The 51731-nt window shown below is 68.7% G+C and carries 46 protein-coding genes and 2 tRNA genes (1 of these 48 running past the window's edge); 24 read left to right on the plus strand and 24 right to left on the minus strand.

Features of this window, described 5'->3' with window-relative positions; translation table 11 throughout:
* The 3 genes from FZ033_RS14995 to hemC all read right to left on the minus strand — a co-directional run.
* Positions 1 to 1339, minus strand: the 5' portion of a protein-coding gene (locus FZ033_RS14995) for a hypothetical protein (protein ID WP_149576913.1). 311 nt of this gene lie to the left of the window's left edge; the window shows 1339 of its 1650 coding nt (coding positions 1-1339); the start codon lies at positions 1337 to 1339; the stop codon falls past the left edge of the window.
* A gap of 112 nt (positions 1340 to 1451) precedes the next feature.
* Positions 1452 to 2150 (minus strand): uroporphyrinogen-III synthase, encoded by a 699-nt coding sequence (locus FZ033_RS15000; RefSeq protein ID WP_149576914.1) that lies wholly within the window; start codon positions 2148 to 2150, stop codon positions 1452 to 1454.
* A gap of 360 nt (positions 2151 to 2510) precedes the next feature.
* Entirely contained in the window at positions 2511 to 3464 is a 954-nt protein-coding gene (hemC, locus tag FZ033_RS15005) for a hydroxymethylbilane synthase (RefSeq protein WP_149576915.1), read from the minus strand.
* A 106-nt stretch (positions 3465 to 3570) separates the two neighbouring features.
* On the opposite strand from hemC, the gene tsaD reads away from it, so the two are divergent.
* The 5 genes from tsaD to FZ033_RS15030 all read left to right on the plus strand — a co-directional run bounded on the left by tsaD (position 3571) and on the right by FZ033_RS15030 (position 9532).
* Positions 3571 to 4641, plus strand: a complete 1071-nt coding sequence (gene tsaD / locus FZ033_RS15010) for a tRNA (adenosine(37)-N6)-threonylcarbamoyltransferase complex transferase subunit TsaD (RefSeq protein WP_149576916.1) — start codon at positions 3571 to 3573, stop codon at positions 4639 to 4641.
* A gap of 4 nt (positions 4642 to 4645) precedes the next feature.
* Positions 4646 to 5650, plus strand: a complete 1005-nt coding sequence (locus tag FZ033_RS15015; RefSeq protein WP_149576917.1) for an NAD(P)H-dependent glycerol-3-phosphate dehydrogenase — start codon at positions 4646 to 4648, stop codon at positions 5648 to 5650.
* Between the two features lie 276 nt (positions 5651 to 5926).
* Positions 5927 to 6856, plus strand: coding sequence for a histone deacetylase family protein (locus tag FZ033_RS15020; RefSeq protein ID WP_149576918.1), 930 nt, complete (start codon positions 5927 to 5929; stop codon positions 6854 to 6856).
* Positions 6857 to 6946: 90 nt separating this feature from the next.
* Positions 6947 to 8008: a hypothetical protein gene (locus tag FZ033_RS15025; protein WP_149576919.1), complete on the plus strand. Its 1062-nt coding sequence runs from the start codon at positions 6947 to 6949 to the stop codon at positions 8006 to 8008.
* Positions 8009 to 8173: 165 nt separating this feature from the next.
* Entirely contained in the window at positions 8174 to 9532 is a 1359-nt protein-coding gene (locus FZ033_RS15030; protein WP_149576920.1) for an ABC1 kinase family protein, read from the plus strand.
* Positions 9533 to 9600: 68 nt separating this feature from the next.
* On the opposite strand, the gene FZ033_RS15035 is transcribed toward FZ033_RS15030, so the two are convergent.
* Positions 9601 to 10314: a sulfate transporter family protein gene (locus FZ033_RS15035; protein ID WP_149576921.1), complete on the minus strand. Its 714-nt coding sequence runs from the start codon at positions 10312 to 10314 to the stop codon at positions 9601 to 9603.
* 255 nt (positions 10315 to 10569) lie between these two features.
* Here FZ033_RS15035 and FZ033_RS15040 point away from each other — a divergent pair, with 255 nt between their 5' ends.
* From FZ033_RS15040 to FZ033_RS15075, 8 genes are all read left to right on the plus strand, one after another.
* Positions 10570 to 11268, plus strand: coding sequence for a TetR/AcrR family transcriptional regulator (locus FZ033_RS15040; RefSeq protein ID WP_188079505.1), 699 nt, complete (start codon positions 10570 to 10572; stop codon positions 11266 to 11268).
* Between the two features lie 110 nt (positions 11269 to 11378).
* Positions 11379 to 12617 (plus strand): efflux RND transporter periplasmic adaptor subunit, encoded by a 1239-nt coding sequence (locus FZ033_RS15045; protein WP_149576923.1) that lies wholly within the window; start codon positions 11379 to 11381, stop codon positions 12615 to 12617.
* Entirely contained in the window at positions 12617 to 15763 is a 3147-nt protein-coding gene (locus FZ033_RS15050) for an efflux RND transporter permease subunit (RefSeq protein ID WP_149576924.1), read from the plus strand. The genes FZ033_RS15045 and FZ033_RS15050 overlap by 1 nt, the downstream gene beginning before the upstream one ends.
* A gap of 109 nt (positions 15764 to 15872) precedes the next feature.
* Complete coding sequence (locus FZ033_RS15055; RefSeq protein ID WP_149576925.1) at positions 15873 to 16340, plus strand: nuclear transport factor 2 family protein; 468 nt, start codon at positions 15873 to 15875, stop codon at positions 16338 to 16340.
* Between the two features lie 36 nt (positions 16341 to 16376).
* Positions 16377 to 16961, plus strand: coding sequence for a TetR/AcrR family transcriptional regulator (locus tag FZ033_RS15060; RefSeq protein WP_188079506.1), 585 nt, complete (start codon positions 16377 to 16379; stop codon positions 16959 to 16961).
* 279 nt (positions 16962 to 17240) lie between these two features.
* On the plus strand, positions 17241 to 18365 hold the full coding sequence (locus FZ033_RS15065) for a methionine ABC transporter ATP-binding protein (RefSeq protein WP_408068489.1): 1125 nt from the start codon (positions 17241 to 17243) through the stop codon (positions 18363 to 18365).
* Positions 18358 to 19044 carry a methionine ABC transporter permease gene (locus FZ033_RS15070; RefSeq protein WP_392567229.1) on the plus strand — a complete coding sequence of 229 codons (687 nt, stop codon included), beginning with the start codon at positions 18358 to 18360 and terminating at the stop codon, positions 19042 to 19044. Before FZ033_RS15065 ends, FZ033_RS15070 begins: the two co-directional genes overlap by 8 nt.
* Before the next feature lie 44 nt (positions 19045 to 19088).
* On the plus strand, positions 19089 to 19877 hold the full coding sequence (locus FZ033_RS15075) for a MetQ/NlpA family ABC transporter substrate-binding protein (protein ID WP_149576926.1): 789 nt from the start codon (positions 19089 to 19091) through the stop codon (positions 19875 to 19877).
* Between the two features lie 74 nt (positions 19878 to 19951).
* Here FZ033_RS15075 and tam read toward each other — a convergent pair whose 3' ends face one another.
* Entirely contained in the window at positions 19952 to 20728 is a 777-nt protein-coding gene (tam, locus tag FZ033_RS15080; RefSeq protein WP_149576927.1) for a trans-aconitate 2-methyltransferase, read from the minus strand.
* A gap of 735 nt (positions 20729 to 21463) precedes the next feature.
* Positions 21464 to 22498 (minus strand): glutamine synthetase beta-grasp domain-containing protein, encoded by a 1035-nt coding sequence (locus tag FZ033_RS15085; RefSeq protein WP_149576928.1) that lies wholly within the window; start codon positions 22496 to 22498, stop codon positions 21464 to 21466.
* A gap of 508 nt (positions 22499 to 23006) precedes the next feature.
* Here FZ033_RS15085 and FZ033_RS15090 point away from each other — a divergent pair.
* Positions 23007 to 23207, plus strand: coding sequence for a DUF2735 domain-containing protein (locus tag FZ033_RS15090; protein WP_138399572.1), 201 nt, complete (start codon positions 23007 to 23009; stop codon positions 23205 to 23207).
* Positions 23208 to 23417: 210 nt separating this feature from the next.
* Entirely contained in the window at positions 23418 to 23732 is a 315-nt protein-coding gene (locus tag FZ033_RS15095; RefSeq protein ID WP_149576929.1) for a hypothetical protein, read from the plus strand.
* Positions 23733 to 23886: 154 nt separating this feature from the next.
* On the opposite strand, the gene FZ033_RS15100 is transcribed toward FZ033_RS15095, so the two are convergent.
* From FZ033_RS15100 to FZ033_RS15130, 7 genes are all read right to left on the minus strand, one after another.
* Positions 23887 to 24654, minus strand: coding sequence for an SDR family NAD(P)-dependent oxidoreductase (locus tag FZ033_RS15100; protein WP_149576930.1), 768 nt, complete (start codon positions 24652 to 24654; stop codon positions 23887 to 23889).
* Between the two features lie 127 nt (positions 24655 to 24781).
* Entirely contained in the window at positions 24782 to 26170 is a 1389-nt protein-coding gene (locus FZ033_RS15105; protein ID WP_149576931.1) for an MFS transporter, read from the minus strand.
* 193 nt (positions 26171 to 26363) lie between these two features.
* A complete protein-coding gene (gene benC, locus FZ033_RS15110; RefSeq protein ID WP_149576932.1) occupies positions 26364 to 27383 on the minus strand; it encodes a benzoate 1,2-dioxygenase electron transfer component BenC in 1020 nt (339 codons plus the stop codon).
* A 13-nt stretch (positions 27384 to 27396) separates the two neighbouring features.
* A complete protein-coding gene (gene benB, locus FZ033_RS15115) occupies positions 27397 to 27888 on the minus strand; it encodes a benzoate 1,2-dioxygenase small subunit (RefSeq protein WP_149576933.1) in 492 nt (163 codons plus the stop codon).
* Between the two features lie 66 nt (positions 27889 to 27954).
* Positions 27955 to 29367, minus strand: coding sequence for a benzoate 1,2-dioxygenase large subunit (benA, locus tag FZ033_RS15120; protein ID WP_232847495.1), 1413 nt, complete (start codon positions 29365 to 29367; stop codon positions 27955 to 27957).
* A gap of 90 nt (positions 29368 to 29457) precedes the next feature.
* On the minus strand, positions 29458 to 30408 hold the full coding sequence (gene catA, locus FZ033_RS15125) for a catechol 1,2-dioxygenase (protein WP_269149867.1): 951 nt from the start codon (positions 30406 to 30408) through the stop codon (positions 29458 to 29460).
* A 28-nt stretch (positions 30409 to 30436) separates the two neighbouring features.
* On the minus strand, positions 30437 to 31627 hold the full coding sequence (locus tag FZ033_RS15130; protein ID WP_149576934.1) for a muconate/chloromuconate family cycloisomerase: 1191 nt from the start codon (positions 31625 to 31627) through the stop codon (positions 30437 to 30439).
* 66 nt (positions 31628 to 31693) lie between these two features.
* Here FZ033_RS15130 and FZ033_RS15135 point away from each other — a divergent pair, with 66 nt between their 5' ends.
* Positions 31694 to 32626: a LysR family transcriptional regulator gene (locus tag FZ033_RS15135; protein ID WP_149576935.1), complete on the plus strand. Its 933-nt coding sequence runs from the start codon at positions 31694 to 31696 to the stop codon at positions 32624 to 32626.
* A 16-nt stretch (positions 32627 to 32642) separates the two neighbouring features.
* Here the strand turns inward: FZ033_RS15135 and FZ033_RS15140 are convergent, their stop codons facing one another.
* The 5 genes from FZ033_RS15140 to FZ033_RS15160 form a co-directional block, all read right to left on the minus strand.
* Positions 32643 to 33503 carry an NADPH-dependent oxidoreductase gene (locus tag FZ033_RS15140; RefSeq protein ID WP_149576936.1) on the minus strand — a complete coding sequence of 287 codons (861 nt, stop codon included), beginning with the start codon at positions 33501 to 33503 and terminating at the stop codon, positions 32643 to 32645.
* Positions 33504 to 33631: 128 nt separating this feature from the next.
* Positions 33632 to 35038, minus strand: a complete 1407-nt coding sequence (locus tag FZ033_RS15145) for an LLM class flavin-dependent oxidoreductase (RefSeq protein ID WP_149576937.1) — start codon at positions 35036 to 35038, stop codon at positions 33632 to 33634.
* Positions 35039 to 35054: 16 nt separating this feature from the next.
* Positions 35055 to 36269 (minus strand): acyl-CoA dehydrogenase family protein, encoded by a 1215-nt coding sequence (locus FZ033_RS15150; protein ID WP_149576938.1) that lies wholly within the window; start codon positions 36267 to 36269, stop codon positions 35055 to 35057.
* 288 nt (positions 36270 to 36557) lie between these two features.
* On the minus strand, positions 36558 to 37403 hold the full coding sequence (locus FZ033_RS15155; protein WP_149576939.1) for a MetQ/NlpA family ABC transporter substrate-binding protein: 846 nt from the start codon (positions 37401 to 37403) through the stop codon (positions 36558 to 36560).
* 74 nt (positions 37404 to 37477) lie between these two features.
* Positions 37478 to 38839, minus strand: a complete 1362-nt coding sequence (locus tag FZ033_RS15160) for an LLM class flavin-dependent oxidoreductase (RefSeq protein ID WP_149576940.1) — start codon at positions 38837 to 38839, stop codon at positions 37478 to 37480.
* Between the two features lie 444 nt (positions 38840 to 39283).
* Here FZ033_RS15160 and FZ033_RS15165 point away from each other — a divergent pair, with 444 nt between their 5' ends.
* A complete protein-coding gene (locus tag FZ033_RS15165; RefSeq protein ID WP_149576941.1) occupies positions 39284 to 40339 on the plus strand; it encodes an aldo/keto reductase in 1056 nt (351 codons plus the stop codon).
* Positions 40340 to 40558: 219 nt separating this feature from the next.
* Here FZ033_RS15165 and FZ033_RS15170 read toward each other — a convergent pair whose 3' ends face one another.
* A complete protein-coding gene (locus FZ033_RS15170) occupies positions 40559 to 40972 on the minus strand; it encodes a DUF2147 domain-containing protein (protein ID WP_149576942.1) in 414 nt (137 codons plus the stop codon).
* A gap of 218 nt (positions 40973 to 41190) precedes the next feature.
* Complete coding sequence (locus FZ033_RS15175; RefSeq protein ID WP_149576943.1) at positions 41191 to 41967, minus strand: IclR family transcriptional regulator; 777 nt, start codon at positions 41965 to 41967, stop codon at positions 41191 to 41193.
* Between the two features lie 278 nt (positions 41968 to 42245).
* Here FZ033_RS15175 and pcaF point away from each other — a divergent pair, with 278 nt between their 5' ends.
* The 6 genes from pcaF (at position 42246) to bioB (ending at position 47182) form a co-directional block, all read left to right on the plus strand.
* Positions 42246 to 43451 (plus strand): 3-oxoadipyl-CoA thiolase, encoded by a 1206-nt coding sequence (gene pcaF, locus FZ033_RS15180; RefSeq protein WP_149576944.1) that lies wholly within the window; start codon positions 42246 to 42248, stop codon positions 43449 to 43451.
* 37 nt (positions 43452 to 43488) lie between these two features.
* Complete coding sequence (gene catC / locus FZ033_RS15185) at positions 43489 to 43764, plus strand: muconolactone Delta-isomerase (protein WP_149576945.1); 276 nt, start codon at positions 43489 to 43491, stop codon at positions 43762 to 43764.
* A 16-nt stretch (positions 43765 to 43780) separates the two neighbouring features.
* Positions 43781 to 44455, plus strand: coding sequence for a 3-oxoacid CoA-transferase subunit A (locus FZ033_RS15190; RefSeq protein ID WP_456243179.1), 675 nt, complete (start codon positions 43781 to 43783; stop codon positions 44453 to 44455).
* Positions 44452 to 45105, plus strand: coding sequence for a 3-oxoacid CoA-transferase subunit B (locus FZ033_RS15195; protein WP_149576947.1), 654 nt, complete (start codon positions 44452 to 44454; stop codon positions 45103 to 45105). Before FZ033_RS15190 ends, FZ033_RS15195 begins: the two co-directional genes overlap by 4 nt.
* A gap of 154 nt (positions 45106 to 45259) precedes the next feature.
* Complete coding sequence (pcaD, locus tag FZ033_RS15200) at positions 45260 to 46060, plus strand: 3-oxoadipate enol-lactonase (protein WP_149576948.1); 801 nt, start codon at positions 45260 to 45262, stop codon at positions 46058 to 46060.
* A gap of 84 nt (positions 46061 to 46144) precedes the next feature.
* The gene (bioB, locus tag FZ033_RS15205) at positions 46145 to 47182 is read left to right on the plus strand and encodes a biotin synthase BioB (RefSeq protein ID WP_149576949.1); all 1038 of its coding nucleotides are present in this window, start codon (positions 46145 to 46147) and stop codon (positions 47180 to 47182) included.
* Between the two features lie 46 nt (positions 47183 to 47228).
* Here the strand turns inward: bioB and FZ033_RS15210 are convergent, their stop codons facing one another.
* On the minus strand, positions 47229 to 49334 hold the full coding sequence (locus FZ033_RS15210; RefSeq protein ID WP_188079507.1) for an ATP-binding protein: 2106 nt from the start codon (positions 49332 to 49334) through the stop codon (positions 47229 to 47231).
* Positions 49321 to 49704, minus strand: coding sequence for a response regulator (locus FZ033_RS15215; RefSeq protein ID WP_149576951.1), 384 nt, complete (start codon positions 49702 to 49704; stop codon positions 49321 to 49323). Before FZ033_RS15215 ends, FZ033_RS15210 begins: the two co-directional genes overlap by 14 nt.
* A gap of 507 nt (positions 49705 to 50211) precedes the next feature.
* Here FZ033_RS15215 and FZ033_RS15220 point away from each other — a divergent pair.
* Positions 50212 to 51027 (plus strand): response regulator, encoded by an 816-nt coding sequence (locus tag FZ033_RS15220; RefSeq protein WP_149576952.1) that lies wholly within the window; start codon positions 50212 to 50214, stop codon positions 51025 to 51027.
* Between the two features lie 474 nt (positions 51028 to 51501).
* Here FZ033_RS15220 and FZ033_RS15225 read toward each other — a convergent pair.
* Positions 51502 to 51577, minus strand: a tRNA-Ala gene (locus FZ033_RS15225).
* A gap of 76 nt (positions 51578 to 51653) precedes the next feature.
* Positions 51654 to 51729: transfer RNA gene (locus FZ033_RS15230), tRNA-Ala, on the minus strand.
* Between the last annotated feature and the right edge of the window lie 2 nt (positions 51730 to 51731).

A 51731-nucleotide genomic window follows, 5' to 3' on the forward strand; every position in this document is an offset into this window, starting at 1 on the left:
GCCGCTCGGCGGCGATGGCGGCGGCGCCCTGCTGCGCCAGCGTGGCGGCGAGCTTGGACGGCACCGCATAGCCCGCCGCCGCCGCTGGGGCGAACGGATCGAGCTGGCCGGCGGCCGGCCCCAGCGTGATGCGGGCCGCGGCCAGCTCCGCCGCGAACGGCCGGCCGGAGACCACCGCATCGCGGAAGGTGGAAAGCACCACGAGGCCGGCGGCCGCGCGGTTGAAGGCGGTGGCGGCGGCGGTCGCCTCCTCGATCTGCGCCTTTAGCGCATCGAGGCGCGGGCCGACGGCCTCCACCTTCGGCGTGAGGGACTGGGCGAGGGCCTGAACCTGCGCCTGCGCCTGGGCGCCGGCCTGCTGCGCGCCAGCCGTGGCGGCGGCCACCGCCGTATGGAGGTTGCTCTCCACCGTACGCAGGGCCTCGATGTCGCGGCGGGCGGTGGCGAGGGCGTCCCGCGTCGCCTCGCTGCTCGCCTTCAGGTCATCCACCGTTTTCAACAGCGCCGGCGGCACCGCGGGCGCGGGGGCCTGAGCCTGAGCGGACGTGCCGGCCGGGGCGGGGGCGGACTTCAGCGCCGCCACCGTGGCGTCCAGAGACTTCAGGGTCGCTTCGCTGCGCTCCAGCCGCTCGGACAAGGCGGCGATAGAGCGCGGATCGAAGGCCGGGCGGGCCTCCAGGGCGGCGATGCGGTTCTGCAGCGGCGTGAGGTTCACCACCGGGGCCGGCTCCACCACGGGAGCGGGCGGCGGGAAGAATTGCGGAAGCGCATACCAAAGGCCACCGGCCACGGCGCCGCCGCCGATGATGCCGGCAATAAGCCCGGCAAACACCGCGCCGCCGCCACCCGAACGCGCGGGTGCGGGCGGGACGGGCGCGGAGGCCTTGGCGGCATTGCCGGCGGGCGCGGCTGATTCGCCGGGGGCGGATGCAGCGGCCTCGGCCGGCTTCGATCCCGCCGGCTTAGCGTCTGCGGGCTTCGCATCGGCCGGCTTGGCATCAGACGGCTTGGCGTCCGACAGCTTCGGCCCGGTCGACGGGGCGCTGGAGAGCTTGGTATCAGCAGATTTGGGCTCGACCGGCATGGACGGAGCCGGCTTGGCTTCGACCGGCTTCGGATCGCCAGGCTTGGCGTCGGCACCGGCGGCCTTCGGGTCCTTGCCGGGCTCCGGGGAGGCGGCGCCCTGGGCCGGGATGCTCTTCACGCCAGTCGCCTGGGCTGCGGCCGGACCGGTGGCGCCCGAAGCGGTCGCGACCTCCTCGGCCTTCAGGTCCAGCGTGGGCGGGGTGCGGGACGGGCGGGACGCGAAGCCCTCCGCCTTCGGATCGTCGCTCGCCATAGGCGTCTCTCGTGCCTCCATCGTGAGTTCGGATCCGCTGTACCGGTTCCGGATAAACCGCCCCGCGTCGCGCCGCAACCGCCCCGCTGCGCGAGGTCGTGTCACAGGCGTTTCACAGCAGGGCGAGAAGCGCGTCCTCGTTGGGCGCCGTGGCCACCTCCACCTTCAGTCCGGCCTTCACGAACGGCTCGGCCACCTGCTCCGACAGGCACAGTTGGCGCACTTCAATCAACCGATCGTTAAGACCGGCAGCGGCGACGCATTTGAGCAGAGTCTTCACCGTACGCTGGGACAAGTGCAAAGCTGCCGTCACGGTTCCGCTGGCCAGCGCCGCGCGCGCTTCTTCCGAGAGGGCATCGGCCGGCTGGGCGGCATAGACGATGGCCAGCTCCAGCGTGATGCCCGGCGCCGCCAGCAGCGCCTGGAGATCCGCCGCCCGATCCTCGCCCGCCGGATTCAGCACCTTTGCCCCGGCCGGCAGCGCCCCGGCAATGCGCCCGGCGAGGGCCGAGGCGTCGCCGTCGCAGTCGGTGACGTTCGCGAAACCGATGGCGCGCGCCTCCTTAGAGGTGCGCGGACCCACCGCGAAGGCCGGCAGGTGGAAAAAATCCGGCCCCTGCGGATGCAGCGCGAACGCCTTCACCCCGTTGATGGAGGTGAAGGCCACCGCGTCGAACGGCCCCTCCGGCAGCGTCGGCGCAGTGGGCGCGATGCGCAGCATGGGGTCCACCGTCACCGCGTGGCCGAGGGTGCGCAGCCGCTCGGCGGTCTGGGAGGCGGCAGGCTCCGGACGGGTGACGAGAATATGCATGGCTGCCTTCTGAAAAAGACGTGTCCGGGCTCGAAAAGAACCGTCGTCAGAATATGGGGTGGGCGTAGGCTCACAGAATTCAGTCCGCGCCGGTGTCCCGGTTTGCACTTGCCGCGTCGTCTCCCTCTTCGGGCTGGCGCCCCACCTCTCCCCTCTTCGGGCTAGCGCCCCCTCTCCCGCTTGCGGGGGAGGGTTGGGGAGGGGGCAAAGCGCTTGGGGGACAAAGCCCGGCGGCGGGACTGCGGAGAGGCCCTGCCCCCACCCTGCCCTCCCCCGCAAGCGGGAGAGGGTTCTGCAGCGTTCCCGGCCCAGCCAACCCGTGTCACCTCAGAACACCTAAGGTATCCCGCCTGCCCCGCCCTAAAGCCCCAGCGCACGCGCCGGCGCGCTGGTGCGCAGGCTCGCGCCGCATTCCGCGCCCAGGCGGGCGGCGTCTGCAATGGGCGCCCGTTCCGCGATCTCCGCCGCATCACTCCCGTCCGGCGACAGGACGAGGCCGCGCAGGCGCACATTCTCCCCCTCCACTGTGGCCAACCCGGCGATGGGGGTGCGGCAGGAGCCGTCCAGCGCCGCGAGGAACGCCCGCTCCGCCTCCAGCGCGATGCCGGTGTCGCGGCAGGCGATGGCGGCGATGGCGGCATTGGTATCGGGATCGGCGATGCGGCACTCGATGGCCACCGCCCCCTGCCCCACGGCGGGCAGGAAATCGTCCGTCGGCAGCACGCAGCTCGCCGCCTGCGCCATGCCGAGGCGCGTCAGGCCCGCCAGCGCCAGCAAGGTGGCGTCAAAATCACCGTCCCGCACCTTGGCGAGGCGGGTGTGGACGTTGCCGCGCAGCAGCTCCACCTTCAGGTCGGGACGGATGCGGCGCAGTTGGGCCTCCCGCCGCAGCGAGGCGGTGCCCACCTTCGCGCCCGCCGGCAGGTCGGCCAGCGCCGCGCCGGCCTTCAGGATGAGAGCGTCGCGCACATCGGCCCGCGGCAGGTAGCCGGCCAGGTGCAGGCCATCGGGCAGCACCGTCGCCACGTCCTTGGCCGAATGCACGGCGAGGTCCACGCGGCCGTCCAGCAGCGCCTCCTCGATCTCCTTGGTGAAGAGCCCCTTGCCCCCGGCCTCGGACAGCGCGCGGTCTTGGATCTGGTCGCCGGAGGTCTTGATCACCTCGACGGCGATGGCCTCCTGTTCCACCCCAAGCGCGGCCGCGAGCGCGGCGCGCACCGCATGGGCCTGCCACAGGGCCAGCGGGCTGCCACGGGTGCCGATGCGCAAACGGGGGTGGACGGAATGGTAAACGGATTTCGTATTCTTACTCATGGCGGCGTACAATGCGCGACGGAATCGAAATGGGATAGAGCGGCGTTCGGGCGCAGCGGCACCATAGCGAGATACCGCAGAAAAACGTGATCGGGAGGGTGAGGGCGTGGCCGATCTTCTGGTGCTCGGCATCGAGACCACGTGCGACGAGACATCGGCGGCGGTGGTGGCGCGCTCGCCCTCGGGGGCGTCCGACATCCGCTCCAATGTCATCCGCTCGCAGGTGGAGATCCATTCGCCCTATGGCGGCGTAGTGCCGGAGATCGCGGCGCGCGCCCATGTGGAGATCCTCGACCACGTCATCGCCGAGGCCATGCGCCAGGCCAATGCCGACTATTCCGAGCTGTCCGGCATCGCGGCGGCGGCGGGGCCGGGGCTCATCGGCGGGGTCATCGTCGGCCTTACCACCGCCAAGGCCATCGCGCTCGCCGCCAAGAAGCCGCTGGTGGCGGTGAACCACCTGGAAGCCCACGCGCTGACTGCCCGCCTCACCGATGGCGTCGCCTTCCCCTACCTGCTGCTCCTTGTCTCCGGCGGCCACACCCAGCTGCTCGCGATAGAAGACGTGGGCCGCTACACCCGCCTCGGCACCACGCTCGACGACGCCGTGGGCGAGGCCTTCGACAAGGTGGCGAAGATGCTGAGCCTGCCTTATCCCGGCGGGCCGCAGGTGGAGGCGCAGGCCAAGCTCGGCTATGCCGGCCGCTTCGCCTTTCCCCGCCCCATGATGGGCCGGCGCGAGCCGGACTTCTCCCTCTCCGGCCTCAAGACCGCGGTGCGGCTGGAGGCGGACCGCATCGCCCCGCTCTCCGACGACGACGTGGCGGACCTGTGCGCCAGCTTCCAGGCGGCGGTGGTGGACCTGATCGCCGACCGGGTGCGTGCCGGCGCCCGCGCCTTCCGCGACCGGCTGGGCCGTGGCCCCACCGCCTTGGTGGTGGCCGGCGGGGTCGCCGCCAACGGCATGATCCGCGAAACCCTGGCCAAGGTGGCCGCCGAGCTGAACACCCGCTTCGCCATGCCCTCGCCGGAGCTGTGCACCGACAACGGCGCCATGATCGCCTGGGCGGGGGCCGAGCGGCTGTCGCGCGGGATGCGCGACCGGTTCGATTTCAGCCCCCGCGCCCGCTGGCCGCTGGACCCGGTGGCCGCCGCCTCCGCCAACGCCCGGGCCTGACACGATGGCTGTTGCCTACCGGCGCATCGGCGTCATGGGTGCGGGCGCGTGGGGCACCGCGCTCGCCAATGCCGCGGCCCGCGCCGGCCGCCAGAGCGGGCAGGCCGGCCACGAGGTGGTGCTGTGGGGCCGCGATGCCGCCGCCATGGCCGAAATGGCGCAGTTGCGCGAGAACCGGCCGGACCTGCCGGGCATAGCGCTGGACCCTGCCGTCACCCCCACCGCGGATCTCGGCGCCGTGGCCGCCACCGACGCCTTGCTGCTGGTGGTGCCGGCCCAGGCCTGCCGCGCGGCGCTGGCGCGCCTCGCCCCGCTGGCCCGCGACGGCCTGCCGGTGATCTCCTGCGCCAAGGGCATCGAGCGCGGCACCCGCGCCTTCATGAGCGAGGTGATCGCCGAGGCCATGCCCGGCGCCCGCCCGGCCGTGCTCTCCGGCCCCAGCTTCGCCACCGATGTGGCCGCCGGCCTGCCCACCGCCGTCACCCTCGCCGCCCATGACGAGCAGTTGGCGGCGGAGCTGGCGGCGGCGCTCGGCTCATCCACGCTGCGGCTCTACCATTCCACCGACGTGCGCGGGGCGGAGATCGGCGGCGCCACCAAGAACGTGCTAGCCATCGCCGCCGGCATCGTCTCCGGCCGCCGGCTCGGGGCGAGCGCTGCGGCGGCGCTGGTGGCGCGGGGCTTCGCCGAGCTGATGCGCTTCGGTCGCGCCTATGGGGCGAAGGCGGAGACCATCACCGGCCTGTCGGGCCTCGGCGACCTCATCCTCACCACCTCCGGCCCGCAATCGCGCAACTTCGCCTTCGGGCAGGCGCTGGGGGCGGGCGCGGCCACCGGCGACAAACTGGCGGAAGGCGCCTTCACCGCCTCGGTGCTGGTGGAGATGGCCCGCGCCAAGGGCGTGGACGTGCCGGTGAGCGCGGCGGTGGACGGGGTGCTGCAGGGCCGCCTGTCCATCGACGGCGCCATCGAGGCGCTCATGGCCCGGCCCCAGCGGGCGGAGGGCTGAGGCCACGGGCCGGTGAGCCGCTCATCGCGTCGGCATCAAGCCCGCGCGGCGCCTGAGCGGCGCCCACTGGGCATCGGCCAAAGCAAAAGGCCGCTGGTATGACGTGCACGCAGGGCACCCGCGCCTTTGGTCGGAAGCCGTTCTTGATCCGGCGCAACATCCTGCCCGTCGCGCTGGAATATGGTATGTCAAGAACAACACGGCGAACACGCCGGAAACCAAGCCACGGCCAAGATGCACGGCCAAGACGCACGGCTCAGGGAGACGCCAAGGCTCATGCACACGCTGCTCGTTACCCATCCTGCCGGCCTCAACCACCTGACCCCGCCCGGACATCCCGAGCGGCCGGACCGGCTGCGGGCCCTCGACCGTATCTTCGAGCAGGAGAAGTTCACCCACCTCATCCGTGACCTTGCTCCCCTCGGCGCGCGCGAGGACATCATCCGCGTGCACCCCGCCGACTTCGTCGACGGCCTGGGCGGCGCCTCGCCGAAGGAAGGGCTGGTGCGCATCGATTCGGACACGGTGCTGTCCCCCGGCAGCTGGGAAGCGGCCCTGCGCGCGGTGGGCGGCGCCTGCTATGCGGTGGACGAGGTGCTGGACGGCAAGGTGCAGAACGCCTTCGTCGCCATGCGCCCGCCGGGCCACCATTGCGAGACGCGCAAGCCCATGGGCTTCTGCCTGCTCAACCAGGTGGCCATCGCTGCCCGCCACGCCCAGGCGAAATACGGCCTCAGCCGGGTCGCCATCGTGGATTTCGACGTGCACCACGGCAACGGCACCCAGGACATCTTCTGGGCCGACGATAGCGTGCTCTACTGCTCCACCCACGAAATGCCGCTCTATCCCGGCACCGGCGCCGTGAACGAGACCGGGGACGCCAACACCATCGTCAACGCCCCGCTGCGCTCGGGCGACGACGGGGCGGTGTTCAAGGAAGCCATGGAGACGCGCATCCTGCCGCGCATCTCCGCCTTCTCGCCGGACCTGATCCTGATCTCGGCCGGCTTCGACGCCCATATCCGCGACCCGCTCGCCTCGCTGCGCCTGTTGGACACCGACTTCGGCTGGGTCACCCGCCGGCTGATGGAAGTGGCCGACGCCACCTGCAAGGGCCGCCTCGTCTCGGTGCTGGAAGGCGGCTACGACCTGGAAGGCCTCGCCACCTCGGCCGCCGCCCACGTCTCCGCGCTCATGCACGGCTGAGCGGCGGGGCGGGCCTCGGCGGAGCCTGCCCGGCGCCGCACGTCCCCGGGCCGGGAGGAACAGGCCGTCGCCATCCATGGACCGTCTGCCGTGAACCGCTTCAGCTCTCCCGCCGCCATCCTCGCCGCCCTCGCCCTGCCTATCCTGCTGGCGGGAGGGGCGGCGGCCCAGCAGGGCGTCACCCTGCCCTATCTCAACGCACCGCCGGACGGCGCGCCGATCCGCCGACCGCCCACCCTCGGCCTGTCGGTGGGCGGCGAAATCCACCGGGCGGTGATGGACACCGGCTCCACCGGCGTGGTGGTGTCCGCCACCTCCATCGCCGGCTTCGAGGCCCTGCCGCAGCTCGGGCCGGGGGAACTGACCTATTCCTCCTCCGGCCGCATCATGCGCGGGGTCTATGTGGAGACGCCGGTGACGTTGACCGGCGCGGACGGCACGCGCGTCACCACCCGCCCCATCCGCGTGCTCGCCGTCACCCGCATCGACTGCCTGAAGCGCGCCCGCAGCTGCCGCCCGCAGGAGGCGCCGCGCCGCGTGGCCATGCTCGGCATCGGCTTCGCCCGCAGCCGCGATCACCAGCCCGGCGCGACGCCCGACCGCAACCCCCTCCTCAATGTGCCGGGCATGGGCACGCCCGGCCAGCCCGGCACCCTCGGGCGCGGTTATGTGGTGCGCCGGCAGTCCGTGACGGTGGGCCTTTCAAGCGATGCCGCGCAGGGCTTTGCACAGGTGAAGCTCGCCACCGACCCGCAAACCGGCGACTGGGCGGCGACGCCCGCCTGCCTCTCCCTCGCCGGCCGCACCCCCGCCGCCTGCGGCACGCTGCTGATGGATACGGGGGTCACCACCATGTTCCTGTCGCTGCCGCAGGCCCAGACCGAGGGCCTCGCCACCCGCACGCCACGCGGCGCAACCGTGGTCGCGGACGGGACACGCCTCGCCGTCGCGCCCGGCCCCGGCGCCACCGCACCCGCCTACGCCTTCCAGGTGGGCGATGCGGGTGATCCGGTGGTGCCGGAGGCGGTAATACTGGTGGGCCGGGGGCACCGGCCCGCCTTCGTCAACACCACCGTGCGCGCGCTGAATGCCTTCGACTATCTCTTCGACGCCGACGCCGGCGTGGCGGGCTTCCGCCCCCACGCGCCCTGACCCACGCCCTCGCGACCGGCAACTTTGCCGCGGGCAATGCCGGCCCCATGACGGACGCGGACGCGCTCGCGCCGCTTTTGCTCCTCATCCTGCTCGCCCTCACCTCTCGATCCGGCCGGGCCGCCTGAGCGTAGAACCCGGCACGCGCAACACGCCGGGACCCCCATGGCCGACAAGATCGCCGACGACGAACGCAACCGCTTTTCGGCCCGCGCCGCGCGCTATGCCCGCGTCGGCGCCAATGTGGGAGGCGTCGCGGCGCGCATCGCCGGCACCCGGCTCATGGGCCTCGACCGCGACAGCTCCAATGCCGCCGCCCTCACCGCCGCACTCGGCGGGCTGAAGGGGCCGCTGATGAAGGTGGCGCAGCTGATGGCCACCATCCCGGACGCGCTGCCCCCCGAATATGCCGCCGAGTTGCAGAAGCTGCAGAGCGATGCGCCCCCCATGGGCTGGGCCTTCGTACGCCGGCGCATGATGGCGGAGCTGGGCCGCGACTGGGAGACGCGGTTCGCGTCCTTCACCCACCAGCCGGCCGCCGCCGCCTCCCTCGGGCAGGTGCACAAGGCGGTGACGCTGGACGGCGAGGACGTGGCCTGCAAGCTCCAGTATCCGGACATGCAGGCGGCGGTGGAGGCGGACCTTTCCCAGCTCGACATCCTGTTCTCCATCCAGCGGCGCATGGACGGGGCCATCGACACCCGCGAGATCGCCACCGAGATCGGCGAGCGGGTGCGCGAAGAGCTGGACTATCGCCGCGAGGCCCGCCACGCCACGCTCTATGCCTTCATGCTCGCGAGCGAGAAGCGGGTGCGGGTGCCCCGGGTGCGCGACGACCTCTCCACCGGGCGCCTGCTGACGCTGCAATGGCTGGAGGGGGAGAAGATCCTCACCTTTACCGACCATCCGCTGGAGGAGCGCAACCAGCTGGCCGAGGCCATGTTCGCCGCCTGGTGGCTGCCCTTCAGCCGGTTCGGCGTGATCCACGGCGACCCGCACCTGGGCAATTACACGGTGTTCTCGGAGGGTGGGCGGCCGGCGGGCATCAACCTGCTCGATTACGGCTGCGTGCGCATCTTCCCGCCGCGCTTCGTGGCCGGGGTGGTGGACCTGTATCGCGGCCTCATGGCCGGCGACGACGCCCGCGTGGTTCACGCCTACGAAACCTGGGGCTTCAAGGGGCTGAAGCGGGAGCTGATCGACGTGCTCAACATCTGGGCGCGCTTCATCTACGGCCCGCTCATGGACAACCGGGTGCGTTCCATCGCCGACGGCGTGGCGCCGGGACAGTATGGGCGCAAGGAGGCCTTCACCGTGCACAAGGCCCTGAAGGAGCTGGGGCCGGTGACGGTGCCGCGCGAGTTCGTGTTCATGGACCGCGCCGCCGTGGGCCTCGGCGCCGTGTTCCTGCACCTGAAGGCGGAGCTGAATTTCCACCGCCTGTTCGAAGCCGCCATGGGCGACTTCTCGGCCGAAGAGGTGGCCGCGCGCCAGTCGGATGCGCTGAGGGCAGCGGGGCTTTAAAGGCCAGCTAGAGCGTTTTCGAGCGAAGTGGGTACCGGTTCGCGTGAAGAAAACGCGTCACGAAAAAACTACAGCGCCCGCCCCTCGATCACCAGCGCGCCGTCGCGGTCGCGCAGCACCGGAAGCGGGGCGATGCGGCGGTGGAAATGCACCATGAAGGCGGTGCCGAACACCGGCAGGATGAGGTTGAGGATGGGCACGAACAGGATCGGCGCGATCAGCAGCCCCGCCACGAACACCTGCACCCCATGGGCCTGCCGCAGCCGCCGCGCCTCCTCCGGCGTGCGATAGCGCATGGCGGCCAGCTCGAAATATTCCCGGCTGATGAGATAGGCGTTGGCCACGTAGAAGATGATGATGTTCACGCCCGGCACCAGCAGCAGCAGCAGGGCGGCCAGGTTCACCGCCAGAACCACGCCGAAGAAGCGCAGCGAATAGAAAAGCGAGCGCAGCACCGGCTGGGGTCGGCCCGGCGGATCCATGGGATAGCTCGCCTGTTCCACCCGCTCGGCCACGTCGTCGAGGAACAGGCCCGCCACCAGCGAAGACACCGCCGGCATCAGGTAGATGATGCCGAAGACGAGACCGAAGCCGGCGATGATGGCGAGGGTGGTCTCGATCCAGGGATAGGACGGCACGTGCACGAAATGGGTAAGCGCCGCCTCAAGCCCGATGGCGAGGCCCACCAGCAGCAGCGCCGCCAGCGCCATGGACTTCAAAAGCATGCCGCGCAGCAGCGGCGAGAAGGTCTGGCGAAAGGCTTCCAGGGCAGAAGCGAGCATGGCACCGTCCGGGTTTGAACCAAGCGAGAAGTAGGGTGCCGGCCGCAGCGGCTCAAGGGGGCGCGGGACGATGCACCTCGTGTCGCGCCTTTAGACAAGGGCCTGCGCACTTTACGCATCGGCGATGGTCCCCGCCGGGCCGCCCGGGACGCGAACGAACGTTCACTCTTGCTCGCCGCAGCGCAGCGTGATAATGCGAACGAACATTCGCTCTCATCACTTTCGGCGTACGGTTGCCGGATGGACCCCTTGCCCATGACCTCTTCCACCGTGGCCCGGCCGGCCGAATCCCCGCCGACCGCCAAGTCCGCGCCCAAGACCGCGCCCAAGACCGCGCCCGCGAGCCGGGCGGACCACCGCACCGAGCAGCGCCAGCGCATCCTGGCCGCCGCCGTGGCCTGCTTCTCCCGCGACGGCTTCCATGGCGCCTCCATGCAGAAGATCTGCGCCGAGGCGGGCATGAGCCCCGGCGCGCTCTACCGCTATTTCCCCTCCAAGGAATCCCTCATCGCCGCCATCGCAGAGGGGGAGCGGGCGGAGCGGCTCGCCTTTTTCGACGCCGTCTCGAAGGCCCCGTCCGTGCTCGACGCCCTGACCGACTGCACAGCCTTGATGATGGAGGAAGGCTGTCTCGCCACGGCGCGCCTCGGCCCCGAGGTCATGGCCGAGGCCATCCGCAACGCGGACCTGCGCGCCGCCGTGGAACCCCATGAGGAGGAGAGCCGCGTCCAGTTGAAGGCGGCCCTCACCAACGCTGTGGCCCAGGGCGAGATCGACCCGGCGCTGGACCTCGACACGGTGGTTGTGCTGCTCCAGATCATCGGTGACGGGGTGCTGCTTCACCATCAGCTGCATCCCCAGTGGCGGCTTGCCGAGCGGCTGCCGGCGTTCGCCCAGCTGGTCAAGCGCATGCTCGCGCCGGATGCCCCGGCATCGGCGGAGGCTGAAGCGTGACCGCAATGCCACAGCCCCCCGCAAGCGGCGCCACGGCCGCCTTCCGTCACGTTAATGCCGTGGTCTCGCCCCACCGTCCCGCCCCGATCCGGAAAGAGGCTTCCTTCATCATGTCCGCGACCGTCCGTCCCGCAATCCGCGCCGCGTTGGCGGCGGCCGTTCTCCTCGCCTGCGCCGCGGCGCCGGGCGGCGGCGCAGGCGGCGTTCTGGCGGCGGAGCCGGCCAAGGCCGCCGAAAGCCCGGCGCCCAAGGCGCCGCCCGCGCTTTCGGTGACGGTGGTGAAGCCCAGGCCCGACACCATGACCGACACCCTCCTCGTCACCGGCACCCTGAAGCCGCGCGAGGAGATCGAGGTGGGCCCGGAGATCGAGGGCTATCGCCTCATGGAAATCCTGGTGGAGGCCGGCGACAAGGTGAAGAAGGGCCAGGTGCTGGCCCGCCTCTCCCGCGAGGTGCTGGAGACCCAGCTGGCCCAGAACACCGCCTCCGCCGCCAAGGCCCGCGCCGCCATCGCCCAGCAGCGCGCCGCCCTCGACCAGGTCATCGCCCAGGAGACCGAGGCCACCGCCGCGGTGGAGCGCACCCGGCAGCTGCGCAAGACCGGCACCTCCTCCCAAGAGCAGTTGGACGAGCGCGAGCGCGCGGTGAAGGTAGCCACCGCCCAGGTGGCCGCCGCCCGCGAAACCCTGGTCGCCGCCGAGGCCGAAGCCGTGTTCGTGAAGGCCCAGCGCGACGAGCTGGACGTGAAGATGAAGCGCACCGACGTGCGCGCCCCCGCCGCCGGGCTCATCCTGTCGCGGGAGGCCCGACTCGGCGCCATCGCCCTCTCCACCCGCGCCGCGCCCCTGTTCCGCATCGCCGAGGACGGCGCCATGGACCTTCAGGCCGACGTGCCCGAAAGCGCCATGCCGCGCATGAAGGACGGCCTCATCGCGCAGGTGCAGCCCGCCGGCTTCGAAGCGCCCCTCGACGGCAAGGTGCGCCTGGTTTCCGCCGAGGTGGACCGCGCCTCGCGGCTCGGCACGGTGAAGATCGCTTTGCCCGACGATCCGCGCCTGAAATCCGGCGCCTATGGCCGCGCCGTCATCAATCTGGGCGAGGTGAAGGGGCTCACCGTGCCCCAGTCGGCCGTCATGTTCGACGCGGACGGGGCCTATGTGCTGACCGTCACCGACGGCATCGTCGGTGTGCGCCGCATCGTGCCCGGCCTCAAGAAGAGCGGGCGCATCCTTGTCGCCAGCGGGCTTGCCGCCGACGACGCCGTGGTGGCGCGCGCCGGCAGCTTCCTGCGCGACGGCGACCGGGTGACACCGGTCACCCAGCCGCTCTCCCTGGGCGAGGCACGCTGATGGCTCTCAACGTCTCCGCCTGGGCGATCCGCAAGCCGGTTCCCTCCCTCGTCTTCTTCTTCATCCTGGTGGTGCTGGGCATCGTGCACTTCCGCGAGTTGCCGGTCACGCAGATGCCGAACATCGACGTGCCCATCGTCATGGTCACGGTCACCCAGTCCGGCGCGGCGCCGAGCGAGCTGGAAACCCAGGTGACCAAGAAGGTGGAGAACGCCATCGCCGGCGTCTCCGGGGTCAAGCACATCACCTCCTCCATCTCGGAGGGCGCCAGCATCACCACGGTGGAATTCCATCTGGAGACGCTGGTGGACCGCGCGGTGAACGACACCCGCGACGCCGTCACCAAGATCCGCCAGGACCTGCCGCGCTCCATCGACGAGCCGCAGGTGCAGCGGGTGGACATCGAGGGCCTGCCCATCGTCACCTATGCGGTGTCGTCTCCCAACATGACCACGGAGGAACTCTCCTGGTTCGTGGACGACACCATTGCCCGCGCGCTGCAAGGCGTGCGCGGCGTGGCGCAGGTGAAGCGGCAGGGCGGCGTCGACCGGGAGATCCGCATCGCCCTCGACCCCGACCGGCTGATGGCGCTGGGCATCACCGCCGCCGAGGTGAGCCGGCAGCTGCGCGCCACCAATCTCGACGTGTCCGGCGGGCGCGGCGAGGTGGGCACGCAGGAGCAGTCCATCCGGACGCTCGCCGGCGCCACCACCATGGAAGGCCTCGCCGAAACCCGCATCGTGCTCTCCAACGGCCGCTTCGTGCGCCTCGGCGACCTCGGCCAGGTGATCGACGGCGCCGCCGAGCAGCGGGTGTTCGCCCGCCTCGACGGCAAGAGCGTGGTGGCCTTCGGCGTCTACCGCGCCAAGGGCTTTTCCGACGTCACCGTCTATGACCGGGTGAATGAGGACCTCGCTAAGCTCAAGGCCGCCAATCCGGGCATCACCGTCACCGAGATCGACACCACGGTCCGCTTCACCAAGTCGGACTACCAATCGGCCATGCACACGCTGATCGAGGGCGCCATCCTCGCGGTGATCGTGGTGTTCCTGTTCCTGCGCGACGTGCGGGCGACGCTGATCACGGCGCTCGCCATCCCCTTGTCCATCCTGCCCACCTTCTGGGTCATGGACATGCTGGGCTTCTCGCTGAACGCAGTGAGCCTGCTCGCCATCACGCTGGTCACCGGCATCCTGGTGGACGACGCCATCGTGGAGATCGAGAACATCGTGCGCCACATGCGCATGGGGAAATCCCCCTATCGCGCGGCCATCGAGGCGGCGGACGAGATCGGCCTCGCGGTGGTGGCGACCACCCTCACCATCGCCGCCGTGTTCGCGCCGGTGTCCTTCATGGGCGGCATCGCCGGGCAGTATTTCAAGCAGTTCGGCCTGACGGTCGCCATCGCGGTGCTGTTCTCGCTGGCGGTGGCGCGGCTCATCACGCCGCTGGTGGCGGCCTATTTCCTGCGCGACACCGGCCACCGGGAAGCCGGCGACGGGCCGGTGATGCGGGGTTATGTGCGCCTGTTGTCGTGGTCGGTGCGGCACCGCTTCGCCACCATCGGCATGGGCATCGCCATCTTCATCGGCACCATCTTCCTCTCCACCCTGCTGCCGTCCGGCTTCCTGCCCACCAACGACATTTCCCGCGCCCTGCTCTCGGTGGAGCTGCCGCCGGGCACCACGCTGGCCGAAACCCAGAAGGTGTCCGACGACATCACCCGCACCCTGCTGAAGCTGCCGGAGGTGCGCAGCGTCTATGCCACCGCCGGCTCCGGTGGCTCGGGCGGCCTCTCGCTCACCGCCGGCGAGGTGCGCAAGGCGCAGATCGTCATCAACCTGAAGCCCCGCGCCGAGCGCGACATGGACCAGAAGGCGTTCGAAACCGCATTCTCGCGGACGCTGGCCGCCATTCCCGACGCGCGCTTCTCCTGGAGCCAGAACGGGCAGAACACCCAGCGCGGCTTCCAGGTGGTGCTCTCCGGCAATGACGGGTCGGCGGTGGAAGATGCCGCCATCGCGCTCGAAAAGGACATCCGCGCCCACGTTCCGGAACTGGCCAACGTGGTCTCCTCGGCGGCGCTGGACCGCCCCGAAATCCGCATCGTGCCCAAGCTCGACGAGGCGGCGGAGCTGGGCGTCTCGGTGGACACCATCGCCGAGACGGTGCGCATCGCCACGATCGGCGACATCTCCGCCAACCTCGCCAAGTTCTCGGCCAAGGACCGGCAGATCGACATCCGCGTCCAGCTCGACGAGAAGGCGCGCACCAGCCTTGCCACCTTCGACGCCCTGAAGGTGCCCACGGCGGCCGGCGGCGCGGTGCCGCTTTCTGCTGTGGCGGACGTGCGCTTCGGCAAGGGCCCGACCGCCCTCGACCGCTACGACCGTGCCCGGCGCATCGCGGTGGAGGCCGACCTTGTGGGCGAGACCCCGCTGGGCGACGCCCTCGCCCGGGTGAAGGCCCTGCCCACGGCGCAACGCCTGCCGGCCGGCGTGACCCTGAAGGAGGCGGGCGACGCCGAGATCATGGAGGAGGTGAACACCGGCTTCGCCATGGCCATGGCCGCCGGCCTGATGCTGGTGCTGGCGGTGCTGGTGCTGCTGTTCCACGACCTGCTCCAGCCCATCACCATCCTGGTCTCGCTGCCGCTGAGCGTGGGCGGCGCCTTCATCGCGCTGCTCATCACCGGCAATTCGGTGTCCATGCCGGTGATCATCGGCTTCCTCATGCTCATGGGCATCGTGACCAAGAACGCCATCCTGCTGGTGGACTTCGCCATCGAGGCCATGCACCAGGGGATCGACCGCACCACCGCCCTCATCGAGGCGGGCCGCAAGCGGGCGCAGCCCATCGTCATGACCACCATCGCCATGGTGGCGGGCATGGTGCCCTCGGCCATGGCGCTCGGCGAAGGCGGCGCCTTCCGCGCGCCCATGGCCATCGCGGTCATCGGCGGCCTCATCACCTCGACCCTGCTGTCGCTGGTGTTCGTGCCCGCCGTGTTCTCGGTGATGGACGACCTGAGCCACATCCTCGGGCGCATCTTCGGCCGCTTCATCGGCGCCAAGGACGAGCCGGGCGACCACCACGCGGGAACCCCGCCCCACGCGAGCCCCGGCCTGCCCCGCGCAGCGGAATGAACCCAGACGCAGGACACCAGACGGGGCGGGAGAAATCCCGCCCCGCTTGACTCATGCCCGGTCCTGTACCATTCAGTACATTATTGACTGATCGGTACAGGAAAAGACCATGAGCCAGCGCCCACCCCTGCCGCCCTTCACCGTGGAGAGCGCCGCCCAGAAGGCCCGCCTTGCGGAAGACGCCTGGAACAGCCGCGATCCCGAGCGGGTGTCCCTCGCCTACACGCCGGACAGCCGCTGGCGGAACCGCTCGGACTTCTTCACCGGCCGCCCCGCCATCGTCGCCTTCCTGACCGCCAAGTGGCAGAAGGAGCTGGACTATCGGCTCATCAAGGAGCTGTGGGGCCTCAACGACAACCGCATCGCCGTGCGCTTCCAGTACGAGTGGCACGATGCCGATGGCGCGTGGTACCGCTCCTACGGCAACGAACAGTGGGAATTCGACGAGAACGGGCTGATGCGCCGGCGCGAGGCCTCCATCAACGATGTGGCCATCCGCGAGAGCGAGCGCCGCTTCCTGTGGCCGCTGGGCCCGCGCCCGGCCGACCATCCCGGCCTCACGGAACTGGGCATGTGAGCTTCAGGGTATGGCCTTGAGCAACGAAAGACCGCCATGGCACGGACGGTGAGCGAGCGCGCGGACATCCTGCCCCTCCTGGGCGAGGTGTTCCGCGAGCACGGCTTCGAGGGGGCGAGCCTCGCCCACATCACCGCCCGCACCGGGCTGGGCAAGGGCAGCCTCTATCACTTCTTCCCCGGCGGGAAGGAGGAGATGGCGGCCGCCGTACTGGCGGAGATCGACCTCTGGTTCGAGACCAACGTGTTCGCCCCCCTGCGCACGCAGGAGGATGGCGCCGCCGCCATCCGCGACATGCTGGCCCGCACCGACGCCTATTTCCGCTCCGGCCGGCGGGTGTGCCTCGTGGGCGTGTTTGCGCTGGGCGAGGTGCGCGACCGCTTCTCGCAGGCGGTGCAAAGCTATTTCGCCCGCTGGCGGGATGCGTTGGCCGACGCGCTGATCCGGATCGGCCATCCGGCAGCGGCGGCAGGCGAGGAGGCCGAGGACGCGGTGCTCGCCATCCAGGGGGCGCTTGTATTGGCCCGGGCGCTGGACGATGCCGCGGTCTTTACCCGCACCCTGGCGCGCCTGGACCGGCGCCTGCTTCAGGGACTTGGCGGGACACTCGACCCACACTAAATTCATCAGGTTAATAACAGACTTGACGCGTTCGATAAAGAGAACGATATTGGGCGGGAACATTGCCCCATTACGGACGGGCGTCGCCATGATGATGTGTCGCTGAAACCAGCTGGAACCCGCCGGAACGCACAGCTTGTTGAAGCTTTTGTGGACCCGCGGTCGCCACGTCGTCCCTGAAACGTGACGCTCGCCTTCGTTCGCGCTACCCTTCCGCCGTCTATCACGGCATGACACGGGGTCCGGTCTAGCGAACAGGCGGCAAGCCCGGAGCCTCCCGTGAACGCCCCACTCATCCTATCGGCGGATCCAGTGCACACCCCCTCCCCCGCCTCGCCCTCCCCTGTCCCGGAGGCCGCGCGCGCCATCATCCGCTTCGAGAAGGTGGCGAAGATCTTTGCCGCGCGCGGCGCCAGCGCGCAGGTCGCCGCCCTCTCCGACATCACGCTGGATGTGCCGGAAGGCGCCATCCTGGGCGTCATCGGCCGCTCCGGTGCCGGCAAGTCCACCCTCATCCGCCTGGTCAACGGGCTGGAGCGGGCCACATCCGGCCGCATCACCGTGGACGGGGTGGACATCAGCGCCCTGGACGAGAAGGCGCTGCGTGCCGAGCGCCGCTCCATCGGCATGATCTTCCAGCATTTCAACCTGCTGGCGCGGCGCACCGCCTTCGGCAACGTGGCCCTGCCGCTGGAGATTGCCGGCGTGCCCCGCCGCGAGATCAAGGCCCGCGTGGAGCCCCTGCTGGAACTGGTGGGCCTCTCCGACAAGCGCGACCGCTATCCGGCCGAGCTGTCCGGCGGGCAGAAGCAGCGCGTGGGCATCGCCCGAGCGCTGGCCACCCGCCCCCGCGTGCTGCTCTCCGACGAGGCCACCTCGGCCCTCGACCCCGAGACCACCAACCAGATCCTCGCTTTGCTGCGCAAGGTGAATTCCGAGCTCAACCTCACGGTGCTGCTGATCACCCACGAGATGGCGGTGATCAAGGCGGTGGCCGACCGGGTGGCGGTGATCGACGGCGGCCGCATCGTGGAGGAAGGCGCCACCTACAACGTCTTTGCTGCCCCGCAGCACGCCACCACCCGCTCCTTCCTCTCCGCCCTCACTGGCCAGAGCCTGCCGCCGGAGCTGGCCAACCGCCTGAAACCCAAGCCGGCAGATGGCCGCGACGCGGTGCTGCGCATCGTTTTCACCGGTTCCCATGCCACCGATCCCGTGCTGTCGCGGGTGTCGCGGCTGCTGTCGGTGGATGTGAACATCATCCAGGCCCAGGTGGACGAGATCGCCGGCGCCCCCTTCGGCGTCATCATCGTCTCGGTCCCCGGCGACACCGCCACCGTCTCGGCGGTGGTCGGCGCGGTGGAGCGGCTTCATCTGTCGGCGGAGGTGCTTGGCTATGTTTGATCTCAGCTTCGGCCTGCTGCCGCCCGCCATCGTCGACCTGATCATCGATGCCACCCAGCAAACCCTTTACATGGTTGCGGTTTCCGGCGTGCTGGGGACCCTCGCGGGTCTGCCGCTCGGGGTCTTCCTCGCCACCAGCCGCAAGGGGGAGCTGTTTGCCGCGCCGCTTGCCAACCATGTGCTGGGGCTGGTGGTGAATGCGGCGCGCTCCACCCCCTTCATCATCCTGGTGGTGGCCATCATCCCCTTCACCCGGCTGGTGGCGGGCACCTCCATCGGCACCAACGCGGCCATCGTGCCGCTGACGGTGGCCGCCGCGCCCTTCATCGCCCGCCTGATCGAGGCGGCGATCCGCGAGGTGGATCAAGGGCTTGTGGAAGCCGCCCGGGCCATGGGGGCAAGCCCGCTGCAGATCGTCGCCAAGGTGCTGCTGCCCGAGGCGCTGCCGGCCATCACGCTGGCCCTGACGCTCGCGGCGGTATCGCTGCTGGGCTACTCCGCCATGGTGGGCGCGGTGGGCGGCGGGGGGCTGGGCGACCTCGGCATCCGCTTCGGCTACCAGCGCTTCATGCCCGAGGTGATGGCGGCGGTGGTCATCGTGCTCATCCTGCTGGTGCAGGGGGTGCAGACGCTGGGCGACCTCATCGCCCGCCGCCTCGACAAGCGCAGCCGATCCTGAACTTCTCCACCTTCCTCACGTTCGACTTCTCAACGGAGACTTCCATGAAAGCCCTCGCGACTGCCGGCGCGCTCGCCCTCGCGCTCGCCGCCGGCCTCCTCACCGCGGCGTCCGCCGAGACCATCAAGGTCGGCGTCACCCCCGGCCCCCACGCCCAGATCCTGGAGAAGGTAAAGGCCGAGGCGGCGAAAAAAGGCCTTGATATCAAGGTGATCGAGTTTTCCGACTATGTGGTGCCCAACGCCGCGCTGGCCGGCGGCGATCTTGAGGCGAACTCCTTCCAGCACCAGCCCTACCTCGACAACCAGATCAAGGATCGTGGCTACAAGATCGTGCCCGTGGGCCTGACGGTGAATTTCCCCATCGGCGTCTATTCGACGAAGTACAAGACCTTCGCCGATATCCCGGCCGGCGCATCGATCGGTATTCCGAACGATCCGACCAACGGCGGGCGCGTCCTGCTGCTGCTGGCCGACAAGGGCATCATCAAGCTGAAGGACGGCATCGGGGTGAAGGCCTCGGTGGTGGACGTGGTGGACAACCCCAAGAAGCTCAAGTTCGTGGAGATCGACGCCGCCCAGCTGCCGCGCTCCCTGCCGGATCTCGCGGCTGCGGGCATCAACACCAATTATGCCAAGGAAGCCGGCCTCGACCCGGTGAAGGACCCCATCCTGCGCGAGGATCCCAAGGGACCGTACGTGAACGTCATCGCGGTGCGGGCTGAGGACAAGGACAAGCCCTGGGTGAAGACTTTGGTTGAGACCTACCAGTCCCCCGAGACCAAGGCCTTCATCCTGGAGACCTTCAAGGGCGCCGTTCTGCCCAGCTGGTGATCCGGCGGCACCTTATACCTGCAGGCTGCACAGGCTTGCTCCAAAGGCCGATGGGTTCAACCCGTCGGCCTTTTTCATGACTTCACCGCCAGGATGAACAGCCGCGGGAAGGCCAGCAACACCTTGCCATCCACCCGCGGCAGATAGCGGTCGGAGAGGCGCGCGGCATAATCCTCCAGGAACTCCGCGCGCTCGTCACCCTCCAGCGGATCGAGGAAGGGGCGCAGGCCGGTGCCTTTCAGCCATTCCACGATGGCTGAAACCCCGTCCAGCGGGTGGTTGTAGATGGTGTGCCAGATGTCCACCCGCCCCGCATGGGGCGCCAGCATGTTGTAATAGCCACCGGGTTCCGGCAGCACAGCGCGGGCGCGGGAGGCCTCCGACAGCTTGTCCGCCCAGGGGCCGGACATGGCGCTCTCCCGCATGGCCACATGGGACGGCTCGTCCAGATTGTCCGGCATCTGCACCGCCAGCACGCCGCCCGGCGCCAGCAGCGACAACAGCCGCGGCAGCAGCACCCCGTGGTCGGGCACCCATTGCAGCACCGCATTGGCGAAGATCAGGTCCGCCGGCTTTTCCAGCGTGAAGGTGGAGGCATCGCCGGTCTCGAAGCGGGCGGTGGGCAGGCGCGCGCGGGCGGCCGCCAGCATGTCCGGCGAGGTGTCGAGCCCCAGCACCTGGGCGCCGGGAAAGCGCTCCGCCAGCAGCTGGGTGGAATTGCCGGGGCCGCAGCCGAGATCCACCACGAAGGCGGCATCCGCCAGCGGCACCTGGGCCAGCAGATCGCGGGACGGACGGGTGCGCTCGTCCTCGAACTTGAGATACTGGCGGGCATTCCAATCGGCAGGCATGGATCGCGCTCCCTTGAGCCGGCTTCACCGCTCCGGCCGTGTCAGCCCGGATGGCGAATCCGGCACCGATCTTAGCAAAGAGAGCGGCCCGGTCAGGCTGGAAAACGGGTTAAGGCGACCCTCATCCCACCGGCCACCGCCTTTGGCCGGTCCCGGGAGGGCGTCACTCCAGGACCGTGCGGCCTCATGGCCGGGAGGAGAAGCCCCATTCAACCGCCGTTGGCAGGCACGCGCAGCCACCAGCGCTTCACCTGTGAGGGAGGAAGACGCCAGGCAGCAGGATTTGGGGGTCGCAGGGATCTGGGGGAAGGGGCACCGCGAGGCCGGGACGCGCAACACCGCAAGCCACTCGCCAGCTCGTGCGGGCGACGCTTGCGCAGACAAGGCTATGAAAAAGGAGCTCACGCGGGCCAACAGGCCAGGCCACGGCTCGTCCGGGGCATCCACGCCGCTCCGCTGACGCCATCCCTCCACAGGACACGCCAGGCGGTCGAGGCGTGGATGGCCGGGACGAATCCTGACGAAGCAGGCGTCCCATGACGGTCCGGGCCAAGCCGGGATCCGCCGTGCCTCACACCTTGATGAGCAACAGTCTGGAATGAGCAAGAGTCTGGCTGTGACGAATGGATCTTGAAGAATGCGGGCTGCACGTCGCCAGGGCGACGCGCACAGGAGCCAAAACGGCAATGCCCGGAAGGGAGCCACGGCGCGCGGAACGCGCCGTGGCTTTTAACGTCAGGCCGCAGCCGACACGTTGGTCGGAACCGAGGCGATGGTCTTCAGGATCTGCGAGGCGATCTGGTAGGGGTCGCCCATGGAGTTGGGGCGGCGATCCTCGAGATAGCCCTTGTAGTCGTTCTTGACGAAGGAGTGGGGCACCCGGATGGACGCGCCACGGTCGGCCACGCCATACGAGAACTTGTTCCACGGCGCGGTCTCATGCTTGCCGGTCAGGCGCATGTGGTTGTCCGGGCCGTACACGGCGATGTGTTCCTCGATGTTGGCATCGAAGGCCGCCATCAGCGCTTCGAAATAGGCCTTGCCGCCCACTTCGCGCAGATAGGTGGTGGAGAAGTTGGCGTGCATGCCCGAGCCGTTCCAGTCGGTGTCGCCGAGCGGCTTGCAGTGGTACTCGATGTCGATGCCGTACTTCTCGGTCAGGCGCTGGAGCAGGTAACGGGCCATCCACACTTCGTCGGCCGCCTTCTTGGAGCCCTTGCCGAAGATCTGGAATTCCCACTGGCCCTTCGCGACTTCCGCGTTGATGCCTTCGTGGTTGATGCCGGCCTCGAGGCAGAGGTCGAGGTGCTCCTCGACGATCTGGCGCGCGATATCGCCGACATTCTTGAAGCCGACGCCCGTGTAGTACGGACCCTGCGGAGCCGGGAAGCCATTCTCCGGGAAGCCGAGCGGACGGCCGTCCTTGTAGAAGAAGTATTCCTGCTCGAAGCCGAACCAGGCGCCGGCATCGTCGAGGATGGTGGCGCGCTTGTTGGTGGCATGCGGCGTGACGCCATCCGGCATCATGACTTCGCACATGACCAGAGCACCGTTGGGACGGGCCGGATCGGGATAGACCGCCACGGGCTTGAGCACGCAGTCGGAGCTGCGGCCTTCGGCCTGCTGGGTGGAGCTGCCATCGAAGCCCCACAGCGGCAGTTGCTCGAGGGTCGGGAACACGTCGTATTCCTTGACCTGCGTCTTGCCACGCAGATTCGGGGTCGGGGTGTAACCGTCCAGCCAGATATACTCGAGTTTAAACTTTGGCATTGCAGTCTCTCATAAGCCGATGACGTGAGATCTTGGAACTCGTGACTGAGCGTCCGGCCGCGAAGAATCCACTGACCGTTTGAGCCGCCATCTCTCTAGCAATCCGCGTGCCAAGGTTCACGCAACCGCCACATAAGGCCCCGCAACGCCCTGTTCGGGCGCTGCCTGCCCATTTGTGCACCAGGATTAGGCCTTACGCTTGGGCGCTTCGCCCATCGTGCAGGCAAAACCCGGATATCGCGCCGTCGGGACGCCACCACCGCGATTCCCACGGAACAAATGCGCGCCACAGGCGATTGATACTGCGCACCTTCGCTGCACTGCGATAGACGCGCGGACGCTATGCACCATACGCGCAAACAAATCGGATATCTGTCTTGAAATTATATACGCCTATAAATTAGGCATCATACTAATTTTTTAGGCAATTTATGTATATCGAGATCCAAAAGTCTGCTAAGAACGGATCAATGGATGGTGCCGAGGAGGCTCATCGACCGGAGTTTGAATGATGACTGTGATGCAGAAGCGCGAGACGGCGAAAATCTACCCCTTCCCCATGAAGAATGGCGCGAATGTCGGCATGCCTTCCAAAGAGGCGAAATGGGCGGCCGAAATCGCGGCCATGGGCGCCACCCAGGCGGTCATCGGCTCCAGCTGGTATCACGACGAAGCGGTGAAGGCCGACGCCCGGCCCGAGCGCCGCTGAGCTTCATCACGGCATCCGCCTTCCGCGATCCGGCCGGGCCGGATCCGCGCTAGGCACAGGTGAGGGATCGGCCGCGCGAGCGGCCGTTTCCGTCTTTGGACCGCCCCGTCCGATGCGCGCCGGCTCGCGCTGCGCCGCATGTCCCCCGCCCTCATGGATCGGCTCTTGCTTCTCCCGCCCCGGGACACCTTCACGGGTAGGGAATGCGACATGGCTCTCGATATCAACGGCACCTGGACCGACGCCGACCTCGCCAAGCTCATCGGCTCGGTGGTGGACGACCGCGACTGGCGGCTGGAAGTGACCAAGGAGGGTGTCGCCACCCTCGCCGACAAGACCGCCAACCCCACCGGCGCGGACTATGACGAGGGCCTGCACTGCTTCTTCGAGACCTGGATGTCAGGCACCGACTTCGTCGGCCCCTCGGCGGCGGGCGACAAGACCCTGGTGGGCAAGATCGCCACGGCCCTGCGCGCCAATTATCCGGCGCTGCAGGGTGACAAGTTCATCTATGTGAGCCTGTGATACAAAAGGCCCGTGAGCTTGGCTCACGAGCCTTTGGTCAAGCCCGCGCGGCGCCTGAGCGTACCCTCTCGGCATCGGTCAAAGACCGGGGCCGTCGGTATAAGTCGCACGTGCGCGCGGCTCGGCCCGGTGCCGGGCCGGCTCACTGGCCGGCTCACTGGCAAAGAAAGCCACCGTCCACCGGCAGGATGTGGCCGGTGATCATGGAGGCCATGGGGCTCGCCAGGAACAGCACCGCGTCGGCCACCTCCTCCGGCTCGGCGATGCGGCCCATGGGCATCAGCGCCTCGATGCGGGCCAGTTGCTCCGCATCGTTCATCAGCGGCGCAATGAAGGGCGTGCGCACCCAGGTGGGCGCCACGGCATTCACGCGTATGCCCGCCGGGGCCAGCTCCACCGCCAGCCCGCGGGTGAGGTTCACGATGGCGCCCTTGCTGGCCTGATAGGCCGGGTTGGGATAGGGCCCGCCGCCAGACAGCCCCATGATGGAGGCGATGTTGACGATGGCGCCCGCGCCCTGCGCCCGCATGGCCGGCACCACCGCACGGGTGGCGAGGAACGCACCGGTGACATTCACCGCGAACACCTTCTCCCAGTCCGCCAGCGCCAGCTCGGCGATGCCCTTGCGGATGGAGAGGCCGGCACTGTTGACCAGGATGTCCACGCGGCCATGAGCGGCGAGCACCTGCGCCACGCCCTCCGTCACCGCCGCCTCGTCGGTTACGTCGCAGGCCTGGCTGGAGGCGCGCGCGCCTTCCGCCGTGAGCGCCTGCGCCGCCGCCTCGGCCGCCGCGCCGTCGCGATCGGCCAGCACCACATGGGCGCCCTGCCGGGCGAGGAGCTGCGCCGCCGCAAGGCCGATGCCGCTGGCCGCCCCCGTCACCAGAGCCACCTTCCCGGACAGATCGAGATCCGCCGCCATACCCGTTTCCTCCCCGCGATTCGCGGGGCGGATCATCCCACATGCGCCGGCCGCGTGCGCCTCCCGGAAGGGCGTCGGGCGGCCCCGCCCGTGAGAGCGGAACCGCCCGATTGAATGTGGTTCGGCGTCAGCCTTCCTGCGCGACCTGCGCCACCGGAGTTGCATCCAGCGTCGCGCCGGACCCGAGCCGGCCCTTCAGGAAGATGGCGAGGCCCGCCACCAGCGCGGGGGCGGCGGCGATGGCGAAGATGGTTTCGAAGCCCCAGTGGAAGGACAACAGCAGCCCACCCACCATGGAGCCCACCACCGAGCCCGAGCGGCCGATGCCGTTGGCCCAGCTGACGCCGGTGGCCCGGCTCGCGGTGGGATAATAGGCCGCCGCCAGCGCATTGATGCCGATCTGCGAGCCGGCGATGCAGAAGCCGGCGCCGAACACCGCCACCGGCAGCAGGCCGGGCACGCCGGTGGAATTGCCGATGGCGGTGACGCACAGGCCGCCGCCCACATAGGCGGAAGCGAGCAGCGCGTGGGGGTTCACCTTGTCCATGAACAGGCCCAGCACCACGCCGCCGAGGGTGCCGCCGAGCTGGAGCATCATGGTGATCAGCGCCGCCTGCTGGATCGAGGCGCCGCCGGAATTGATGAAGGTGGGCAGCCAGTTGGTGAGGAGATAATAGACCAGAAGACTCATGAAGAAGGCGAGCCACAACAACAGCGTGCCGCCCACGAGGTTGCGCGAGAACAATTGCTGCACCGGCAGCCCCTTCGCCTTCTTCGGCCCCACGAACACCGCGCCGGACAGGTCCGCCCCGGGGGCGATGCGGGCGAGGTTCCGCGCGGCGGCGGCCGAGCGGGGATCCTTCAGCACCAGGAAGCGGATGGATTCCGGCAGCAGCGCCCACAGCAGCACCGCCACCACCAGCGGCACCGCGCCGCCCACCACCAGCACCGAGCGCCAGCCGTGCTCCGCCACCAGTTGCGCCGCCAGCAGGCCGCCCATGGCCGAGCCCAAAGTGAAGCCGCAGAACATGATGGTGACGAGGAAGGAGCGCTTGCGCTCGGGGCAATATTCCGAGGTCAGCGTGATGGCGCTGGGCATGGCGGCGCCGAGCCCGAGGCCGGTGACGAACCGCCACCACGTCAGTTCGGTGATGGAGTGGGAGAAGGCCGCCCCGAGTGAGGCGAGGCCGAAGAAGACCACCGAGAAGATCAAAAGCGGCTTGCGCCCGAAGCGGTCGGCGAACGGGCCGATGACCAGCGCCCCCACCATGAGGCCGAACAGGCCGGCGCCGAACATGGGGCCGAGCACGGCCGGGGTGAGCTGCCATTCGGCGCGGATGGCCGGCGCGATGAAGGCCGCCGCCGCCGTGTCGAAGCCGTCCACCGCGACGATGAGGAAGCACAGCACGATGATGAGCAGCTGGAACCGGGACACCGGGCTCTCATCGATGAGCTGCTGGATGTTGACGGGCCTTGGACCCGCCGGGGTTGGGGCAGAGTAACTTGGGGCGGACATGGGCGTGTTTCCTCTCTCAAATTGAAGGGTGTGCCGGCTTTGCCGTGCTGGTCTTGGGCCGCGATGGCCTTGGGCCGCGATGGGCCGGGCGAATGGCGCGCGTCTCCCCGGCCCGCTGCCGCGCGGGCGGCAGAGGGTGTGGAGCGGGTGTTCGAAGGTCGGGCGGCAGGCCGCCTTTCTCACGCCGCCTCTCTCACGCCGCCTTGGCCTCGGCGCCGGGGGAGAATTTCTCGGTGTGGAAGGCGGCGGGGGTCACCCCTGCCGCCTGGAAATGGTGGCGCACCGCATCCACCATGGCGGGCGGGCCGCACAGGTAGGTGTCCACATTGCCGCCGTTGAGGTGCTCGGGCGCGAGGTGATGGGTCACATAGCCCTTGCGCGGATGGGTGCTGGCCCCATCGGCGACGACGGTGGCGAAGGTGAAGCCCTTAAGGCGCGCGGCGAACGCCTCCAGCTTGTCCACCAGCACCAGGTCGGCGTCGGAGGTGACGCCATAGACGAGGTGCGCCGGCACGTTCAGCCCGTCCCGCGCCAGGAGGTCCAGCATGGCGAGGAAGGGCGCGAGCCCGGTGCCGCCGGCGAGGAACAGCAGCGGCCGCGTCACCGGCCGCAGATAGAAGGAGCCCATGGGCGCGGTGAAGCTCAAGGCGTCCCCCACCTTCGCCCGCTCGGCGAGGAAGGACGACATGCGCCCGCCGGGAATGTTGCGCACCAGGAATTCCACCTCGCCGTCGCGTGGCAGGCTGGAGAAGGAATAGGCGCGCACCTCCCGCGTGCCGGGCAGGCCGAGATTGGCATATTGCCCGGGCAGGAAGGAGAGTTCCCCCGCATCCACCTTCAGCGCGAAGCCGAGCGTGGTGGGCGAAAGCCGCTCCAGCCGCGACAGGCGCGCCGAGAAGGTGGAGGCGCCGGCCTTGCACATGGCGGAGGTGGCGGCGATCTTCACCACGCAATCGCTCTTCGGCCGCATCTGGCAGGTGAGCACGTAGCCTTCCGCCGCCTCGTCCTCACTGAGCGCGTCCTCGATATAGTCTCCCTTGTCGTAGGCGCCGCTTTCGCAATGGCTCTTGCAGGTGCCGCAGGCGCCGTCGCGGCAGTCGAACGGCACGTTGATGCCGGACCGATAGGCCGCGTCCGCCACCGTCTCCCCGGTGCCGCAGGTGATGAAGCGGGTGACCCCGTCCTCGAAGCTCAGCGCGATCTTGTGGCTCACCGCCGCCTCCCGCTCAAATGTGGTAGATGTCGACCACCTGGTGGATGTAATCGTTCTTCAGCACCACCTTCTTCTTGGTGATCCTGAAGTCGTTCCCCGTGGTGTCGAGCGTGTAGAAGGACGAGCCGAAATAGGTGTCGGTCGTCTTGTAGCGGAAGCTCAGGGTGAACCAGTTGAAGCGCACGCTGACGCTGGCGCCGGTCTCCTCCAGGATCTCGATGTTGGTGAGATTGTGCGAGGTGCGCGGCTCCGGCAGGCTGGTGGCGGACGAGCGCTCGGTGCGGATGCGGAACACCCGGTCCTCCAGCCCCTGCTTCTGCCCGTAATAGATGAGCGAGATTTCGGTCTGGGGGTTTTCCACCAGTTCGTCATTGTCGTCCCAGGAGGGCATCCAGAAGACGGCCTCGGGGGCGTAGAGGGAGAGCCAGCTCTCCCAGTCCTTGTCGTCGAGCAGGCGGGCTTCGCGATACAGGAAGGCCGCCACGGCCTCGTGGGTCACGTTCATTTTTTCCTCCCGGACGGCGGCTCTTGAAGGCCGACCGTCTCTGGTTAAGTCATTGGCTAGTCAGGACTACTCCGCCGCGTCGGCGACCGCGCCGGCAGTGGCGACGGCGCGGGCCAGCGTGTCCTTCCAGTAGCGGTGCTGGACCACGAACAGGCCCTCGTCCTCGGTCTTGGCGCCGGAGAGCAGCGGCTTCAGGCCGATGGCGGCGGCGCCTTCGTCCGCGCCCTCGATCCAGTGGGTGGCGCCGCGCGACAGGTCGTTCCACGGCGCGGAGGTGGCCCTGAAGCCCATCTGGCAGGAGCGGAATTCCTCCAGGTCGTCGGGGGTCGCCATGCCGGAGGCGTTGAAGAAGTCCTCGTACTGGCGGATGCGGTGGGCCCGCGCCTCGGCGCTCTCGCCCTTGGGGGCGATGCAGTAGATGGTGACCTCGGTCTGATCCACGCTGATGGGCCGGAAGGTGCGGATCTGCGAGGAGAACTGGTCCATCAGATAGACGTTGGGGTAGAGGCACAGGTTGCGCGAGCGGCTGATCATCCAGTCGGCCATGGCCTCGCCGAACGTCGCAGCCAGCTCCGCGCGGCGGTCGTAGAGCGGCCGGTCTTCCGGATTGGCCCAGCGGCTCCACAGCAGAAGGTGGCCGTTGTCGAAGGAATAGAAGCCGCCGCCCTGCTTGGCCCAGCTGCCCGCATCCATGGCCCGCACGTCGTCCTTGCCAGCTTCCGCGGCGGCCGCGGCCTTGCGCTGGTTGACGGTGGCGGCATAGTTCCAATGCACGGAGGTGACATGATAGCCGTCCGCGCCGTTCTCCGCCTGTACTTTCCAATTGCCGTCATAGACGTAGGTGGAGTTGCCGCGCAGCACTTCGAGACCTTCGGGCGACTGGTCCACGATCATGTCGATGATCTTGGCTGCCTCACCCAGATGCTCGGTCAGGGGCAATACGTCTTCCTTCAGCGAGCCGAACAGGAAGCCGCGATAATTCTCGAACCGCGCCACCTTGGTGAGGTCGTGGGAGCCGTTGGTGTTGAAGCTTTCGGGATAGCCGGCGCCGTCCGCTTCCTTGGTCTTCAGAAGTTTTCCGGCATTGGAGAAGGTCCAGCCATGGAACGGGCAAGTATAGGTCGCCCGATTGCCGCGCTTGTGCCGGCACAGCATGGCCCCGCGATGGGAGCAGGCATTCACCAAAGCGTGCAATTCGCCCTTGCGGTCGCGGGTGATGACGATGGGCTGGCGGCCGATGAAAGTGGTGAAATAATCGTTCGGATTGGGGATCTGGCTCTCGTGGGCAAGGTAGATCCAGTTGCCCTCGAAGATGTGCGCCATCTCCAGCTCGAACAGGTCGGGATCGGTGAAGATGTCGCGGCGGCAGCGATAGAGGCCGTTCGCCTTGTCTTCCACCACCGCGCCTTCGAGGCGGGCGGCAAGAGCGGCGCTGTCGGGAACCGGAGCATTTTTGGAGAGCGGGCTATGGGCGTTCATTGGCGTTTCCTCTCTGCCGGCTCGGCCCGCCGTCTGCGCGACGGGCCGAGCCGGATCGTTGCGGGATTGGCTGTGACGGTTGCGCCCGCCTCAGGCGGCGGCGCGGGGGCGGCTCACCTCGGTGCCGACGACGCCCTGCTCCTCGGGGGCGATGGAGAAGTCGAAGTCGATCACCGCGAACGGCTTGTTCAGCCCGCGCGCATGGATCTCGGCAGCATCGGACACCCGACGCACCGCGGGGATCAGCCCCTCGCGGGTGCCGAAGGCGAAGTCCGTGTGCAGATACTGGTCGCCCTCGATGTTGATCTGGGTGGTGAGCTTGCGATGGCCGGGCGCGGTGACGAAGAAATGCACATGCGCCGGGCGCTCCGCATGGCGGCCGAGGCCTTCCATCAACTGGCGGCTCGCCGAGCCGGGCGGGCAGCCGTAGCCCGAGGGCATGATGGTGCGGAAGCTGTAGGTGCCGTCCGCCAGGGTCTCGATGCGGCGGCGCAGGTTGAAGGCCGGCTGGGTGGGATCGAAGTGGGAATAATTGCCCATGGTGTTGGCGTGCCACACGTCCACGATGGCGCCTTCCACCGGCTTGCCGTCGATGTCGGAGACCCGGCCCTGCACGAACAGCACCTCGCCGTCGTCCGAACCGTCGTCGAGCCGCGCGCTGCCCTTGGAGAGGGGCGCGCCGGCCACGTAGAGCGGGCCCTCGATGGTGCGCTGGGTGCCGCTGGCAAGGCCGGCGAGGCGCTCGGCCTCGTCGAGGCGCAGGTCGAGATAATGCTCCACCGCGATGCCGGGCACGATGAGGCCCAGCTCGTTGGACTGGCCGGCGGCGGTGACATAGGCGACGCCCGCCCAGAACTCGTCCATGGAGATGTCGAGATCGTCGATGGCCACCATCAGGTCGCGGGTGAGACGGCGCACGATCTCCTTGAGCCGCGCGTCGCCGCCGGCCACGTCGAGCCCCGCCGCGCGGTCGGCGAGCTGGTCGATGAGGGCCGGGCTCATGATGTTTTTTGCAGTATTCTTCGCAGTATTCTTGGACATGTCTTTCCTCCTGGTTGTTTTAGGTCAGTCAGCTCCCGGCCTTGGTTGAGGCCAGCACCAGGGTCCGGCGCGCGCCGTCGCGGCGGAAGCGGGCGATGCGCTCCTCGTCGAGCGTGATGCCGAGGCCCGGCCCCCTGGGCACTGCCAGCGAGAAGTCGCTGTAGTCGAGGGGCTCGGTCAGGATCTCCTCGGTGATGAGCAGCGGGCCGAACAGCTCGGTGCCGAAGCCGAGGCGGGGGAAGGCGGAAAACAGGTGGGCGGCGGCGATAGTGGACACCGCGCCTTCCAGCATGGTGCCGCCATAAAGCGCGATGCCCGCCGCATCGGCGATGGCACCCACGTTGGCTGCGGCGATGAGGCCGCCCGACTGCTCGATCTTCACCGCGAACACATCGGCGGCGCGCTGGCGGGCCAGTTCGAACGCGCTGGTGGGACCTTGCAGGATCTCGTCGGCCATCACCGGCACCAGGCCCCGCGCGGTGAGCCGGGCCAGGGCCTCGGCCGAGGCCACCGGCTGCTCCACCAGGTCGCAGCCGGCATCGGCCAGCGCCTTGAGGCCATAGGCGGCCTCGCTCTCGCTCCAGGCCATGTTCACGTCCACGCGCACGCTGGCCCGCTCGCCCAGCGCCGCCTTGATGGCGGCCACATGCGCCACGTCCGCGCGCACCGCGTGGCGGCCGATCTTCAGCTTGAAGATGCGGTGGCGGCGGCGCGCCAGCATCTCCTCGGCCTCGGCGATGTCGCGGGCGGTGTCGCCGGAGGCCAGCGTCCAGGCCACCGGCAGGCGATCGCGCACCCGCCCGCCCAGCAGCTCGGAGAGGGGCAGGCCGCTCCGCTTGCCCTGCGCGTCGAACAGGGCGGTCTCTACCGCGGACTTCGCGAAGTTGTTGCCCTTCACCACCTTTCCGATGGTGGCCATGGTGGCCTGGATCCGCGTGGGATCGGCGGCCAGCAGCACCGGCGCCATATAGGCGTCGATCGTCAACTTCATACCTTCAGGGCTCTCCGGCCCGTAGGCGAGGCCAGCGATGGTGGTGCCCTCGCCCACCCCCACCATGCCGTCGGACATGTGGAGGCGGACCAGCATCAGGGTCTGCCCCTCCATGGTCGCCACCGACAGCTTATGGGGCCGGATCGTTGGCAGATCGACGAGAAATGTCTCGACTCGCTCGATCATGGGGGCTTGTCTGGACAGGGGGGCATGGAGCGTCATGCCCATTTTCTAGGACGCGCGACGGCGCAGATCCAAAACCGAGTTGGTCAACTATTATACTTCGAGGGTATCATGGATGTCCGCCAGCTCCGTTATTTCGTAGCCGTGGCGCAGGAGCGCAATTTCACCCGCGCGGCGGAGCGGCTCAACATCGCCCAGCCGCCCTTGAGCCGGCAGATCCAGGGGCTGGAGGACGAGCTGGGGGTGATGCTGATCGATCGCTCGGAGCGGCCGCTGAAGCTCACCGAGGCGGGCCGCTTCTTCTACGAGCAGGCGTTGCAGATGATCGGCCGCATGGATCAGATCCGCAACACCACGCGCCAGCTCGGCCGCTCCGGGCGCAGCCTGTTCGTGGTGGGGTGCGTGGCCTCCACCCTCTATGGCGGCATGCCGGACCTTGCCCGGCGCATGCGGCGGCTGTGGCCGGACATGGAAATCGAGCTGAAGGAAATGAGCTCCACCCAACAGGTGGCCGCCCTGAAGGAGGGGCGCATCGACCTCGGCTTCGGCCGCGTGCGCGTCACCGACCCGGCCATCGAGCGCATCACCCTTCGGGAGGAACGCCTGGTGCTGGCGCTGCCGCTGGATCATCCCAAGCTCGCACAGAAAGGGCCGCTGCCGCTCTCGACGCTGGAAGACGAGATGCTGGTGCTCTACCCCTCCGAGCCGCGCCCGAGCTTCGCCGACGAGGTGCTGGTACTGCTGGGCGACCGCAACGTGCGCCCGCGCGCCATCCGCGAGGTGCGCGAGCTGCAGATGGCGCTGGGACTGGTGGCGGCGGACGACGGCGTCACCATCGTGCCCGCCGCCGCCCAGCGGCTGCGCAGCTACGATGTGGCCTATCGCCATTTCGACGACCCGAAGCTGGTCTCGCCCATCATCATGAGCTATCGCGCCAATGACGCGTCCGGGCGCATCGAGGCCATCAAGCAGTTGATCCGCGAGATGTATGCCGACCAGCCCGACTGGCTGAAGCTGTCCGAGAACCGGCTTCTGCCGCCTTGACGGTGGCGCTCGCTCCTCAGCGCAGGCCGAAGCCGAGCGCCTTGAGGATCTCCGGGATGCGGTCGCGCCCGCTCAGGGACTCCGCCCCGCGCACGCGGGTGAGCGCCGCGCTGGTCCAGCCCACCTCGGGCAGGTTCTGGCCCCGCTGGAACGCCTTCAGCGCGTCCTCGTAATGGTCCAGCGCCGCCTGTGGCAGGCTGGCGTCGTAGCGCTCGCGGTGGAGCACCAGGCGCTGGGCGATGCGCGGCTTCACATCCGCCGGGCGGTCGGGGTCGGGATAGCCGATGGCGAGGCCGAACACGCCCACCACGTTGGGCGGCAGGCCCAGAAGCTCGGCCACCACTTCCGGCTTGTTGCGCAGGGCGCCGAGATAGACCCCGCCCAGCCCGAGGGATTCCAGCGCCACCAGCGCGTTCTGCGCCGCCAGCGCGGCATCGATGATGCCCACGAACAGGGTTTCGAGGAAGGACAGGGCATCGGTGGGCGCCCCGGCGCGGCGGCCGATCTCTTCCAGACGGGAGAGGTCGGCGAGCCAGACCAGCACCAGCGGGGCTTCCACCACATGCTTCTGGCCGCCCGCCACCTCGGCGAGGCGGGCCTTGGTGGCGGGGTTCTCCACCGCCACCACGCTGAAGGTCTGAAGGTTGGAGGAGGACGGCGCCGACTGGGCCGCCGCCACCAGCGTCTCGATCAGCCCCTCGGGCAAGGGACGGTCGGAGAAGGCGCGCACGGTGCGGTGGGAGAGCAGCGCGGCGACGGTGTCATTGAGGAGGATGCCGGCGGGCGCCTCGGCGGCGCCATAGCGGGCCTCCAGCAGGGCGCGGGCATCGGATGACGGGGCCGGCGCGGGGCGGGCTTCAGACAGGATGGCAGACATGAAAGCTCCATGATGCGGGAGCCGGAACGGTTCAGCTTGCGGCAAGCTGAACCGCCTCGTCCCAGACTTCAACCAACAAGACCGTAAGCAAAAAGACCGTCTGACCGATGGCATCGGTCTCCCGACCTTCAGGCCCCGGCTGCCACCGGCTCCGCCAGCGCGACCGCTCCGCGGCGGAAGCCGGCGGCGGGGTGGGTGGAAGGAAGGGTGGGACCACGGCCGGGGAACAGCTTCTGGCGCAGGGGGCCTTCGGCGTAGGCGGTTTTGTAGACGCCGCGGTCCTGAAGCTCGGGCACCACCAAATCAACGAAGGCCGCCAGCGTCTCATGGGAGACGAGGCGGTTGAGGTTGAAACCGTCGATGTCGGTATCCTCCACCCAGGACAGGATCTCGTCCGCCACCTCGCTGGGCGATCCCACGATGAAGGGCGCGCGGGCGCCGATGGCCGAGAGGGTCGCGAGGTCCTTCACCTTGAGCGGCTCGGCGCTGCGCAGGGTGAGGTTTTCCAGCGTGGACTGGATGGCGTTGCTCTTCACGTAGGAGATGGCGTCGTCCGGATCGACCTTGGAGAGGTCCACTCCGGTCCAGCCTGAGAGCAGGGCCAGCTGGCCCGCCGTGTTCACATATTGCGCATATTCGGCAAGACGATCGAGGGCCTCCGCCCGGGTCGGCGCGACGATCACGGTGGCGCCGGGGAACATGCGGATGTCGTAGGGATCGCGGCCGAAGGACTGCGCCGCCTGCCGGATCGCGCGCACGGATTCGGCGAGGATCGGCCGGGTCTGGCCGTTGAGGAAGATGCCCTCGGAATGCTTCGCCGCGAACAGCCGCCCGCGATCGGAGGCCCCGGCCTGGTAGAGCACCGGCGTGCGCTGGGGCGAGGGCTCGGCGAGGTGGATGCCGTCCACCTGGTAATACGGCCCATCATGGCGGATGCGGTGGACCTTGGCCGGATCGGTGAAGATACGCGCGGCGCGGTCGCGCTGCACGGCGCCGTCCTCCCAGCTCGATTCCCACAGCTTGTAGACGGCGGCGAGGAAGTCATCCGCCGCCTCGTAGCGGGCATCATGCGCGCGGTTGGCCACATGGCCCATGCCCTTGGCGCCGCTGTCGAGATAACCGGTGACGATGTTCCAGCCCGCCCGCCCGCCGGTGAGGTGGTCGAGGGTCGAGAAGCGGCGGGCGAACTGGTAGGGGTGCTCATAGGTGAGGTTGGCGGTGACGCCGAAGCCGATGTGCTTGGTCGCCTGCGCCATCACCGGCACCACCAGGGTCGGGTCGATATGGGGCGTCTGCGCGGCCGAGAGCAGGGCCGCGTCCGGGGTGCCGCCATACACGTCATAGATGCCGAACACATCGGCGATGAAGATGCCGTCCAGCAGGCCGCGCTCGGCGGTCTGCGCCAGCTCGATCCAGTAATCGAGGCTGTTGTAGTCGATGGCCTTGTCGCGCGGATGCGCCCACAGGCCGGCCCAGCTGTGGCCGGGGGCGGCCATGTTGAAGGCGTTGAAGCGCAGCTCCCGCTTGCGGCTCATGAGGATCTCCTGCGCGTCAGCTGTAGAGCGGGGTCGGGGTGATGACGCCGTTGAGTGCGTAATTGCCCACCTCCCGCGCCTTGTAGACGATGGGGTCGTGCAGGGTGTGGGTGCGGATGTTGCGCCAGTAGCGGTCGAAGCCGTAATGCCCGGCGGTGGCCCGCGCGCCCATCAGCTCGAAGATCTTGGAAGTGATGTCCAGCGCGGTGCGGCTGGAATGCACCTTGGCGGCATAGATGGCGCCGGCGGCCACGTTGCGCTCATCAAGGGTGATGTCGTTGGCCAGCGCCGCGGCCGCCTCGAACCGCTCCGCCGCCACGTCGGCCAGCGCCAGGGCGGCGCGCAGGTCCACGTCGAGCAGGCCGTAATGCTCGAGGATATAGGGGTCGAGGCTCGCCTTCTCCACGTTGGAGGCCTGCCACGGCCGCGAGACGGTGCGGATGTAGCGGTTGGCCTCTGCGAGCGCGCCCTCGGCGGTGCCGAGGTAGAAATTGACGATGAGCAGCTGGTGGAACGGCACCACCAGGCTGGTGCGCGGCGGCGGCGCGGCGGCGGGATCGCCCAGCACCTCGTCCCTGGCCACATGCACGTCGGCAAAGGTGATGGTGCCGCTCTCCGACAGGCGCTGGCCGAAGGCGTCCCAGTCATTGCCGTGGGTCACGCCCTCCCGGTCGCCGGGGATGACCAGCACGGCGAAGCCGTCATTCAGCTCGGCGCGCAGGGTGATGCGGTCGGCGAGCGAGGCGTTGGAGGCAAACGTCTTGCGGCCGGTGAGGCGGAAGCCGTCTTCAACCGCCGTGAGTTTGGATTCCGGATCACGCGGGTTGGAGGCGCCGCCCCAGAACCAGTTGCCGGCCACCGAGGCCTTCGACAGCGCCACGCTCTGCTCCGGCGTCGCCCGCCACAGGGCGTTGGTGAGGTGGAGATAGTGGTAGGCCAGCAGCTGGGCGATGGAGGCATCCGCCCGCCCGATCACCCGCACCGCCAGGAGCGCATCGGTGAAGCTGCCGCCGCCCCCGCCATGCTCCTGCGGGTTGAGCAGGGGCAGGAGGCCAGAGCCGCGCAAAAGCTCCAGCTCCTTGCGGGGCGTGGCACCGAGGCGGTCGCGCTCGGCGGCATCCGGCAGCAGCGCCTGCGCCACCCGCTCGGCGGCGGCGATGGCATCGAAGCGGGGCGCCGGGCTTTCGGCCGGGCGCCCGGCGGGGAAGGTGACGACGGAAGGGCGGGTCATGGCAAAGGTCCTGTGGCGGCGGTCCTGCTGGGGTGCTGCGCCGTGTCTTGGTAAAGTGTTTGAAAACTCAACCGGTTGGGCGCGTGCTGACCGCTGGGTCGGTCGCGCCGTCATGGCCGGGCTTGTCCCGGCCATCCACGCGGAAAGGCCGGGAGCAATTTTCTGACGCTGTCCCCAGCGGCTCGGCGTGGATGCCCGGCACAAGGCCGGGCATGACTGTGGTGATCGCGGCAGTGCCCGCGCCGCGTTTTCAGACACGTTCTTGAATCATGTGCCTTTGGACTCGCCTCACCACGCGGGCAGGATGCTTCCCTTGAACTTGGCGAGGGTGAAGTCCTTCACCGGCTGCGAGCGGTAGATTGCGATGAACTTAGCGATCCGCGGATCGTCCTTGCGGTCCTCCCGCGCGGCGAAGACGAGGGTGAAGTAGGGCTTGGCCTCCTCCACGGTGGTCTCGGCCACCAGGGCCTTGTTGAGATCGAGCCCGGCGAGATAGGCATAGTTGGAGGAGACGAAGGCGGCCGCCACGTCATCCAGCGAGCGCGGCAGCTGGGCGGCGTCGATCTCCACGATCTGCAGCTTCTTGGGGTTTTCCGCCACGTCCAGCACGCTGGCATAAAGGCCGGTGCCCGGCTTGAGCTTGATCAGCCCGGCCTTCTGGAACAGCACCAAGGCGCGCCCGCCATTGGTGGGATCGTTGGGAATGGCGATCTTCGAGCCGGCGGGAATGTCGGCGACGCTCGTGTATTTCTTGGAATAGATGCCGGCCGGCACCAGGACGGATTCGTCGAGGGCGACGATCTGGTAGTTGCGGGTCTTGATCTGGTTGGCGAGATACGGCCGGTTCTGGAAATTGTTGAGGTCGATGTCGCCGGCCTGGAGCGCCGCGTTGGGCTGGTTCCAGTCGGTGAATTCGATGATCTCCGCCTTCACCCCCTCCTTCTCGGAGAGCCGCGCCGCCTCGCGCAGGATGTCGCCGTAGGGACCGGCGGACACGCCCACCTTCAGCGGCTTGTCGGCCGCCGGAGCCGGCGTCTGGGCCTGCGCCCCGGCACCGAGGGAGATGAGGGCGAGGCCGGAGAGGGCCCCAGAGAAAGCGAGGGCGAGGAAGCGGGAGCGGGACAGAACAGTCATGGGTCAATCCGTGTCGGGGCCGGCGTCATCGGCCGGCCCGGCAAGTGAAGGGAAAGGAGAGGCACGCCGGCGGGTCAGGCCGTGGCGCGGGCCTCGCTGGCGTAAAGGCTTTCGGGGCGCGGCAGGCCGTAGTGCTCGCGCAGGGTCCGGCCCGTGTATTCGCTGCGGAACAGGCCGCGCTTGCGCAGGATCGGCACCACCTGCGAAGTAAACAGGTCGAAGCCGCCGCGGAACCAGGGCGGCATCACGTTGAAGCCGTCCGCCGCGCCCTTCTCGAACCAGAGCTGGATCTCGTCGGCGATCTTCTCCGGCGTGCCCACCACCACATAATGGCCGCGCGCGCCGGCGAGGCGGTCGATGAGCTGGCGCAGGGTCGGCTTTTCGCGCCGCACGATGTCCACCACCAGCTGGAAGCGGCTCGCCACGGTGCGGGCGGGGCCGGCATCGGCGAAGGCGTCCAGCGACACCACTGCGTCCAGCGGATGGCCGGTGAAGTCCACGCCGGTGATCTGCTTGAGCTGGGTGATGGAATAGGCCGGCTGGATCAGGTCGTTGACCTCGTCATACAGCCGCTTGGCCTCGGCCTCGGTCGAGCCGATATAGGGGCTGATGCCGGGCAGCACCTTCACATGGTCCGGGTTGCGGCCGAGGCTCTGCGCCTGCTTCTTGATGTCGGCATAGAAGCCCTGCGCGCTCTCCACCGTCTGGTGGGCGGTGAAGATGGCTTCCGCGTAGCGCGCCGCGAACGAGCGGCCATCGTCGGAGGAGCCGGCCTGCACGTAGACCGGGCGGCCCTGCGGGCTGCGCGGGGTGTTGAGGGCGCCCTTCACCCGGAAATGCCGACCCACATGCTCGATGGGGTGGATCTTGGCATCCTCCGCGAACACGCCGGAGATGGGATCGGCGACGAGGGCGTCGTCCTCCCAGCTGTCCCAGAGCTTGGTCACCACATCCACGAACTCGGCGGCGCGGGCGTAGCGCTCGGCATGGCTCGGGGTCTCGGCGAGGCCGAAATTGCCGCTGGCCTGCGGCACGGCGGTGGTGACGATGTTCCAGCCCGCGCGCCCGCCGCTCAGATGGTCGAGGGAGGCGTAGAGGCGGGCGAGGTTATAGGGCTCGTAATAGGTGGTGGAGGCGGTGCCGATGAGGCCGATATGGGTGGTGGCCGCCGCGATGGCCGCAAGCCACGTCAGCGGCTCGATGCGGAAGCGCGCGGCGTAGCGGATATTGTCCACCTGCGCCGGACCATCGGCGAAGAACACCGCGTCGAGCTTGGCGGCTTCCGCCGAGCGGGCGAGGTCCTGGTAATAGGTGATGTCCAGCAGCCGCTCGGGGCTCGCGCCGGGATAGCGCCAGCCGGCCTCGTGATGACCACCGGGATAGATGAACAGGTTGAGGACAAGCTGCCGGCCGGGCGACGTCTCAACATGGGCCATGGACACTCTCCTCGCGATCCCCACACGGGATCACGTTCTCACCTCGTGACTCCTCTTGGGATCACGTGCGGCGTGTGGCGGGGCAGAACTTGTTCGGGCTCGGGAGGCTCGCGCTCCGACTTGGGAGGCAGCCGCGGCGCAGGGCGCGGGGCACTGCCCGCGGCAAGCCTGAACGGGCGACGGTGCCGGGCACGGGACCGTCAGAGCAAACAGCAGGCGCAGCTCATCGGGACCTCCATCGCGGCGCGTCTTCGCCCTCCACGATAGGCGCGCCGGACGCCCCGTCAATCATTTTTTGATTTCATCGATGGTTTAAGTTGATTTATAAACCAGCCCGGTTATCCGGACCGGCGGGTCCGCATCCGCGCGCCGCATTGACGCCGGCCCGCCTCAGGGTCTTTTCTCCCCTCCCCTCCTTGCCCGTCCCCCGGAGCATTTCCCTTCATGCTCGACTATCGCCCCCTCGGGCGCACCGGCCTTTCGGTGTCGTCCATCTCGCTCGGCACCATGACCTTCGGCCAGCAGAACACCGAAGCCGAGGGCCACGCCCAGCTCGACCGCGCCCGCGACGTGGGCATCAATCTGATCGACACGGCGGAGATGTATTCCATCCCGCCCCGGCCGGAGACCCAGGGCTCCACCGAGCGCATCATCGGCACCTGGCTGAAGTCCCGCGGCGGGCGCGACAAGGTCGTCCTCGCCACCAAGGTGGCCGGCCGCACCGACAACACCTGGCTGCGCGAGAACGGCGCCAAGACCCGGCTCGACGCCAAGAACATCACCTACGCCATCGAGGGCTCGCTCAAGCGCCTGCAGACCGATTACGTGGACCTCTACCAGTTGCACTGGCCCGACCGCGCCGTGCCGCTGTTCGGCAACCCCGCCTCGGCCGTCACCAGCAGCACCGGCGACGGCCCGGAAGTGCCCATCGAGGAGACGCTGGGCGCGCTCGCCGATCTGGTGAGCGCGGGCAAGGTGCGCCATATCGGCCTGTCCAACGAGACGCCCTGGGGCCTCCACCGCTTTCTGAAGGCGGCGGAAACCGGCGGCGGGCCGCGCGTCGCCTCGGTGCAGAACGCGTACCATCTCATCAACCGGGAGTACGAGGTGGGCCTCGCCGAGTTTGCCGCGCGGGAGGACGTGGGCCTGCTCGCCTATTCGCCTTTGGCGCAGGGGTATCTCACCGGCAAGTATCTGGACGGCGCACGCCCGGCCGGCGCCCGCTCCACCCTGTTCGATCGCGGCCAGCGCTACCAGAAGCCCGGCGTGGACGCCGCCATCAAGGCCTATCTGGCGCTGGCGGCCGACCTTGGCCTGACGGCGGTGCAATTGGCGCAGGCGTGGGTGACGAGCCGGCCGTTCGTGACCTCCAACATCATCGGCGCCACGTCCATGGCGCAGTTGGAGGAGACCCTGGCCACCCTCGACGTAGTCATCACCCCGGAGATCGAGGCCAGGGTGAACGCGGTGTTCCAACTCCACGGCAGCCCGGCCCCCTGAGGGGCACCCGAGAATTCAAAAGAAGCATGACCGCGATTACACTCGTCATGCCCGGCCTTGTGCCGGGCATCCACGCCGAACCGCTTGGGAATGCGTTCGAAAGTCTTTCCCAGCCGCGCCGCGTGGATGGCCGGGTCAAGCCCGGCCATGACGGTGTTAATGCCCTTCGAGAGCTGCAAGCACCCATCGGGGCGAATGTCCAAACGGGCTCTCAGAACCTCAGTTGGTCCGGCGCCAGGTTTCGCCGCTGCACAGCACGGCGGCCACGCAGCCTTCGAGCCTCAGGCCATCGCCGGCGAGGGTCATGGAACCCTTGTAGGTCTTGTTGGCATCGGGATCGAACAGATTGCCCTTCCACTTGCCGGAGCCGACGGAGTCGGCGCCGTTGACGATGAGCTGGCCCACCGTCGACTGGAACTTGGGATTGGTCACCGAGATGATCTTGCCGCAGAGCTTGCCGCCGCAATCATAGAAATTCACCACCGTGCCGGTGGACGGCCGCGTGAACTTGCCGAGCGCGTCGGCCGCGTTGGCGGCACCCGCCGTGGCGAGGGAGAGAAGACCCACGCAGGTCGCCGCCGCAAGCGCGGAAACCCGCAGGGACCGCGCACGGTCGGACACAGAGATTTTCATTTTCCGTCCACTTCAAGCCAGGAGCCTGACGCAGGTGAAGCACGCTGCGTCGGCGGCGCTGATACCATGGCGCCCCGGCCCGGACTATGCGCGCGCGGACAAGATCCCACCTGAAAACCGGGATTATCTGGCGCGTCCGGCATATATTACGTTACGTCATAACGCGCTGATCAGCCGAATAGTTTCGCCGACGCATGGTTACACAGACTATGTTACCGCTATTGCGGCAGCGCGGCGGAGATGCGCTGGGCGGCGTCGAGCAGCACCGGCAGGAAGCGTGTCTTCATGGTCTCGATGGAGGTGCGCCCCTCGTGGGTGCTGACATTGAGCGCGGCCAGCACCTCCGAGCGGCGGTTCTTCACCGGCGCCGCGATGGAGCGCAGGCCCATTTCCAGCTCCTGGTCCACCAGCGTCCAGCCCTGCCGGCGCGAGGTCTCGATGGCGTCCTTCAGGGCCACCATGTTGGCCACCGTGCGCTCGGTGCGCCGCTCGATCTTCACCCGGTCGTAATAGGCGGCCAGCTCCGCCGGCGGCAGGCCGGCGAGCAGGGTGCGACCCATGGAGCTGCAATAGGCCGGCAGGCGCGAGCCGATGGAAAGGCCGATGGTCATCACCCGCTCGGTGGGCACCCGCGCCACATAGACGATGTCGAGGCCGTCCAGCACCGCCAGCGAGCAGGATTCCTGCAGCGCGTTCACCACGTCGCGCATGATGGGCTGGGCCACCTCCCACAGGGGCAGGGAGGAGAGATAGGCAAAGCCGAGGTCCAGAACCTTGGGACGCAGGGCGAAATACTTGCCGTCGGTCTCGGCATATTCCTCCCGCACCAAGGTGAGCAGGAAGCGGCGCGCGGCGGCGCGGGTCATTCCGGTCTGCTGGGCCACCTCGGTCAGGGTCATGCGCGGCTTGTAGCGGCTGAAGGTGCGGATCACCTCAAGCCCGCGCACCAGGGACTGCACATAGTCCTTGTCCTCGCTCGCCTGCACCTTGGTCATCCGCCCTCCCCCGATGCGGCGCGCCAGTCCATTGGCGCCGCCGGAAGGGGTGTAGCATTTGTTCGTATTACGCACAAGATGATGACCGATCGCGCTCTGCTGCTGGCGTGAGATTGTCGGTCCTATCCTCTGCTATCATCCTCCGCGCTCGCAATGAAGAACGCATCGTTGCAGGACCGGAAGAGGAGCCTCATGCAAATTGCCCTTGACGCGACCCGCCGCTCGCTCGTATCAATTTTTCGAACTTAAGTTCGTATAACGCACAAAATGAGGAAACGATGAGCGACGCCTTCATCTGTGACGCGGTGCGCACGCCCATCGGGCGCTATGCCGGCGCGCTGTCCTCGGTGCGGCCGGACGATCTGGCGGCCCACGTGATCCGCGCCCTCGCCGCGCGCAGCCCCGGCCTCGACGCGACGCAGGTGGAGGACGTGATCTTCGGCTGCGCCAACCAGGCCGGCGAGGACAACCGCAACGTGGCCCGCATGGGCGCCCTGCTCTCCGGCCTGCCCATCGAGGTGCCCGGCTCCACCATCAACCGGCTGTGCGGCTCCGGCATGGATGCGGTGGGCACCGCCGCCCGCGCCATCAAGGCCGGCGAGGCCGACCTCATGATCGCCGGCGGCGTGGAGAGCATGAGCCGCGCCCCCTTCGTCATGGGCAAGGCCGACAGCGCTTTCTCCCGCGCCGCGAAGATCGAGGACACCACCATCGGCTGGCGCTTCGTGAACCCGGCCATGAAGGCCCTGCATGGGGTCGATTCCATGCCTGAGACTGCCGAGAACGTGGCCGAGGATTTCCAGATCAGCCGCGCCCGGCAGGACGCCTTCGCGCTGGAAAGCCAGCGCCGCGCCGCCGAGGCCTGGGCCGCCGGCCGCTTTGCCGACGAGATCGTGGCGGTGAGCATCCCCCAGCGCAAGGGCGACCCCAAGCTGTTCGAGCGCGACGAGCACATGCGCCCCGACACGAAGCTGGAAGACCTCACCCGCCTCAAGGGCGTGGTGAAGCCCGGCGGCACCGTGACCGCCGGCAACGCCTCCGGTGTCAATGACGGCGCCGCCGCCCTGCTGCTCGCCTCCGCCGCCGGGGTGGAGAAGCACGGCCTGACCCCGCGCGGGCGCGTCGTCGCCATGGCCACCGCCGGCGTGCCGCCGCGCATCATGGGCATGGGCCCGGCCCCCGCCACCCGCAAGGTGCTGGAAAAGGCCGGCCTGACGCTTGCCGACATGGATGTGATCGAGCTGAACGAGGCGTTCGCCGCCCAGGCCTGCGCCGTGCTCTCCGACCTCGGCCTGCCGGACGATGCGGCCCATGTGAACCCCAACGGCGGCGCCATCGCGCTTGGCCATCCCCTCGGCATGTCGGGGGCGCGGCTGATCACCACCGCGCTGTACCAGCTCCACCGCACCGGCGGGCGCTACGCCCTTTGCACCATGTGCATCGGCGTCGGCCAGGGCATCGCCACCATCATCGAGCGGGTGTGACCCCCGCCCCTTCCCCTTTCAAGAAGAGCGCACCGCCATGCTGTTCCATGTCGAGATGACCGTGAAGATCCCCCATGATTTTCCGGTCGAGAAAGCCGACGCCATCAAGGCGGCGGAGAAGGCCTATGCCCAGGACCTGCAACGACAGGGCAAGTGGGTGCATCTGTGGCGCGTGGCCGGGCGCTACTCCAACGTCTCCATCTTCGACGTGGAGAGCGTGGACGAGCTGCACACCCTGCTCTCCTCCCTGCCGCTCTTCCCATTCATGGACATCACTGTGACGGCGCTGGCGCGCCACCCGTCGGCGATCTGAGGAGACCGCGCCCATGATCGACAAGACCAGGTCCGACACCCAAAGCTGCGTCGCCGACATTCCCGACGGGGCGACCCTGCTGGTGGGCGGCTTCGGCGGCGCCGGCATGCCCCACGAACTGATCGAGGCGGTGATCGCGCGGGCGCCGAGGGACCTCACCATCATCTCCAACAATGCCGGCAACGGCACCACCGGGCTTGCCGCTTTGCTGGCGGCGGGGCTGGTGAAGAAGGTGGTGTGCTCCTTCCCCCGCCAGGCGGACTCGTTCGTCTTCGACAAGCTCTATCGCGAGGGCAAGCTGGAGCTGGAGCTGGTGCCCCAGGGCAATCTGGTGGAGCGCATCCGCGCCGGCGGCGCCGGCATCGGCGCCTTCTTCACCCCCACCGGCTACGGCACCCCCATCGCGAGCGGCAAGGAGACGCGGCAGATCGACGGGCGCAACTATGTGCTGGAATATCCGCTGAAGGCCGACTTCGCCCTCATCAAGGCCCACCGTGGTGACCGCTGGGGCAACCTCACCTATCGCAAGACGGCGCGCAATTTCGGGCCGGTCATGGCCACCGCGGCCACCATCACCGTGGCGCAGGTGGAGGACATCGTCCCCCTCGGTGCGCTTGATCCGGAAGACATCGTCACCCCCGGCGTGTTCGTGGACCGCCTGGTGGCCATCGGCACGGGAGCCGCCCAATGAGCGACATCGCCTTCACGCCCTGGACGCGCGCCGAGATGGCGCAGCTCATCGCCGCCGACATCCCGGACGGCGCCATCGTCAACATCGGCATTGGCATGCCCGAGCTGGTGGCGGACTTCCTGCCGCAGGACAAGGAAATCCTGCTCCACAGCGAGAACGGCATCCTCGGCATGGGCCCCAAGCCCTCGCCCAACGAGGTGGACTACGACCTCATCAACGCCGGCAAGCAGCCGGTGACGCTGCTCGAAGGCGGGGCCTTCTTCGACCACAGCCTGTCGTTCGCCATGATGCGCGGCGGGCATCTGGACATCGCCATCCTCGGCGCCTTCCAGGTGGCGGTGAACGGCGACCTCGCCAACTGGGCCACCAACGATCCCAACGCCATCCCCGCCGTGGGCGGCGCCATGGACCTCGCGGTGGGCGCCCGCAACGTGTTCGTGATGATGGAGCTGCTCACCAAGAAGGGTGAGTCCAAGCTGGTGGCGCACTGCACCTACCCGCTCACCGGCCTCGGCTGCGTCTCCCGCGTCTATACGGACCACGGGGTGATCGACATCACCCCCGAGGGCTTCGTGGCGCGCACGCTGCCGCCGGGGCTGAGCCTCGAGGCGCTGAACGCGCACGCCGGCATCGAGATCCGCGCCAGCTGACCCTGCGCGGCCGGGGGTACCCCGGCCGCCGCTTATTCGCCCGCCCATTGCGTCGCACGGCCCGCCCCTTGCATCGGGACGGCCGGGCGGCTTTCCTCATCCCCGATTTGCCCCGCCCGCCGGCGCGGCGCCCCTTCCAGCCGGAGACCGCCGGATGCCCTTCATCGCCGCCGGAGAGATCACCACCCACTATGCCCTCGAAGGCCCGCAGGGCGCCCCCGTGCTGCTGCTCGCCAATTCGCTCGGCACCAGCTTCCATGTGTGGGACCCGGTGATGGCCGACCTTGCGGCCGCCTTCCGGGTGCTGCGCTACGACATGCGCGGCCACGGCCTCACCGACGCGACGCCGCTGCCTGCGGACGGCACCGGCTATTCCATCCCCCTCCTCGCCGCCGATGCGCTGGCGTTGCTGGATGCCCTCGGCATCGAAAAGGCCCATGTGTGCGGGCTCTCCATCGGCGGCATGGTGGCCCAGCATCTGGCGGCGACGGCCCCCGCCCGCGTCGACCGGCTGGTGCTGTGCGATACCTCGGCCCTCATCGGCCCCGCCTCGGTGTGGGACGAGCGCATCGCCGGCATCCGGCGCGACGGCCTCGCCGCCATCGCGCCGGGGGTGATGGGGCGCTGGTTCACGGACGCCTTCCGGGAGAAGGCGCCGCAGCTCATGCGCGGCTATGCCAACATGGTGGCGCGCACCACCTTGGAGGGCTATCTCGGCTGCGCCATGGCGGTGCGCGACGCCGACCTGCGGGCGGCGGCGGCCACCATCACCGCGCCCACCCTCGTCATCGTCGGCGACCAGGACCCGGCGACACCCCCCGCCTCCGCGCAGGCGCTGGCCTCAGCCATCCCCGGCGCCCGGCTGGAGGTGATCGCGGATGCCTCCCACATTCCCTGCGTGGAGCAGCCCGCAGCTCTCGCCCGCGTGCTGGTGCCGTTCCTGACCGCCGCCTGAAGCACCGACAAGGGGAGGATTGCGCCCGGTGTGCATTGCGGCGTAATCCTTGCCTCCAGATCGGGGAATCTTCAGGAGCAGCCCATGACCACGAGCACCGGCACGACCACCGGGACCGGAACCGCCCGCGCGGCGGAAGGGAGCCAGCTGCGCTCCGACTGGACCGAGGCCGAGGCCCGCTCGCTCTACGACCTGCCCTTCCCCGAGCTGCTGTTCCGCGCCCAGAGCGTGCATCGCCGTCATTTCGACCCCACCACAGTGGAAACCGCGACGCTGCTCTCCATCAAGACCGGCGGCTGCGCGGAGGATTGCGGCTACTGCTCCCAGAGCGCCCACCACGAGACCGGCCTGAAAGCCACCAAGCTCATGGGCGTCGAGGAGGTGCTGTCGCAGGCGCAGAAGGCCAAGGACGGCGGCGCCACCCGCTTCTGCATGGGCGCCGCCTGGCGCAGCCCCAAGGATCGCGACCTCGACGCCGTCTGCGCCATGATCTCGGGCGTGAAGGCCATGGGCCTTGAAGCCTGCGTGACCCTGGGCATGCTCACCCCCGACCAGGTGACCCGCCTCGGCGCCGCCGGCCTCGACTATTACAACCACAACATCGACACCTCGCCCGCCTTCTATCCCGAGATCGTGACCACGCGGACCATGGACGACCGCCTCGACACCCTCGCCTCGGTGCGGGCGGGCGGCATCCGCCTGTGCACCGGCGGCATCGTCGGCATGGGCGAGAGCGTGGACGATCGCATCGCCATGCTGCTGGTGCTCGCCACCCTCGATCCCCATCCCGAGAGCGTGCCGATCAACATGTGGAATGAGATCGAGGGCACCCCGGTGATGGGCAAGGCCGACAAGCCGGACCCCATCGCCTTCGTGCGCCTCATCGCGCTGGCGCGCCTTTTGATGCCCCAGAGCATCGTGCGCCTCTCTGCCGGCCGGGACGCCATGAGCGACGAGATGCAGGCCCTGTGCTTCCTCGCCGGCGCCAATTCCATCTTCACCGGCGACGTGCTGCTCACCACCGCCAATCCGGAGCGGGACAAGGATGCGGCGCTGTTCGCCCGCCTCGGCATCCGCGCCGCCGCCCCCGCCGCCGTGGAGATGCGCTCCGCCGCGGAGTGAGGCGGCCGGGGCTAAAGCCGGTCCCTGACGGGCGCCGCGGGACGCCTCACCCTTGCGCAGCACTGGCGCTGGCCAGGGCCGGCGCTGCCAGCCGGGCCGGAAGGCGGATGCTGAAGATGGCCCCCTCGGACCCGTTGCGGACCGAGAGGCTGCCGCCATGGTCGCGGACGATGCCGAAGCTCACCGACAGGCCGAGGCCGGTGCCCTTGCCCGGCGGCTTGGTGGTGAAGAACGGCTGGAAGATCCGCTCCACCACCGCCTCGGGGATGCCGCCGCCATTGTCGGCGACCTCGATCAGCACCTGCTCCGCCGCGCCCAGCCTGGGCTCGCCGGCGATGCGCACCGCGATGCGGCCGGCGAAGTGCTCCCCCAGGGCGGCGCGGCGCTCGTTGATGGCGTCGCGGGCGTTCTGGAGCAGGTTGATGATCACCTGTTCCAGCTGGTCCTGGCGGCAGAGCACTTCGGGCAGGTCAGCCGCGGACGAGATGGTCACCTCGATCTCGTCCAGGCGGAAATGGGCGCCCACCACCTGCAGCGCGCCGTCCACGGCATGGGTGGGGTGGGAGGGCTGAAGCTGCTCCTCGCTGGTGCGGCCGAAGATGCGCATGTGGTCGATGATGCGGCTCATGCGCACCGTCTGCTGGATTATGCGGTCGAGCTTGGCGGTGAGATGCTCCACCGGCAGCCCCATCCTCAGGCCGGTCAGGGCGTTGGACGCGGCCAGCCGGATCACGCCGAGGGGCTGGTTGATCTCGTGGGCGAGCCCGGTCGCCACCTCGCCGAGGGAGGCGAGCTTCGACATCTGGTAGAGCTTGTTCTCCTCCATCCGCCGCTGGGTGCGGTCCACGGCGAACACCACCATGTCCTGCCCCTCTCCCGGCGGCGAGGCCCGCTCGATGCCCTGGAGCGGCGCCACCACCATCTCCACCTCCAGCTCGCTGGTGCCGTCGTACAGATGCTCGTCGCGCAGCTGCGGCTCCCTGAGCCCGCGGACCAGGGTCCGGAAGCGACCGCTGGCGAGATAGCGGCGCAGCAGGGGCGACAAGGTGGGATCCGCCGCGCTGCCCACCTCGCTCGCGCCGGCGTCGGTGACGTGCATGACGGCGACGCCGGGCACGCGGCTGATGGCTTCGAGCACATTGGCCTCGCGCTGGCGCGCCAGGGCCTGCACCTCGTTGGCCTTCAGCTTCTTCTGCAGGTTCAGGTAGCGTCCCGCCAGCAGCGCGACGACGAGCAGCGCGATGGAAAGGCCCAGCGCCGTGCTCCAGATGGCGGCGCGGAACTCGTTGGACTGCAGCTCCACGAAAGCGAGCGAATGAGCCACCGTCACCAGGATGGGATATTTCCCGGAGGCAACGGTGTATCCCACGCGCGCAACGCCATCGACGACGCTGACCTCCTCATAGGTGGCTCCGCCGCGCGCGAGGGCGGCCTGGAATGCCGGGCTCGCGGATACGTCATCGCCGAAGCTGGTGCTTTCGGCGGCCTGGGCACGCACGATGCCATCGCGGCCAACGAGGGCGATCAGCATGCCATCCTCGGTCCGAAGCTGCTTGTAGAAGTCGATGAAGTCGCTGATGGCGTAGGATGCCACCGCCACGCCAGCGAACCGGCCGGAGGCATCGACAAGCGGCCGGCTGAGCGGGATCCCCCATTTCTTCGACAGCAGGCCCAGCACCGGCTTGCTGATATCGAGGCCCGCGTGAACCTGCTCCCTGCCGATGTGGGTGCGCATGTATTCACGCCCGGACAGGTCTTTCTGCTCCGTGCCCGCCGTGGGCAGACTGCTCGCGATCAGCGCTCCCGCCCTGTCGGTGATGCTCACCTGCAGCACGGCCGGGGGAAGGCTCAGGCCGCGCAGCATCGCGTGGACCTGCACCGGCGCGGCGGAGGCATCATAGGTGCTGACGACATTCAGGAGCAGAAGGTCGACGGGTGCGATGGCCTGCTCGAAACTGCGCATCAGCAACGTCGCGGTGCGCCGGGCGTTGGCCACCGCCTCGTCGCGCTCGGCGCTGCTGTGCAGCTGGTACAGCACCAGCGCCGCGACGAAGGGGATGACGCCCACCAGGACCACGAGGCCGACCAGCATCAGCGTGACTGGATTGACCAGCCCCCGCAAGCCGTCGCCGCGTGCCTCAGGTCCCTTCATCCTTGCCGCCATCCAGTTCCGCCAGCGCCGCACACAGGTCCTCGAAGGCCAGCGGCTTGGGAAAGCACCGCACCACGCCGGCCGCGAGCGCCTGTGCGATATCGCCGGGGGCGGCGTGGCCGGTCATCATCAGGAAATCGATCTTGCGCCCGGGAAAGGCGTCTTGAACAGCCTTGATCAGCGCGATGCCGTCCATATCCGGCATGCGCATGTCGGTCAGGATGACGCGGATGGCGGGGTCGCGCCGGAGCGTATCGATGGCTTCGGCGCCCCGGCCCACCGAAATGGTGGCGTGGCCGAGAAAACCGAGCGCCTCGATCAGCTCGTCGAGGTATTCGGGCTCGTCGTCGATGACAAGAACCTGGTCCATGCGCACCGCTCAAGACCATTTCCGGCCATGAGCGCCGGACATCATCAGGTTGAACCGACCTGAACGGTGATGAACACCGAAGCAAGGCCGCCCTGCCGGCGCCATTACGATGCCACCGGAACGCAACGCCGCCCTGAGCACCGCGAGACCGGAATGCACTGCACAATGAGGCTGTGATATCGTCAAGGCGAATTCATTTCATATTGGATTGAATTGGGAACACACTTCAACCATAAGCCGAAAATGCGGGCCTCGCGATTGCAGCCGGCTTGCCTGGAGAACGCGTTCTCTGTCTTCGAGTGAGAGGGCGATTCACCGATCAAATTGGTTCAGTTTGATCGGATCGCGCTCTAGGGCGTTTTCGAGCGAAGTGGATACCGGTTCGCGTGAAGAAAACGCGTCAACACAAAGTTCTAGAGCGATTTTCGTGAGCCAAGGCGAGCGGAAAGTGCTCTCGGGGTGAAACTCGGCCATCGCCGCGCGCGGGATTGGAAACCGGAGGAGAGGATGGACGGGCAGACTGGGACAGCCCCTCGCGTTCTGCTGGTGGACGATGATCCCGACATGCTCATCGAGTTGCAGGAGGGCCTCGGCGTGCTGGGCATCGCCGCCCTGACCGCCGGCACCGCTGTCGAGGCGCTCGATCTGGTCCAGCGCAATGACGACCTGCAGGTCATCGTCACCGACCTGCAGATGCCGCGCATCGACGGCATCGAGCTGCTGCAGAAGCTCTCGGCGCGGCGGCGCAAGCATCCCATGGCCGCCATCGTCATCACCGGCCACGCCTCCCTCGACCGCGCCGTCGGGGCGCTGCGGCTGCACGCGGTAGACTTCCTGCAGAAGCCGCTGGCCGCCGAGGAGGTGGCCCACGCCATCACCCGCGCCTTCGCGCTGGTGGAGGACGAGGCCGCCACCGGCGACGACACGGCACCGGCGGGCCACGTCGCCCGCCCCAACTCCCCGAGCGCCCAATATCTGCGCGTCCAATATCTACGCGTATTGGTGGCCGCCCGTGCCGACCGCGACGCCATCTTCCAGGCGGGCCTGTTTTCCGACCCCGCGTGGGAGATGATGCTCGATCTCGCGGTGGCGGAAGCGAGCCAGCGGCCCATCTCCGTCACCAGCCTGTGCATCGCCTCCGGCGCGCCCGCCACCACCGCCCTGCGGCGCATCGACGACCTGGAGACAGCAGGGCTCGTGACCCGCGTTCCCGACGCCCGCGACCGGCGGCGCATCATCGTCCATCTCACCGATCTGGGGCGCGAGCGCATGGAAGCCTTCGTGCGCCGGCAGGCCGACCGCTTCGGCATAACGCTGGACTGAAACCCGTCGGAATCTGCTCGCGCACGGGGCGGTCACGGGTGGCGAGGGCATCCGCCTCAAGAGCCGGAACGGGCCGGATGGCACCGCATGCGGCCACCACCCGACCCGCCCACCCCGTGCCGGTCAGGGCTTGGCACGGGATCCCGGCAGGTGCGCCCGGCGCTTCCGAAGACGGCTGGGCGTCACCCGGATCCATGTGAGATTGGGTCTAGCACGCACGGCGGGAAGCAACTTGAGAGACTGATCCAAATGGGATCGAATCCGCCGCGCTCCGATCCCGCGCGGAGCGGGATTCGCCGCGCTCGAAATGCGCCATGGGGTTGGGAACAGGCGCCGCCGTGCGGGGCACGGTGATTCGCGCCCTCCCTTGCTGATTCGCATCGGCGCGCGCGGCTGCACGGACCACATGACGCAAGCGACCACGGGACCGGTGCAGGCAGGCGAAGGAGGCGGTCAGGGTATGTGCGGGGGAAGTGGTGGAGCCAGGCGGAATCGAACCGCCGACCTCTTGAATGCCATTCAAGCGCTCTCCCAACTGAGCTATGGCCCCACGCGGGGAAGCGTGGTCGCGTCCGGGACGATCCGGGCGAAAACCCGAGCCGCGTGCCGCACGCTTATGGGAAATTTGGTGGAGCCAGGCGGAATCGAACCGCCGACCTCTTGAATGCCATTCAAGCGCTCTCCCAACTGAGCTATGGCCCCAC

The organism is Xanthobacter oligotrophicus (genome assembly GCF_008364685.1).
Lineage (GTDB): Bacteria > Pseudomonadota > Alphaproteobacteria > Rhizobiales > Xanthobacteraceae > Xanthobacter > Xanthobacter oligotrophicus.

Bases quoted from the DNA above. Each gene is read 5' to 3' on its own strand.
- FZ033_RS15000 (WP_149576914.1), bottom strand. From the start codon at position 2,150: ATGCATATTCTCGTCACCCGTCCGGAGCCTGCCGCCTCCCAGACCGCC.
- hemC (WP_149576915.1), bottom strand. From the start codon at position 3,464: ATGAGTAAGAATACGAAATCCGTTTACCATTCCGTCCACCCCCGTTTG.
- FZ033_RS15015 (WP_149576917.1), top strand. From the start codon at position 4,646: ATGGCTGTTGCCTACCGGCGCATCGGCGTCATGGGTGCGGGCGCGTGG.
- FZ033_RS15020 (WP_149576918.1), top strand. From the start codon at position 5,927: ATGCACACGCTGCTCGTTACCCATCCTGCCGGCCTCAACCACCTGACC.
- FZ033_RS15030 (WP_149576920.1), top strand. From the start codon at position 8,174: ATGGCCGACAAGATCGCCGACGACGAACGCAACCGCTTTTCGGCCCGC.
- FZ033_RS15035 (WP_149576921.1), bottom strand. From the start codon at position 10,314: ATGCTCGCTTCTGCCCTGGAAGCCTTTCGCCAGACCTTCTCGCCGCTG.
- FZ033_RS15040 (WP_188079505.1), top strand. From the start codon at position 10,570: ATGACCTCTTCCACCGTGGCCCGGCCGGCCGAATCCCCGCCGACCGCC.
- FZ033_RS15045 (WP_149576923.1), top strand. From the start codon at position 11,379: ATGTCCGCGACCGTCCGTCCCGCAATCCGCGCCGCGTTGGCGGCGGCC.
- FZ033_RS15050 (WP_149576924.1), top strand. From the start codon at position 12,617: ATGGCTCTCAACGTCTCCGCCTGGGCGATCCGCAAGCCGGTTCCCTCC.
- FZ033_RS15055 (WP_149576925.1), top strand. From the start codon at position 15,873: ATGAGCCAGCGCCCACCCCTGCCGCCCTTCACCGTGGAGAGCGCCGCC.
- FZ033_RS15060 (WP_188079506.1), top strand. From the start codon at position 16,377: ATGGCACGGACGGTGAGCGAGCGCGCGGACATCCTGCCCCTCCTGGGC.
- FZ033_RS15070 (WP_392567229.1), top strand. From the start codon at position 18,358: ATGTTTGATCTCAGCTTCGGCCTGCTGCCGCCCGCCATCGTCGACCTG.
- FZ033_RS15075 (WP_149576926.1), top strand. From the start codon at position 19,089: ATGAAAGCCCTCGCGACTGCCGGCGCGCTCGCCCTCGCGCTCGCCGCC.
- tam (WP_149576927.1), bottom strand. From the start codon at position 20,728: ATGCCTGCCGATTGGAATGCCCGCCAGTATCTCAAGTTCGAGGACGAG.
- FZ033_RS15085 (WP_149576928.1), bottom strand. From the start codon at position 22,498: ATGCCAAAGTTTAAACTCGAGTATATCTGGCTGGACGGTTACACCCCG.
- FZ033_RS15090 (WP_138399572.1), top strand. From the start codon at position 23,007: ATGATGACTGTGATGCAGAAGCGCGAGACGGCGAAAATCTACCCCTTC.
- FZ033_RS15095 (WP_149576929.1), top strand. From the start codon at position 23,418: ATGGCTCTCGATATCAACGGCACCTGGACCGACGCCGACCTCGCCAAG.
- FZ033_RS15100 (WP_149576930.1), bottom strand. From the start codon at position 24,654: ATGGCGGCGGATCTCGATCTGTCCGGGAAGGTGGCTCTGGTGACGGGG.
- FZ033_RS15105 (WP_149576931.1), bottom strand. From the start codon at position 26,170: ATGTCCGCCCCAAGTTACTCTGCCCCAACCCCGGCGGGTCCAAGGCCC.
- benB (WP_149576933.1), bottom strand. From the start codon at position 27,888: ATGAACGTGACCCACGAGGCCGTGGCGGCCTTCCTGTATCGCGAAGCC.
- benA (WP_232847495.1), bottom strand. From the start codon at position 29,367: ATGAACGCCCATAGCCCGCTCTCCAAAAATGCTCCGGTTCCCGACAGC.
- catA (WP_269149867.1), bottom strand. From the start codon at position 30,408: ATGTCCAAGAATACTGCGAAGAATACTGCAAAAAACATCATGAGCCCG.
- FZ033_RS15130 (WP_149576934.1), bottom strand. From the start codon at position 31,627: ATGGGCATGACGCTCCATGCCCCCCTGTCCAGACAAGCCCCCATGATC.
- FZ033_RS15135 (WP_149576935.1), top strand. From the start codon at position 31,694: ATGGATGTCCGCCAGCTCCGTTATTTCGTAGCCGTGGCGCAGGAGCGC.
- FZ033_RS15140 (WP_149576936.1), bottom strand. From the start codon at position 33,503: ATGTCTGCCATCCTGTCTGAAGCCCGCCCCGCGCCGGCCCCGTCATCC.
- FZ033_RS15145 (WP_149576937.1), bottom strand. From the start codon at position 35,038: ATGAGCCGCAAGCGGGAGCTGCGCTTCAACGCCTTCAACATGGCCGCC.
- FZ033_RS15150 (WP_149576938.1), bottom strand. From the start codon at position 36,269: ATGACCCGCCCTTCCGTCGTCACCTTCCCCGCCGGGCGCCCGGCCGAA.
- FZ033_RS15155 (WP_149576939.1), bottom strand. From the start codon at position 37,403: ATGACTGTTCTGTCCCGCTCCCGCTTCCTCGCCCTCGCTTTCTCTGGG.
- FZ033_RS15160 (WP_149576940.1), bottom strand. From the start codon at position 38,839: ATGGCCCATGTTGAGACGTCGCCCGGCCGGCAGCTTGTCCTCAACCTG.
- FZ033_RS15165 (WP_149576941.1), top strand. From the start codon at position 39,284: ATGCTCGACTATCGCCCCCTCGGGCGCACCGGCCTTTCGGTGTCGTCC.
- FZ033_RS15170 (WP_149576942.1), bottom strand. From the start codon at position 40,972: ATGAAAATCTCTGTGTCCGACCGTGCGCGGTCCCTGCGGGTTTCCGCG.
- FZ033_RS15175 (WP_149576943.1), bottom strand. From the start codon at position 41,967: ATGACCAAGGTGCAGGCGAGCGAGGACAAGGACTATGTGCAGTCCCTG.
- pcaF (WP_149576944.1), top strand. From the start codon at position 42,246: ATGAGCGACGCCTTCATCTGTGACGCGGTGCGCACGCCCATCGGGCGC.
- catC (WP_149576945.1), top strand. From the start codon at position 43,489: ATGCTGTTCCATGTCGAGATGACCGTGAAGATCCCCCATGATTTTCCG.
- FZ033_RS15195 (WP_149576947.1), top strand. From the start codon at position 44,452: ATGAGCGACATCGCCTTCACGCCCTGGACGCGCGCCGAGATGGCGCAG.
- pcaD (WP_149576948.1), top strand. From the start codon at position 45,260: ATGCCCTTCATCGCCGCCGGAGAGATCACCACCCACTATGCCCTCGAA.
- bioB (WP_149576949.1), top strand. From the start codon at position 46,145: ATGACCACGAGCACCGGCACGACCACCGGGACCGGAACCGCCCGCGCG.
- FZ033_RS15210 (WP_188079507.1), bottom strand. From the start codon at position 49,334: ATGAAGGGACCTGAGGCACGCGGCGACGGCTTGCGGGGGCTGGTCAAT.
- FZ033_RS15215 (WP_149576951.1), bottom strand. From the start codon at position 49,704: ATGGACCAGGTTCTTGTCATCGACGACGAGCCCGAATACCTCGACGAG.
- FZ033_RS15220 (WP_149576952.1), top strand. From the start codon at position 50,212: ATGGACGGGCAGACTGGGACAGCCCCTCGCGTTCTGCTGGTGGACGAT.